Source organism: Clostridia bacterium, assembly GCA_028698525.1.
GTDB lineage: Bacteria > Bacillota > Clostridia > JAQVDB01 > JAQVDB01 > JAQVDB01.
This window is the reverse complement of record JAQVDB010000011.1, coordinates 1-42,383: the sequence shown is the minus strand read 5'-3', so window position 1 is coordinate 42,383 and position 42,383 is coordinate 1. Positions and strand designations below refer to the sequence as shown.

Genomic DNA, 42,383 nt, shown 5'->3' with positions numbered 1-42,383 from the left:
TTTATTAGGCAGTTTTTTGTGCTTTCATCTTATTCACTTAATTGATTTAAGCTTTGCAATATCTCGCCAGTTTTCAGCAGTATTTATTTCTATCCTGGATATATCAGATTTCATCTCTTTTATTTGGGCGATGATATCCATATGTCTATTTGCATTCCTTGATTCCAGATCTCTGAATTGATCTTCAATGCCATGAACAGTTGACTTTATATCGTCTATGTCTTCTTGCATCTCAACTTGACTGATCTTCAATCCTTTTATACCTTCCTGCATCTCAACTTGACTGGTCTTCAATCCTTTTATGCCCTCTTGCATCTCTGTTTGACTGGTCTTCAATCCTTTTATGTCTTTTTGCACTATACTTATATTGTTTTGTAATTGTTCCAGCAGGCTCAAAACCTTATCTTGATTATTCATCTTTCCCCCGCCTTTGATATTTAATCTATATATCATATTATATCATTATATTCGATTTTTTAAATTAGCTATTTGAAATAAAATTAAATTATTGCTCAAACTTTATAAACTAAAGTTTAACCTGTTTATGTCGCTCTCGCCTCTGCTCTAGTTGATCTTCCGATAAATCATAATGTCTCAAAAACATAACACCCAACAATACTACTATACCAGCTAATGGTCCTATAAGTCTTAATCCAAGCGGGTTCTCATAGCTATATCCGAAGGCCTTGAACATCAACGGCGTAATAAATGAAGAAAATCCTATGACAATCTTTATTACCAGTCCCTGGGCTCCAAAATACATCCCCTCTCTCCATTGTCCTGTAATCAATCCATCCCATTCGGCAATATCTGCCACCATAGCATTAGGCACTATAAAGGTAACCGAAAGAGGTATTCCCGCCAAAAAAATAATGAAAGTAGGAACCCATCCTGTAAAGGCAGTCCCAAAAAAGAACATACTGCATAATATAATAGCCAATGCAACAGATGCAAATAACATCACCTTCTTTTTACCCCATTTAAGAGTAAGTTTAGGAATAAACGGACTTGCTACAATAGCCACTACAAAAGCACCGGCAATCAAAAACCCTGATGTTTCTGCAGTCTTTCTTAAAAGAATTTCCGTAATATAAGGCATTGCAATGGTTAGTGTATTGATTCCAAACCATATCATTAGATACGAAATTAGATACATAACAAAATGTCTATTTATCATAGTCATTTTGATAGAAGAGAATATATTAGCCTGCTGTTCAGGGTACTCTGTTTGTTCTTCCTTTACAAACAGAGGGGTTAACAGGATAGTGGCTAACGCAATAAGTCCCAATGTAATACCCATTATCCTGTAATTAGTCTTTTGTATTATAAGCCCAGAACCTGCTTCAGCTACCATTACACCTAATACCTGAGTAATACCTTGCATAGTAGTAAGTTTAATCCGCTCTTCTTTGGTCTTGGATACTTCTCCAATCAACGCAAGATACGGTCCCACCACCACAGTAAAAAATATAAAGAATAAGATCAATACTATTGTCAGATATATGAAATTCCATATAGACTCTCCTGCCACAGGCGGAAACCAAATCATGATAAAAGTTATAGCGAGAGGAACAGATCCAAATAAAATAAAAGGAATACGCCTTCCCCTTTTGCTTTTACAATTATCTGAAAGATAGGCAACAACAGGGTCTGCCAAACCATCAAATATTCGAGCCACAATCATGGTAATGCCTATAAGGCTCAAAGGAATTAGAACCTTCAAACCGCTTACGTTGGTTTCCGGGGGAGTATAGAAATACTGATACCATTTGACGGTAGTCTGAGTAAATATAGATATACCAAAGTACCCCATGGCATACATAAATAATACTATCTTCCTGTTCTTCTTCATTTTTATCCTCCAATAAAATAAGTTCTTCGAACGAAATCTTTCTCAAAATCCGAATTGCGGTCACCAAAGTATTCTGCCTTTTCTCTCTGTTGCTTTAATCTTTGATAATTTACCGTAGCTGTAATCAATTGATTCCCCTCATAATGAGGAGATAAAGCTATTGCTCCATCCCCTTTGTTGGATAAGGATAGAGGAGCGAAAATACCTGCCTTCCCTGTAAAATGCATTCCTGCAATCCAACCATTTAAAGAAGATTTGGCTCCATAGATATAAGATTCCTGCACACGAGGCCATATCCCTCTAATAGCCTTCCATAAATTGTACTCCTCCATATTTGCAATAGGTAAAATCACCAGCTCTGCATTTAGCTCTTCCGCCCGATAAAAAGTTTCAAAATAGCTTGCATCCATACACACAGGGAAAGCAATTCTACCTATTGGAAGGTCATAAACCTTCAATGTATTACCTCTCATCAAACCTATCTGTTCTTCAAAATCTGTCAAATGAAGCTTCCGCTGGCTTCCTATGCATTCGCCTTTAGGACTATAGAGAAAACCTACATTATATAATCCTTTTTCTCCGGGCAATATAAAAGTACCTGTATATATATAAATAGCATATCTTCGGGCCAACAAGGAAAATATCCTATCTATTCCCTTTCCTATCGATACAGCTATCCCTTTAAAAAAAGGGGCCAACTTTGAAACATCCCCTGCTCCTTGATCATTAGATTTTGCCGACTTCCCTTTATCATTCAGATATCTATTTATCAGGGTAAAACCGGGAATAAACCCAAAAAGATCGAAAAAATTATATTCAGGAAAAACAACAAGCCGACTATCCTGTCTGTATGCCTCCTCAATAAAGCTATTAATTATATCTATATAATCCTCTATGTTTTTTACTAGCTTTATTCCTCTTTGTACCGTGCTGATCTTAACTAGACTCGGGACTGTATCCCATTCTGTGCTTGTTTCCACAGCAGGCAACCTGGCGATATGGTTTTCAATTCTGCTTAAACATATCTTTCTGCCAAATATACGTTTTACAAAAGTTTCAACCATTTTTCGCCCCTCCTAGCCCTTGTATTTCATCATAAAAGTCTGGGTTTAACTGAGCTAGCACGTTGAATTCTTTTGTTGCTCGTCTTCTAGCCTCATTGTCTAGCCTAGACACAATCAATTGTTTGCTGCCATGACTCCGCTCTAGGATCCCTTGCTCTTTATAAGTCATAGGCAATGGGGCATGAATAATGCTTTCTCCCCATAACGTTTTTTCTCCTAATCTTCCATTGAAGGCACTTTCAAGGGCAAAATAATGATTCAGCTGAGTGGTCTGCCACACTCCGCTTACCTGTACCCAAGGGTTTATCTCTCCCACAAAACCCACCGGAGAAATAACAACATCAGCTCCTAATAGCGCAGCCCTCCGGGCTACCTGGGGATAAAAAACATCTGTAGCCAGTATAATTGCCACTTTCCATCCATTTATATCTCTTATATACACTTCCTTACCGCCTTTGAAAGATAGCGCTCTTTCCCACCTTGATAGATATATCTGCCGCTGTTTCAACAATATTTTCCCCTGATACATCAGGCAAGCTGTATGAAAAACATCATCACCCACCCTTTCCCAATAGCTCCCGGAACACAACAGCACTTTGTACTTGGCGGACAGCTCCATCATGGCTTGAACAAATTGTTGATGAGATAGGCTACTTATCACCTGGCAGAGACTGGGTTCGTTCATCTGCAACCATTGATAAAAACATCCGGTAAAACCCGGCAAAGCCACTAAAACAGCCTCTTTCTCTGCTGCCTTATAAATATTTTCTTCTATTGTTTTAATCCACTCTTTGGTATTACTAATATTTCGGGTAACAATATCGGAGAACTCAACCACTGCAACTTTCATGCCCTTTCCCCTCCTCCAATAAGACATGATATAGGGCAAAGGCCAAGTAGCCTGAACCCGTTGCAAACCCTACTCCAGTCTTTGCCTCCCCTGTTTGGACATCAAAGCTTTCAGCCAACAGCCCATGATCCATAACTGCATTTTTCAACCACCCAAGAGCCTCCTTTCTTTTTAACGGATTGAGAATACTACCGCACAGACCCAGCCCTGAAGGGGTATTAGGATGATGATCACAAGCTAATTCCTGAATAGGAGCTTGTTCAAAAAAGTAATGATAGTCGGAAGAATAATAATATTGGATAGTGTTTTGAAAAACCTCATCATTTTGGTCTACAAACCCATAAAAATATAATAAACCTAAATTCCCCGGAGGGTCATTATATAGACGTACATTTCCCTTACCATCGCTTGACCACACAAACATTTTCTTCCCCTGTACTTCTTGAATCAGGTGCTTTTTTATCCCCTGCTCAACTCCCCGTATCCGCTGTTCAATCACTATTGTCTTGTGGAACAGTCTCAAATTTTCATAAACCTGTTTCAGATAATGCAGCCCCCGCCACAGGATAATATTATCGATAGTGACAAAGGGATGATAGGCCGGATCATCAGAAGGAAGCAAGAATGTTTTATATAGCTGAGTATCACTATCGTATTCCTGCTCAATTCGATTCCATACCTCTTCCAATGCCCAGATAAGAGTTTGGTCTATATATTCTTCCTTGAGATCTTTTAACAAAATAAAATAGCTGGCAGCCTGATCCAATTCAAACCCTGGATACAACACCGTACCATCGATATAATGAGCATGGTCACCAGCATTCTTGCTATGCACCAGTATCATTTCCCTCATTATTTTTTGATGAAGATTAGCATCTACCAGCTTTATAGCCGGAAAAGACCACAAAAAGCTGTCCCTTTCCCAAAATGCACCTGAAACATAGTACCGTGGACTTCTAGATGTCAAGGCAAAATATTGGTCGCTTTGCATATCTTTTGCTATTGCAAAAAAATAATTAAAGAACAAATTTTCATTCATCAAGGTCTCTAAATAACTATCTTGTGGGTAGGAGATTGATTTATTCTGCAGCCATTCCCGCCACTGCTCATATATCATCTGATAACCTTTTCTCTTAAGATGTATAAGAGTAGTAGAAGCTCCATCAGCATCAGAATTGACAGCTATATATATAGCATTTCTCTGCTGACACCTTGTTTTTAACAAAAGACTTCCCTGTTCCCGGCTATATTTATATGAAAAATCCTCCTGTCCGCCAAAAGCGAGAGCTAAAGATGCTTTAGGATTATCTATTTCTATTAGAGGATTGTTTAACCAAGAATCCACTTTGAACCTTTTCTCAAATTTCTCATGATGGGAATTAAAACGTAAAAAATTCATATTGGATATTTGACACACAATTTGTGTATCCACAGGCTGACTGCTTTGAAAATCATATATAATTCCTTTTTCTTGAAGGTCAGTATATATTCTGACACGGACTTGGATATCTTGTTCAAGATGAAGCTCTAGCAAAGGGATATAAAAATCCTCTTTATTAAAGGATGCTTTTTTGACCTTTAATTTTTTATCTCCTAAATAAAAGGAGGGAATAAAAAGCCCTTGCTTTCCTTCTAATTCCACCAATGCTTTATTGTGCAAAGATGCTATATTCAAGCTTTTAGCCATACCTGTAGTTGGATCTATCTCAGGCAAACTGATATAATGATTCCCTGCATAAAGCACTTGTTCATTTTTACCGATTTCTGTTGGTCTTGTGATAATTTTATTCAATCCTCCCCCTCCTTTTTAGTTTTTGAATATACTTAACAAATTCGCCATGTTTTTACTCTTTCCTGCCTTTAATTGAAATTTTTTTGAATAGAAAATCAAGTACAAAACAATTAACTCGCACAAAAAGCGTCAGATCTTAAATATAAAAACCTGACGCTTTTATAAAATCATTTTATTCGCAAATTATTGAATTAAACTTTTTATAGAATCTTGATTAAACCAAATTTTATTTTATAACCCAATAATCAACATAGTTCAACCGCTCTGCACCTTTATCAGTAATTAAATATCCATCCTCCAAACGGAATCCTCCCCAAGGTGCTCCGAATATAGGAATATCCACCGAAACTATCATATCTTTTTCTAGAACTTCCTTCTGTGTAGGCCCGAATATAGGCGGTTCGAATTCCATTATTCCAATACTATGTATTCCTGAGTATAGGAAGTATTTACCTAAGCCTGCCTTGTCCATTATTTCCCTTCCAATAGCTTCTACCTCTCTTCCTTCTATCCCCGGACGGAGTGCTTTATAACAAGCTTGCTGAGCACGACAGGCAGCTTCCAATGCATGTTTGGCCTCATCACTTGGTTGCCCTACAAATATCGGCCTGGCAATAGCACCATGGTATCCTTCGTATCGAGGTGCTATGGTAACTTGCACAACATCTCCTTTTTGAATTTGTTTGAAAGTAGTCCTTGCAATCTCATGTCGAGAATTTTCACCTGAACCTACCATAGTGTCAATACCCGTCCCTTCCGATCCTGCTTTTCTCATGGTATATTCGATATTTGCTGCCACTTCCCGTTCTACAACACCCTCACAAATGCTATCTATGGCTGTCATCATACCCCTTTGGGCTATTTGATAAGCATATCGGATCACTCCTATTTCAGCCTCTGTTTTCCTAGCTCTGAGCATAGACATATCATAATCAATATCTACCCATTCTGAATTCGGAAAAGCTTTCTGAAATCTTAGGTAAGCATCTGCCCCCAATAAACTTTGACCTGCAAAACCGATTCTCTTTATTTTATCAATGTCCACCATCTCGCTAGCCACTTGGGTCAAACTTTGAATCTTTGTGTGGAGGTAATCTTCGTTAGGATGGGTAAACTCTTCTAGTATACGCACATCATGTATTTGACCAACTTGTAATGCATAACGGTCACTCTCCGGCCCACATAGCAATACCGGATCTTTCTCCTTACTCATTAAGATGCATACCGGTTCAAAGTGTACTGGAAAATCTGCCAGCCATCTGGAATAAGCAGGCCCAAAAACTGCGTGATCATCTGCATAGGCTAATAGTAAATCCAAGTTTTTTTCATCCATCATTTTTTGAACCTTTTTCCACCGCTGACGATATTCTTCTGTAGGAATAATAGGCATGTTTCTCCTCATCGTCTATTTTTCCCCTTTCATTTTATATTTATCATTTATGATTAATCTTGATTATTTAAATAAGATTAAAAAACACCCATTATCTTCTAACCCTTATTATCTTGTTGCTACATGCATATATTATTTTAAGTTTGGTTCGATACAATAATATTTTTAAAGACAACAAATAAAGCCATAGCATTGCACAGCTTTTAAAAAAATCCATATTTTATAAGAAGTGATAACCTTTATGAGACCACTTTCTTTTTTGAACCGAAATTTATTCTGTTGTGAGCTAAATCTTTGGATAGGAAGGCTATATTAGACTATTTATTCATCTTATAAATAACAATGTTATCTAACAAAAAATCTGTTTTATTTATAACTGTTCTCAATGTAAAGTTCTACTTATCGGACTGTTTCTCATAAAATAGAGCTATATGAGAAACAGTCCGATAAGATCATAAGACATATCTATTTCTACGTGTTATTAATATACGTCTTTCCATTCTCCTATATTGTCAATATCAAATTTAAATGGGTCACCTAGCATAATTTCAGTCCCGTCTCCTACTTCAACAACTTCTCTATCTCCTAGTCTACCAGCACTAAATGTATCTCCAGCCTCTCCGCTAATCTCCCCTTTTGCAAGGGCATCAATAGCACATCCTGCTAGATATCCTAAATCAATAGGATTCCACAGATACATCCACTGACACACACCATTTTCAATATACTCAGCCATTTCACTTGGCAAGCCGAGACCTGTAAGTTGTACCTTTCCTTCAAGACCTTTATCCGTAAGGACTTTTGCTGCTGCCGCTATACCTACAGTTGTAGGTGAAATTATTCCCTTTAGATTTGGATATGATTGTAACAAGCCTTCTGTCTCTGAAACACTTTTATCTCTAAGGTCGTCACCATAGGCAATCTTTACAAGCTCAATATTCTCATATTTAGGATCTTCTAATTCTTCCTTCATCCATTCAATCCATTCGTTCTGGTTGGTTGCTTGTGAAGTAGCGCTTAAAATAGCAATCTCACCTTCACCGTCAATCATCTCATGAATTGCCTGTACCTGAACACGTCCAATTCTTTCAGGATCCGCTTGCTGTATATGAGTTGTACGACTCTCCGCATTTACTGCAGAATCAAGTGAAACAACATTGATTCCGTCATTCATGGCTTTTTGAAGAGCAGGCTGCAAAGCATCAGGGTCATTTGCTGATATTGCTATCCCATCAACTTTTTGAGCAATAAGCTCTTCAATCATCTGAATCTGAGCTTCAGCTGTTGGCTGATCTGGTGCCTTCACAATAGTTTCCCCACCGAGCTCACTTACAGCTTCCTTAAACCCATCTGCCATCTTTTCCATAAAGGGATTACCTGTGCTCTTTACAATGATGGCATATTGTTTTCCTTCCCCACTATCTGGTTCTTCTTCCGGCTCTGGCTCATCATCGGTTTTCGATGCATCTTCAACTTCCGGTGTTTCTTCCGGTTCCGAAACATCTTCAGTACCTCCTCCACCGCATCCAACCAATAAAGACATAACCAATGCAAGTGAAATAATTAATGCTAATACTTTCTTCATTAATCTTTCCTCCTTATTTTTAATTTAAATATAAACAGTCTTTAGACTATTATATGCAAAGCTATTTATTATCTTTTTATCTTTCCTGCTTTCACTGTATTTACGTTTAAATCAGAAATCATTACCGCAAATACCAGCAATAGACCTATGATTATCAACAATACCTGGGAAGGCACATTGATAAGGCCGAGACCATAACGTAAAAGACCGATAAGAAAGATAGAGATCACAGTTCCTATAATTCTACCTTTTCCCCCTGCTGTGCTTACACCGCCGAGAACAACCATGGCTATTACATCTAATTCATAACCAATTGCCACATTGGGCCTTGTACTTCCCATTTTTGAAGTGAGGAAAAGAGCTGTTACACCTGACATAAAACCTGCAGCTGTGAAAATTATCACCTTTATCTTATCAACCTCCACTCCGGAAAATCTGCTTGCTACAGGGTTATTGCCTATCGCATATACACGTCTGCCAAAGGTTGTCTTGTGGAGCAGCAAGCCAAAAATAACTGCAAACACTGCAAAAACAATCAAAATAAACGGTATACTTCCAACATATCCCCAGCCTAAATAGCTAAACCACTGGGGGAATTTGCCTGCTGCTTGGTCTTCAAGTATTATATAAGCAATTCCGCGATATATTGTCATTGTAGAAAGTGTAACGATGACTGCTGACAACTCCTTAAATTTAACTATCAACAATCCGTTTATTAATCCACAAACCGTCCCCACTATAAGGCAGAGCACCATAGCCATCCCCATGGGTAAACCGGCATTGTATGATACCGCCATAATTACTGAAGACAGCGCAACAGTGGATGCAACGGAGATATCGATATCTCCTAAAATTATGATAAAAGCCATAGGTAAAACGATGAAAGCCTTGTCGAGAAAAGTCATGGTGGCATCCATCAATCCACTAAAATTCAAATAGTGAGAGGATATGGATGAGTTTACAATATTTATAACAATCAATATCAGTACCAACATCCATTCCCACTGAAAGAAAAAACTTTTCAGATTAAATTCCCTCTTGGCAATAATGTTTCTCTGTTCCATAGCTCAGATTTTCCTCCTCATGAGATTAGTTCTTTCCACACGCCTCTTTACAAGAGCATTGACAATTACCGCAATTAAAATTATCAAACCTTGAATTGCCTGATGCCAGAATGGCGATACATTTATGAGGGGTAATGCATTGTTTAAGATACCGATTAACAACGATCCCATTATAATTCCAGAGATTTTTCCTGATCCACCGGCAATGTTAACTCCACCCAATACACAGGCAGCTATAACATTCATTTCATATCCTACTGCTGTATCTCCCTGAGCGGATGCAAACTTTGACACCCACAATACCCCTGATAATCCGGCCAGTCCTCCCATAATTATGTAAACCATCCATAATATCTTTTGAACATTTATCCCACTGATTTTAGCAGACTCTGGATTACTACCCACCGCATATATCTGTCTGCCTGTTCTTGTATGATTGATAAAATAATAAAAAACTATATAAATAATTATTGCTATAAAAACTAAGGTATTAATACCTAATATGGAACTGATTGCAATACCTTTAAAGCTGGGTGACATTTGATGTGCGCTCACCCACTTACCTCCTCCTACCAAATAGGTCAATCCTCTGTATACATTCATCATTCCAAGTGAAGCTATGATAGGAAGAACCCCTGCCTTTGATACAAAAAAACCTACTATAGTTCCGCAAACAATTCCCACCAATATCCCTAACAATATTGCAAATACAGGATGCAAACTAGGATTCGCACTTACAGTCATGGCTGATATCATGCCTGATAAAGCTAAAGTTGCACCGATCGAAAGGTCCATGCCTCTCGTAACTATAACCAACATCATTCCAACTGCAAGAATACTTAGTATCGCCGTGTTTTTAGTCATGTCGTTAATATTTCCTAATGTAAGAAATTTTGGATTGCGAAGTTGTACAAATATTGAAATTAGAATGATAAACCCTAAAAGTCCTATTTCTCTGAATTTTCCATTGTTTGATATTCTTGATCTCTTCCCTAGAGCTTTTTCAGTCATAAACGCTTCTCCTTTTCTCATACTTTATACTGCAGATACAGGAGTCCTTCCTTCAGCTTTTGATACCATAGATGCTTCAAGAATTGCCTCCTGTGTGGCATCTTCCCTGTTTAGAATGGTTGTAACCCGACCTTCCCGCATCACAACTATTCTATCGCTCATACCCAATACCTCCGGCATATCAGATGAAACCATAATAATTCCATATCCCTTTTCAGCTAGACTACACATTATTTCATATACTGCATATTTGGCTCCTACATCCACACCTTTGGTAGCTTCATCAAGTATGATAACCTTTAAGTCAGTATTCAACAGTTTTGCTATAACAACCTTCTGCTGATTTCCTCCGGATAACGAGCTGGCCAAATTAAAAATACTGTCTGTTCTAACATCTACCTTTTCAGTAAAGGCCTTGGCGATTTCAGCCTCTTTATCCTCATCAATCCACCCTTTATTTGAAAATTTGTTTAGGGTAGGTAAAGTAATATTTCTTCCTATCTCCCAATCCAATATCAAACCCTGTTTTTGCCTATCTTCCGGCAAATATCCTATGCCTAGTTCCATTGCTTCCAGAGGATTCCTGATTTTTATCTCTTTTCCCTCTAAATATATCTTACCTTTGTCAGGAGGCATGATGCCAAAAATTGATTGACATACTTCTGTTCTCCCCGCACCTACCAACCCTGTTAACCCAAGGATTTCACCCTTTCGAAGAGTAAATGAAACATCAGCAAAATACCCTGTTTTGCCTAGTCCCTCAATATGCAGAAGCTCCTCCCCTATTTTTGTATCCTTTTGTGGAAACATCTCTGTAAGTTCCCTGCCCACCATAGCAACGATAAGTTCCTGAGTTGATATTTTATCTGCTTCCCATGTCCCGATATATTTCCCATCCCTCAATACGGTAACTCTGTCTGCCAACCTATACATATCCTCCAGTCTGTGGGAAATAAAAATTATGGAAACACCATTGTCTCTCAGTTGTTCGGTAATTCGATAAAGCTCTTCAGTTTCTCTCTTTGTAAGTGCAGCGGTAGGCTCATCCATAATAACAATTTTTGCATTTGTAGATAAAGCTTTAGCTATTTCAACAATCTGTTGTTGTGCCACGCTCAGCGCCCCCATCTGGGTTTTAGGGTCAATGTCCGTTCCCAAATCCTTTATAAGCTTCTCTGCTTCCGAATGCATCTCCTCCCATAGAATCCTCTTTGAGATTTTACTCACCTTTTCATGTCCCATAAAGATATTTTCCGTAACACTCAAATCAGGATAACAGGTTACATGCTGATAAATTGCTGCAATACCCATCTCTTTTGCTTGGTTTGGGTTCTTCATATCAACCTTTTCCCCGGCCAAATATATTTCTCCCTTATCCTGGGGATGAACTCCGGTTATAATCTTTATAAAGGTAGACTTTCCTGCACCATTTTCACCCATTAAAGCATGAATCTCTCCGGACTTTAAATCAAAGTTTACATCGTCTAATGCTTTGACTCCTGGAAATGTTTTTGTAATCGCTTTTAGCTCAAGTATATTTTCAGACAAATCCACAGACCTCCTTCAGTTTGCTATCATTAGAAAATATCAACCTTACATCCATTTTTATTTCTTTCCTTTGTGTTCGTTTATGTTCCTTTATTAAGTATATTCGACACTTGTTTAAAATATCCTTCTTTTTGAAAATTTTTTAGGATTTATTTTTTTATTTTATCCATAAAAAATAATACGTAGGCACTCCACAAGCGCTATTTCCCACTTGTGTAACCTCTTATTGTTTTCTTTCATGTTCGTTTGTGTTCTTTTGCTGATATCTAAAATCATCAAAAGTTGTATCGTAATTTTATAGCAATATTGAAATGTTTGAAGAAATTCATAATATCATAAGAAATGAAATTGTCTGGAATATTCGAATGTATTAACTGCTGAATATATTTTTAAAACTTATAATAACTTTTTCATATGTTATCTTTGCCACCTGACGCATAATATATTATTTTCTCCTGTGTAGCTTCATCTTCAGAAAATACCTTGCGGATTTGTCCATTATACATAACAAGTATTCTGTCACACATACCTAATACTTCCGGTAAATCAGAAGAAATGATTATAACTGAAGCCCCTGATAATACCAATTCATTGATAATATTATATATATCAACTTTAGAACCCACGTCAATACCTGCCGTGGGCTCATCAATAATTAAAACTTTCGCATTAGTAAATAGCCACTTTGCAAATATGACCTTTTTCTGATTGCCCCCACTTAAGTTGTTTGTGATTTCATGTTCATGGGCTTCTATTTCAAGTCTTTCTATCAAATCTCTAGCTTTATTTGTTTCCTCATCTTTGTTTAGCAATCCCATCCTTGAAATTCGCTCTAAATTAGTCAATGTAATATTTTCTGAAACATACGCATCTAATATAAGCCCTTCATCAGTTCCTATTCCTGTTACATAGCATAGCCCATTTTCAATGGCTAAGTGAGGGTTCATATCTTTGAAGGTTTTCCCATTTAAATATATTTCTCCTTGATAATGTCTATTAATACCAAAGATGACTTTTGCTAAAGTTCTCCTGCCTGAACCGCTCAAGCCTGTAATGCCAAGGATTTCTCCTTCTTTCAAATCAAAGTTTATATTTCTTATTCTCCCCTCAAAAGATAGATTATTAACTGCCAACGATTGTCTGCCCAATCTGATTTTCAGCTTTGGATACCTATCCTCTAACTTTTTCCCTACCATAAGCTTTACAATATGACTGATATCAATTTTATTTCTATCACAGGTTTCCACTAATTCTCCATCCCTGAGAATAGTAACCTTATCCGCAATTCTCTTGACCTCTTCCAACCTGTGAGATATATAAATAATAACTATACCTAATTTCTTCATATCTTGAATAACATTAAAAAGCACCTCAATTTCCTGCTCTGTCAAAGCAGCAGTAGGTTCATCCATTATAATAATCTTGGCATCTCGAGACAAAGCCCGTATAATCTCAACAAATTTCTGCTGTCCTATACTTAAGGTATTTACAGATGTCTTTGCGTCTATTTTTAAATCGAAATAATCCAAATATTTAGTTGTTTCCGTATAAACCTTGTCCCAGTCAATCAGTCTAAACCATTTTTTATTTTTTACAGGTTCCCTTTTAATAAAAATGTTTTCAGCAACATTCAAATCTGGAAAAAGTCTGATTTCCTGATAGATCATGGATATACCTAGCCTTTGAGCATCTTCTGGATTGTTTATAATAACCTGTTTACCATCAATATATATTTCCCCAGCATCAGGGGTATACAAGCCTGCCAGTATCTTCATCAATGTAGATTTGCCTGCACCGTTTTCGCCCACAATCGAATGAACCTGGCCTCTGTCTGCATCGAAATCTATATCTTTAAGGACAACATTGTCATTAAACAATTTTGTTATACTTTTCATTTCCAGAAAACTGCCCAATTTATTTCCCCCTCTTAAACAAAGTTTGGATACTAATGAATCAAAATCACTCAAACTCAAACGCAGTATAAATTTTGATTGAATTTTCAAAGAAAAACTTTTTAAAGGCGGAAGGCACCTGCTTGTTGGTAATAATCTTTTTTGCCATTGTTAATCCCCCAAGGCGAGCAAAAGCAGTGCGATTGAACTTGGTATAATCGGCTACAATAATTATATCACTTGATATTTTCCTAATCCCTTGAATAACCATTGCTTCCTCATAGCTATCTACCGTATAACCCGAATCAAAATTAACACCTTTTACCCCAATAAAAGCTTTGTTGATATAAATCGAATTCAACGCCTGAAGTGTAAATGAACCTACCAACGTACTAGAAGATTGGATAAGATCCCCACCTGTAACTATAACCTTGATACCGATGCTATCCTTGAGTTCATAACCAATGAGCAGATCATTGGTTACTACCGTTAATCTCTTGCTTTTTATATTTCTAGCTATTTCAAGGCATGTGGTTCCTGAACTTAAAAAAACCGCTTCCCCATCTTCAATCATTTGAGATGCAATCTTACCTATCATCCTCTTTTCTTCTAAAGCATCATCATCCGATTCCGGTACAAAGGGAATTCCTAAAACTTTCTCGTTAAGAACAGCTCCTCCGTATGTTTTAATTAAAAATCCTTCTTTTTCAAGTTTATCCAGATCCCTTCGGATAGTTACTTCAGTTACCGAAAAAAGTCTGCTCAACTCAAGAACATCTACACGTTTATCTCTATATAATATTTCTTTAATTTTATTAAGTCTCTCAATTGCAAACATTACAAAACCCCTTATTAATAGGCTTTAATCTATACAAGCACAACAACAATTTATAAAAATTATATCACATTTTTGTTCCTTTGTGTTTTTAAAATAAACAATCAAAAATATTAAACCTAAAAATAGCAGGTCTTGAATCAAACTCGTTTAAGTCTGCTACTGTTCAAACATGAAATATATCACAAGCCCTTCTAGCAATACATGAATAATCTTTTATTATATATAATTTTAGTTTCCGCCTGTTGCATATTTATTGCAGCCTAATCAAGGCTAATACTCATTTTGCCCATGAAAATGAATAGCTGCCACTGTGATTCTTTGCATCTACTCTAATAGTGTATATTCCTTCTTCAGCAAGTTTTACAGTAAATGAGGATGTCGGTATATCGCTTCCTTGATAAACGCTATTTCGGACATCATCATCTTTTGCAATATATGCATCAATTGAGCCGCTTTCAGTTACAATATTAACGGAAACTTCAACAATTTCATTGCTATTTACTTTAATTTTAGTTTTTTTATACCCGTTGAATTTCTCGTAATTCATCGACATTTTTGTCGAAGTATTAAGCTCGTTACCTTTTGCTACTGTATACGAACCACTTGTACATCCTGTAAATATAAAAATTATCATTACAATAAATATACTTAAAAACTGATTCTTTCCCACTTAACATCACCTCGCAAAATATAATCTATCTCTGCTCCAAATTATTTTACATCTACAATACAACTAACATACATGTTCTAACATAAAGTACAACTGCTCCTCCTACTTATGATACGGTTCACCCTTAATTATCTTAAAACCCCTGTATATCTGCTCCAATAGTATCAATCTTGCTAGCTGATGAGGAAATGTCATGGGTGAAAATGATTGTCTTATATGGCTTCTTTTTATGATGTCTTGGCTTAATCCCAAAGATCCGCCTATTATAAAATCAATATTGCTCTTCCCTGACAATGCTAAATCGTTTAACTTGTCCGCAAATTGTTCAGAAGATATCTGGTTTCCCTTTAGATCCAAGGCAATCAAATATTCACCTTGTTTGATATGTTTAGAAATCCCCTGCCCTTCCTTTTGTTTAACCAGCAAAACTTCCTTTGCGCTCAGATTTTGAGGTGCCTTTTGATCAGGCACCTCAACTATTTTTAGATTACAATATGGTTTTAATCTTTTTTGATAATCTTTTATCCCTGTCTTTATATATCCTGATTTTATCTTACCTACAGCAATTATCTTTACATTCATATTTTAACAACACCTGAAATAATTAAAATTTGAAATACCATCTCTGCAACTATTATAATACCTGCAGCTATTAAAGGTAAATAGGCAAAAAATCCACCCTTGACCTTATGTACAACAGCCTCTCTTTCAAAGCTATTCCCCTGATCTCCCACCGTTTTGTTGAATAATTTTAAAAATAACACCAGTAATGCGGCTGCACCTATAGCTATAATCATCCATACGACTATAGCAGCAATCAAAAATCCTGCAGGTAGTGCGTCCAGAGATGGAACTTCATTCATCATATCTCCATTTACTCCTTGGAAAGTAGAGGCCAAATAAGCAAGTGTAACAGCTATACTATTAAATGTAAAATGTCCTACCATGCCGGCCAATATAGAATTAGACCTGTATACAAGATATCCCAATATAATTCCAATAACAAGAGGTCCTACCAGATTTTGTACATTTATGTGCATAAAGCCAAACATAAGGCTGGATATTATTATAGCCTTTCTTCCCCCTAGCTTCTGATATCCACTCAATATGACTCCTCTGAACAAAAATTCCTCACATATGGCAGCAGAACCCGAAATAACCAGCAACCCTTTTATATATTCTCCTCCAGTTGTTATAGGCGGAATAGGTGACGGTATTAATTCTCCAAACAAACTCAATATATAATTTACAATCAACGACAAAAATACTGCCACACAATATCCGGTAATAGATATGCCTATAACCAAGAAAAACTGTTTTAATGTAATAGGATGAAGTTTAACAACTTCCACTATGTTCTGTTTTGTAATAACAAGATAAATCAGTGCAGGCAAAAGGATAAGCACAAACTCGGTTATCAAAAGTCCGGGGTATATGCTTTTGCTTTGAACAATCCTTCCAACGGTTATAAACAGCATCAATACAATGAAAAAAAGCAAATTTATGCTCCATATAGGCATACCATAGTGTTTCCGCTCTTCCATATCCATACCACTTCCTCCCCATTTTTATATATTAAAAAAATACACTGACTTTAACTAATGGTCTCTCCGATCCATCATTTAAGATTTTTAAATATACTACTAGTATAATATATATTTATCCAATATCAAAAATAATATCGCTTTTTAAGCGATATTATTTGTTGAATATTTTCATCATCATTTTAATGAATAGATATATAATACTAATGGTAATAAACACTGTTAAAATACCTATACCTGTTATATTAAGCGCCTTTAAAAAAACGTCGGTATTCATATTCTACATACCTCCCATAACCAGTTTTAGTATGACCCCCCCGGCTATTATTGAACCGATCTGTCCGGATACATTGGCTGCCGCAGCCTGCATGAGTATGAAGTTCTGAGGATCCTCTTTATTTGCCATCTTCTGTATTACCCTTGCAGACATGGGAAATGCTGATATGCCACAGGCTCCTATCATGGGATTGAACTTATCCTTTACAAACAGATTTAAAAACTTGGCAAACAATACCCCCCCTGCAGTATCCAAAATAAATGCGATCAGCCCCATGCCCAGTATCAATACTGTGGATGACGATAAAAAGTATTGGGCAGACATGGTAGACCCTATAGTTATACCTAATAATAGCGTAACCAAATTCGCCAGTTCGTTTTGAGCCGTCTTGGATAGCCTCTCTAAAACCCCCGACTCTCTTATCAGATTACCAAACATAAGAGAACCTATAAGGGGTACACTAACCGGGGCCATTATACCCACTATTACAGTTATAGCTATAGGAAATATTATCTTTAACTTTTTGGACACATCGTTGGACATCACAGGTTTCATCCTTGTCAGCCTTTCTTTTTTGGTGGTCAGCAACCTGACCACTGGAGGCTGAATTATAGGCACCAGCGCCATATATGAATATGCAGCAACAGATATAGCCCCTAAAAGTTGCGGAGCAAATTTTGTACCCACATAAATAGAAGTAGGTCCATCAGCAGCCCCTATTATTCCTATCGCTGCAGCTTCTTTCAAATTAAACCCTAAAAGTGATGCTATAAGCATGGTTAGAAATATTCCCAACTGTGCAGAAGCACCGAAAAACAGCATGGAAGGCTGCCTGAGCAAAGGAGTAAAATCCATCATAGCCCCTATTGAAATAAATATCAATATGGGAAAAAGTTCAGTCAATATCCCTGTTTCGTATAATAAAGTCAAAAATCCCCCTTCACCAACTGCTGCAGAAAAAGGTATATTGGTAAGTATCGCCCCAAATCCTATGGGAAGCAATAGCATGGGTTCATACTCTTTTTTTACTGCAAGATAAATAAGTAAACTTCCGATGAAAATCATTATTATATTTCCTAGTGTCATACCCGCCAGCCCGGGAAACATATCAAGCATTTGCACTCCTCCAATGTTTAAAAAATTAAAAAAGACCTTTAACCTGGATAAAACAGGTTAAAGGTCTTACTCTCGAGAATTTACCTCTAAAATTAGCCGAGTGTATGCCACTGAGATGACGACTAATTTATTCCGAAACATCTTTTCGAAACGAGTTACTCCCCTTTAACTGTCTATATGTTAGCACCTTCTTGTCCCATTGTCAATATTCCCCGGGAAATAAACCCAGCTTTACCTTTATACTTTTTTGCTCATCGTTCCTGACTATCTTAAAATTAATAATATCACCCGGATCTTTTTGGTAGATAATCATTCTCATGTCCAGCATGGTATTTATTGTTTTCCCTTCCACTTCTGATATTATATCTCCCAGCTTTATACCCGCATTATCAGCAGGACTGCCCTTATCTATCTTTATCACATAAATACCTTTTTCTATATCAAATTCCTGATTCATATACTTTGCTATTTCCTTATCATAAGCAAATATACCTATATAAGGGGTCACAAACTCTCCTTTTTTAACAAAATCCTCTATTATAGGTTTTGCAATATTTATAGGTATCGCAAAACCTATTCCTTCTGCGCTTGCTACTTTTACTGTATTTATCCCTATTACCTCTCCTTTTTGATTCAGAAGAGGACCACCGCTATTTCCCGGATTTATGGATGCATCAGTCTGGATGAGGTCCTCCATAAACACGACCTCTCCTTTTTCATTATTTATACTTATAGTTCTATCCAATGCACTTATTATCCCTGATGTTACCGTCCTTTGAAATTGAAGCCCTAAAGGATTACCTATAGCTATAGCAGGTTCTCCGACTTTTAGTTCTTGACAGTCCCCAAATTCGGCATAAGGAAGATTGACAGCATTTATCTTTACTACAGCCATATCCAATATAGGATCAGACCACAATGTTTCTCCTTCAAGTATCTGCCCATTCTCTAAAGTAACCAGCAATTCATCCGGTTCACCGCCTGCTACATGATGATTTGTCAATATATATCCAGATGAATGTACAATAACTCCCGAACCTACTCCCCGCTTTTCAACCGGGTTAGGATCCAATGCTGACCGTTTTTCTATACTTACTGTGGATATGCCTACTACTGCCGGCATAACCTTTTGTGCAACAGCTTGTTCTATATTTACCTGGTCAGTTGTTTGAATGTTTATCCTTTGGGGTGGTATTTCGTTCTGGTAATCAATAGGCCTTCTAGGCGTCTCTTGTCTATCAACCATTGATGGAACTATATTCAGTAAAATAACAGCAGTCAATATGGTAGATACTACCGCGATCAATATATTTGAAACAATAAAACGATTTCTACTACTGCTCATATCCCAAATTACCACCTTTTACAGCCTTTTTATCTATTATTCCAATACATCTAATTTAAAATACATAGAAAAAAGCTGACTGTAAATAACAATCAGTCAGCTTTGATTCTCCTCATCTGAGCTCCTAACTCAATCAATTTATTCTCAAAATTTTCATAGCCCCTGTCAATATATTTTAAATTGCCTATCTTAGTCTCTCCTTCTGCAATCAATCCAGCTATTACCAACGCAGCCCCTGCCCTTAAATCTGTGGCGATAACCGGTGCAGCAGAAAGTCTCTCTATTCCCTCGATAACGGCAACTCTATCCTCAATCTTTACCTTAGCACCCATCTTTTTTATTTCCTCTATATGCTTATACCTAGCTTCCCATACACTTTCAACTACCAAACTTGTTCCCTCTGCAACCGAAAGCAGTACAGATATAGGCTGCTGCAAATCAGTAGGAAAGCCCGGGTAAGGCAAGGTTTTTACAGTCACACTCTTGGGTCGAGAATCAGATGTGACTCTGACAGCATCGCCATACTCACGTACTTTAACACCCATTTCCATAAGTTTTGCAGATATAGATTCTAAATGCTTGGGTATTATATCCTTTATAACCACATCTCCCTTAGTAGCAGCTGCAGCTATCATAAATGTCCCTGCTTCTATCTGATCAGGAATAACCATGTAAGTACATCCATGTAGAGATTCTACACCATTTATTCTTATTGTGTCAGTCCCTGCCCCTTTCACATTTGCCCCCATGCAATTCAAAAAATTGGCTATATCTACCACATGGGGTTCTTTAGCCGCATTTACTATTGTAGTAGTACCCTCTGCCAACACAGCTGCCAACATTATATTGATAGTAGCACCAACGCTTACCACGTCAAGATATATCTCACTCCCATACAACCTATCCGCTTCAGCTGTTATTACTCCGTGCTTCATAGTAACCTTTGCACCTAATGACTCAAAACCCTTTATGTGCTGGTCTACCGGACGCTCCCCGATTTCACATCCCCCCGGATATGAAATCCTCACCTTTCCATACTTTCCAAGCAATACTCCCATCAAATAATAAGAGGCTCTAAGTTCATTTACCATGTCACAAGTAGCCTCACAACAATTTATAGATGTAGGGTCAATAACAACCTTTCCCTTCCTATCAAAATCCACTTTAATACCCATATCACGCATTATATTTATCAAAATCAATACATCACTTATATACGGCACTTTCTCTATAACACTTACATCGTTTGCCAGTAAAGCCGCAGGTAGTATGCCTACTACTGCATTTTTTGCACCACTAACACTTACTTCCCCTTCTAATCTAGCTCCCCCTGTAATCAATAGTCTTTCCAATTTACAATCCTGATAATATCTATATTAACAGGAACTTCACCTCCCAGCTTCAACTTTTGCTATATATAATTTTTATATAAGTAAAAAAACATTATTTACTTTTTTAAAATAAGTTGGATTCCCCTATCCCATTATTGATGAAATTTTCAGCATCTGATGCTGATATACAGACATTCCAATTCATTATAACATATAATTCACATGATATAAGATTATATTTTATTAATTTTATAAAACATCTGCTATCTCCTCTAGTTTGGTACCTGTTATCTCTCTGATACAATCTTCAAATCTCATCCCTTGCCCTAATCGGTTTAAAATATCCATCAATTTTTGCTGCCCGTACTGATCAACTATTCTCTTGACTATTAAAAATGATTTTCTATAAGCCTTGTCATCATCTAGAGCTATAAATCTATCGGTCAAATCATCTATAGTGTAATAAATATCCTGCTCCTCTATTTCAGGGTGCCATTCATTTTTTAGCAGTTGGTATTCAGCATATAAAGCAATGCCCTCAGTAAACCACAAAGGATAATTTCCATTGGTTATTTCATCCACAACTAAATGTGTAAACTCATGCAGCACAACCCCACTTTCATCGATCACCTTAAAAGCATCTTCAGAATTGATATCTTCCCCTGCCCATTCTCTTGGAGATAAAATCAATATCCTTCCTTTGCTGTATGCACCCATAGTCTTTTTATATGAAAGCACACCTATATCCCGATTCAATCGGTAGGAATCTTGGTATATGATCAATTCCGTACCCCTTTCAGGTGAATAAGACAAAAAGCTGGATACCTGATCATATGACTGCTCTGCTATTTGGAGCATCGAATCCACATACATACTATCATTTCGTTTGTATTTCACAATGAAATTTTCGCTTTTCTTTGTTGAATATGTGTCATAGTTACCAGCAGTGCTTATATTCTGAATTTGTCTGAATATAGGGTAGGATTTGACAAAAAAACAATCCTTGAAATTGGATATAAAGATCAAAGATAAAAAGACAAACACAAAAATCAAAAATGTAGTCTTTCTCTTAAACCTCATCGATACACCCCTTCTTTACATGAACCATTTAAAGAAAAACAAATAAAAATATCCAAATATATTATACAGTATTGTTATGTTAACTTCATTGGTAATTAATGTGTCCTTAATGACAAAAAAAAGAAACAGCTATTGATAGCTGTTTCTCATTTTAAGTTGGTTAAAGGATTTACCGGTCTTCCATTCTTTATTACCTCAAAATGCACATGTGGACCAGTGCTATTGCCTGTACTACCCATTTTAGCTATTAATTGACCCTTTCTCACCCTGCCGCCCGATGATACTAAAAGTCTACTGCAGTGGGCATATCTAGTTTTTATCCCTCCTCCATGATCTATTAAAATCATCCGTCCATAACCACCTGACCATCCTGCTTGTATCACTACCCCACCATCACTAGCATATATCGGAGTACCTACAGGAGCGGCTATATCCACCCCCTTGTGGAATCCTCCCCATCTGGGCCCAAACCTGGAAGTTATTCTTCCCCTCGCCGGCATCCCTAATATGCCTGTCCCTTTTTTAGGCGGTAGAGGTTTAGTTCCTTCTGCAACTATTTCAGTTACAGGCTGCTCAACAACTTTTTCACTTATTATTTTTCTGGCTACTTCTACTCCATTGTGTTTTTCTACCTCAGCCACTACTTGTTTTTGTCCATCTTCTCCTTTTTTTAGCACCTTTGACTCATTTTTATACATGTCAGATGTCTGCTTTACTTGTTTTTCATAGGGTATACTGTCTATGTATTCAATCACTTCAACAGTCTTAACGCTTATAATACTTTTAGGTATCACTAGCTTTATCTTTTCTCCCGGCTTTATTAGCTCTGAATCTAAAAGTCTAGGATTTGCCTTCTTAAGGTCATCCACCCTCATATCATTTTCTCTGGCAATGGACCAAAGAGAGTCCCCTTCTTTTATAGAATATTCCTTTATATCATCTGTTCCTAACGCTATCTTTTTATAGGCCTTGTCCTCATCCTGTATGTTGCTATATTCTACAGGAATATTCTTTATCTCTATATCCTCAACGATAGAAACGTCTTTTATCTCGTTTTCTGCACCCTTTACCGCTTCTATATATGGTTTTTTAATATTATCAATAATCTGTTCTGCAGCCTGTTTGTTCTTCACTATAGCTATGGTTTCACCATCAACCACTATTGCAGCACCATTAACTTTTATATCTATAACAGCCTTTATATTCTCCTCTAGTTCTTGTTCACTTGTAAGTTCTATCTTACCAACACTGACTGGCTTAATGTTCATATCCTGGGATATAACTGCTTCTGTACCATATTGTTGCTGAAACCCATCCTTGATATCTTTGATCAGCTTTAAAACCTGCTCCTTATCAGATACAATCCCTAGATGATTTTCACCTAGACTCACCTCATAAGCACCTGTCATTTGTTCCTGAACATTGTAGTATGCTTGTACCTTGTCTTGGTTGCCTACAGCAGCCATCAATACAACTGCTATGAGACAGGAGGCTATTACAATAGCTGCCTTATTCTTTACAAAATTCCTTGTTGTATTGATAAGAAATTCTTTGCTTAAAAACTCCCTATACCCTTTGAAACCTTTAAAATTCAAACAATACAAGGGTTTTAATAGATTATGCTCTTCTTTTTTGATGTTTTTCCCTTTCACTAAACATAGCCTTCGGGTGTTATTATCTGCATATCCTTGCTCAGCAAAAATCTTTCTAATCATCTTCAGCCATAATTTTTTATTCAAAATTCTCTTAGCCCCTTGAGTCAACTTATCCTTAATTGTAAATTCAGGCCTCCCAGGCAATATCTTTGCCGCTACAGCTTGGCCAAAACCTTTATATGTAAATACACCTGTCGTCTTGGTTTTAATTCTCGGGTCTTTTTCTGTAAGCTTTGCTTTAGGCTTTAATCTTCTTTTATCGGTCATGACCTTGGTCATCCGGTCACTTAATCTATAATGCATATATTACCCTCATCCCCCTCCTTTCCAATACTCTGGAAGGCATTTAAGCTACAGACTTAAATAATATTAACACCCTATTACAAATATATTACAAAAATATTACACATATGTATATTCTACATCAATTCGTAAAATCCTCCTTAAAAAAATTTTTTTACATCCTTATTTTACCTTGTAAATATAAAAATATTCATCAGCTCAATCATCCATCAGCCACCCAGTAAAAAAATCATCTAACTTCTGTCCTGAAACTTGTTCACAAACATCGATAAATTCTTGGGTAGAGGATATACCAAAGGCATTATTTCTATAATAAGTCATCATTATATCTTTGAACACATCGTCCCCTAAACTTTTCCTCAAGCTATCCAGCATCATAGCTCCTTTTGCGTAAACCAGCGAATCATAATCCGTCATATTTTCAAATTCATCTACAGGTTTCAATATGATTTCTTTTTGCTCCTTATCTTTTGCCCTATTTCTATCATATTTATCCACTATCATACTTTTAAATATCTCATCTCTCATTTGCTTTCCATATACCTGTTCAAAATATATCATAGTAGAATACTCAGTCAGGCTTTCATCTAGCCATGCCTCCTCTATCTCATTATTGCCTACCGTGCTATACCACCATTGATGTGCAGTCTCATGTGCTATTACATATTCTAAAAGAAATTTGGAAGCATCATTATAAAGACTTTTATCTATCATTACAACATTAGGATACTCCATTCCTCCTATAAAAAAATCCGTTTGTACTACTGAAAACTGTCCATATGGATAATCTCCAAAATATTCATTAAATACATCTATTGCATCAGATGCGTACTTCAATGCCCTTTCCCCAAAATCTTTTGTAAAATAGTAAGAATGCACCTGGATATCTTTTAAGCTTTTTGATGAAACCATAAATTTATCACTTGCAATAAAAGCAAAATCTCTTACAGCTAAAGCTTTTATATCCCAAGTGGTCAGATCTCCCCGTTCTTTTTTATCCATTACATTTCCGGTAGAGGCAATAATCCAGCTAGAAGGCGCAGTAATTTTTACATTATAATTTGCCACATGACTGTAAAAGGGGTCTCCAATAGCATAATAAGGGTATTTGCTCCAACCAGTATCATCGTATACACACAGCACAGGATACCAGTTTGCCGAATTGATGGTAAAATCACCGTAACCAAATCTGCCTAAGCTATTGGGAAGTTTAACAATGTATTTTATATCTATGTCCAACTCATCTAAAGGTTTAATCTTATCTTTAAGCTGCAATTCAAGTATAGTTTCTCCTTGACCGGATATGGAGTATTTTGCACCCTTGCCGTTCACCTCTATTTTATCTATTTTGATGTGACCTGAATTAAATCCGTTTGGATATGCCCTTTTCAAATCCTGCTCTTCGAAAGGTGCAGTATCTTGGCTTTTGTATGCATTAGGGTAAAGATGAAAATAAATGCTTTCTAGTTCGGTACCTTCATTATTGACATACTTGATTTTCTGCATTACATCCAGCTTTTTTAAATCGGTATCAAGAACCACATCCATAAAATATTCATTTAGCCATTCCGATGCTTTGATCTCCCGTTGGCTGAAATTATCCTCTAATAATTGTTTTGATTTGTTTTTATCTGCAGTATTCAAAAATATATTTATACAAACAAATAATATAATCAGTATCAATGTAATTATGATTATTTTTACAAAACCATCTTTTTTAATAAAGAAAACCTTCATGCAACGTACCTTCTCCTCCCCACTATCCATATACTATATTTACGCATATTTAAACGATATATGCATGATCAATTTTAAAGTTAATATCATCACCAACGTCATCAAAGTTTGGATTTAACCATTAAACGAGAACATATATAGAAGAGTTGTTGCTATGCTTATAAATACAGCAGTATCAGGAGTATATAATACCCTCCGTGCTCCGCAATCTGTCGCACTATATTATATACAAATACTAGGTATAGTGCGGCACATTAGTCGCAGCTTCGGGTATTATATGCTCCCTTTACAGAGGTTTAATTTAACCACTGAACAGGGACTTATATGCAAGGTAAATGAATTGCTTATAAATAATGACACAGAGGGACTGTCCCCTTGTGTCAACACATATGGTTAACATAAAATAATAAGTGGGTTAGATATATAATCTCCTTCCAAAACTTAAAAAGCCAGTCGCATAATATAAACGACTGGCTTTTTAATATTCTGGAGCTGGTGATGGGACTTGAACCCGCAACCTGCTGATTACAAATCAGCTGCTCTGCCGATTGAGCTACACCAGCATTATATGGCGACCCGGAAGGGACTCGAACCCTCGACCTCCAGCGTGACAGGCTGGCATTCTAACCAACTGAACTACCGGGCCATTTTATAATGGTGACCCCTAGGGGACTCGAACCCCTGATACCGCCGTGAAAGGGCGATGTCTTAACCACTTGACCAAGGGGCCACAATATGGTGACCCATCGGCGACTCGAACGCCGGACACCTTGATTAAAAGTCAAGTGCTCTACCGCCTGAGCTAATGGGTCACGGAGCGCAAAAATTGCGGCTCACAGTTTAATATATTACTACAGCTTATTATTTATGTCAACACCTATTTCAAACTATTTTACTAAATTCGCATCATTCATTATATCTCATGCCTTACTATAGTCTGCTTTCTCTCCGGTCCTACAGATACAATGGATATTTTGCTACCGCTCAATTCCTCTATCCTGTTTACATATTTTTTTGCATTTTCCGGTAATTGATCAAAATCAGTAACACCCGTAATATCCTCTGTCCAACCATCCATTTCTTGATAAACAGGCTCGCATTGTGCAAGTGTCTCAAGACTTGCAGGGAAATCTTCTATTATTTTATCCCCTATTTTATAACCGGTGCATATCTTGAGTTTATCAAACCCGCTGAGAGTATCCAACTTTGTCAGTACTATATCTGTTATTCCACTTATTCTTACAGCATATTTTACTATCACAGCATCAAGCCATCCACATCTCCTAGCCCGACCGGTAGTTGTTCCATATTCATGCCCTTTATCTCTTATCGTTTCTCCAATTTCATCCGATAGCTCGGTAGGGAAAGGTCCCTTTCCAACTCTTGTAGTATATGCCTTTACTATACCCACTACCTTGTCTAAAGCAGATGGGGCCGCACCTGTACCTATGGAAACACCCCCGGATATAGGATGAGAAGATGTAACATAAGGATATGTTCCCATATCAATATCCAATAAAGTTCCTTGAGCTCCTTCAAATAATATATCTTTCCCCTGTTGCATATATGAATGCACCAGTGCTGAGGTATCGGCAACATATTTTTTTACTTTTTCTGCATATCCCAAATACTCCTCCAAAATAGACTGATAATCTAATGGATCTGCATCATATAATAGTGTAAATAGTTTGTTCTTTTCTTCAACATTATATTTTAATCGGCTGGCAAATACTTCTTTATTGAAAATATCACATACCCTTATCCCAGTTCTAGATACTTTATCCATATAGGCAGGGCCTATCCCTTTTTTAGTGGTACCTATATCGTTATTACCTTTATTGTTTTCGGACAATATATCCAACTTTATATGATAGGGAAATATCAAATGAGCCCTATCACTTATTCTCAAGTTTTCAACACTAATACCTTTTGACTCTATATATTCTATCTCTTCTATCAACGCTTTAAGATCTATAACTACACCATTTCCTATAACACATATCTTGTCTTTGTACATTATCCCTGATGGAATAAGATGTAATTTTAGCTGTTTATTTTCAACTTCTATAGTATGACCTGCATTGTTTCCACCTTGGTATCGTACAACAATGTCCGCTTTCTGTGCTAAATAATCAGTAAATTTACCCTTACCCTCATCGCCCCACTGTGCTCCTATAACCGCTAAATTAGACATTAAAACACCTCTCCTATAACTAAACCAATATTTTTTTCAATATATCTCTAGCAACAAGTACACCGGATGCAGAAGCTTGTGCCAAACCTCTGGTCACACCTGCACCATCACCAGCTGCATAAAGATTTTTTATCTCAGTTTCCAAGTTATTGTTCAACTCTACTCTAGATGAATAGAATTTAACTTCAACACCGTACAGCAACGTATGTTTAGAATATACTCCAGGCGCCACCTTATCCAGGGCTTTAAGCATCTCAATTATGTTTCTAAGATGTCTATAAGGCAGTACCAAACTAAGATCTCCTGGGGTAGCATCCTTTAAAGTAGGTGTTACCAAACATTTATTTATCCTACCGGGAGTAGATCTCCTGCCACTCAAAAGATCCCCTAATCTTTGAACGATCACACCTTCTCCCAACATATTAGCCAGGGTAGCTATATACTTACCATAGGCTATAGGCGACTTGAACGGTTCTGTAAATTCTTTACTTACCAAAAGTGCAAAGTTAGTATTCTCGGTTTTTTGTCCTGCATAACTATGTCCATTAACCGTTCTTATCCCGTCATTATTTTCTACCACAACTTCCCCAAACGGATTCATACAAAAAGTACGCACCTTATCATCAAAGGATTTTGTATAATATATGAGTTTGGACTCGTATACCACATCAGTAAGATCTTTCATTATTACAGCAGGTACTTCTACCCTTACTCCTATGTCCACTGCATTATTTATAGTGTTTAACCCTAACCTCTGCGTCTGCCATTTAAACCACTCTGCTCCCTCTCTTCCCGGAACAGCTACCACAAAATCAGCAGTGTATACACTACCATCCTCTGTTTTAACACCCCTTATGCTGCCATTCTCTTTTATCAGATCCTTTACAGATACCAATGTCTTTATATCAATCTTTGTTTTTAAATAATCTTGCATTCTTTTTAATATTTCAAAACATTTATCAGTGCCTAAATGTTTTATTACGGCAGGAACCAGCTTTAAATCTGCGGCCGCCGCTTTTTTTCTGATTTCTCTTATCTTCTCTTTGTCCGTACCATGAACTTTGGTAGTCCCTCCGAACTTTACAAATATGTCATCTACATAACCTATCAGCGAAGCAAGCTCCTGCTTTCCCGTATATCTATCCAACACTCCGCCAAAATCAGTAGTCAAAGTAAGCTTTCCGTCACTAAACGCACCTGCTCCCCCCCAACCACTCACTATTGAACAAGGGTTACATTTTGCGCATTTTGTTCCACTTGATTTTATAGGACACATCCTTCCTTCAATGTGTCTCCCCTTTTCAAGCAGCAATATCTTGAGTCCTTCCTTTTTTTGAATAAGTTCCAAAGCTGTAAAAATACCGGCAGGACCTCCGCCAACAATAATTACATCATAAGTATTACAGCTACTCATATCAATCTCCCTCACATCGTTTATTAGGGATAATCGGAAAGTCACTTTTATCCTATTATATAGTAGCAGATATGCATTGTTCCGTCAATCAAATCCGAATAATTTTTCGCTTTTTTAATTTAATATTCGAATATGCGTATATAAATATCAAGGGTTTTCCAATAAAAATTAACTGTTTGGTTTCCGTTGGGTTAAATCAGGTTAGAGAAGAAATATTCAATGAGGGTTCTTTGTTTAAGATTAAAGGTGGGAAGAATAATTTTAAAGTTTAAAAAAGTTAGGAAACTATGAGCATTTTTTCTCGGTTTCCTAACTTTTTTAAAACTTTAAATTGCTTCTATAAAAATACAGATGCTATTTAGCTATTTAGATTGATTTCCCTTGCTTGCAAAAAATTCATTTAAATCTTTTATCAATGGTTCTGGATCCAGCCCATGTACTACGCAAGCAGCTTCGATACTTTCTCCACTTGCAGACGGACAACCTACACAGTGCATACCGTGTTTCATAAATATTTCAGCTGTCTCGGCGTCCCTTCTCAATACATCTATTATTACAGTCTTACCTGTCACCTTGTCCATGTTCCAACCTCCTTGCTTATATTTTGTGTTGTTATAATATCATTTACTTACATTATTATCAACTATGATACGCTTGAATCTTTCTATTTATCCAGCCCTTTTGCACAGATCTTTTCAGCAGCATCTTTATCGATTATAAATGTTATATTAGGATGTAACTGCAGTATAGATGCAGGCACCTGCTGGGTGATATCCCCGAACAATGCTTCATATATCGCATCAGATTTATCTTTTCCGCTGCACAATAAAATTATTTGTTTGGATTTCATTATGGTCTTTATACCCATTGAAATAGCTTGCCTTGGAACTTTTTCTGCAGACTCAAAGAATCTTGCATTTGCCTCTATAGTTCTACTGCTCAAATCCACTACATGAGTCAAGGAATCTAACGAAGCCCCCGGCTCGTTAAATCCTATATGTCCATTATGTCCTATCCCCAACAATTGAAGGTCTATCCCTCCGCTGTTCGCTATTGCTTGTTCATATTGTGCACAAACTTCATTTAGATTATCTAAATTCCCCTTTGGCACATGTGTATTTTCTTTATCAATATTTATATGGTCAAAGAGATTTTGGTTCATAAAATATCTGTAACTGTTTTGATCATTTTCATCTAAGCCTGCGTACTCATCAAGGTTAAAGGTAGTAACCTTTGAAAAATCAACCAAGCCTTCCTTATTCATATGAGCGAGTTTATTATATGTCCCTACAGGTGTGCTCCCGGTAGCAAATCCTAATACACTATCTGGTTTGCATATTACTTGCCTTGCAATAATGGCAGCCGCTCTATCGCTCATTTTTTGATAGTCTTGTTCTATCACAATTTTCATACCAACAACCTCCAATTTATATATGGAATAAATAAATTTGCATATGAATATAATATCACATGATTTTTTTAATTTAAAGTACTTTTCACACTTAGTATATAAAAAAATTATAAATAAAATACAGTTTGTGTGCATTAAAAAAATAAGTTTTTAAAATGTATGTAAATCGCTAGAACTATTGCCCTCATGTTTAATTTATTCGTATTGAAAACAAGTAAAAGTATGATATTATATAAATACACTTATCATCCATGAAAGGAATTTATATATGCCTGATTTGATATTAAAAAATGATACTGGTGAAAAAGGTGTTACCATAATACAAAATACCTTCATAGATGAATATATGCCCAAAGCAAACGGCGAATTTGTAAAGGTATATCTCTATGGGCTTCGCAATTTATACAATGGAAAACAAGATATATCAAATTCACAAATAGCTAGCGATTTGGACATGCTTGAATCAGATGTAATAAGAGCATGGAAATATTGGAATAAAAAAGGGGCTATATCCTTAGTTGAAAAAGAAAACAGTATTACAATTGAGTACAGGAGATTGGAAGACACCCCGCCTCTTTCAAATAATATTGTGCTTCATACTCGGCCCAATTATTCACCGAAAGAAATAAGTATATATATCAAAAACAGCGAACAAATACGATTGCTATTTAAAACAGCAGAACAAAAATTGGGTAAAATGCTTACACAACAGGATACCAGTATATTGTTCAGCTTATATGACTGGCTCAGACTACCAGTAGAAGTCATAATAATGCTTTTAGAATATTGTTCAAGCATGGATAAGAGAAATATGAGATACATTGAAAAAGTAGCTATACAATGGTCAGAGCTTGGTTTAAACACTGTAGAAAAGGCCGAACAATGGCTTAAAAAAGAAGAAATGCGCAACAAAGATATCAAAAAAATAATGAGTTCTTTGGGTTTGCACAGGTTCCCCACAAAGTTCGAAATGGAGTACATGGACAAATGGATGAAAAAATGGTGTTTTTCCATCGATGTTATACTTGCGGCTTGTAGTGCAACAATCAACACAAGCAATCCGAGTTTTAAATACATAGATGCCATATTATATCACTGGTATCAAAACAATATAAAGACCAAAGAAGAAGCATATAACTTTATGAATGAATTTAGAAAAAAGAAAACGGCGAAAAAACCCAGCAAGAATAAATTTCACAACTTTTCAGAACGAGATTACGATTTTAAAGAGCTAGAGAAAAAAATCATAGAAAAGAATTTGAAGATGTTTGGTGGTTGATTATGAATAAAGATATATATAAAAAAGTGATGGACAATTATCAACAAAAAAGAGATGCAAAAGAAATAGAATTAAACAATAGAAAAAAAGAAATATACTTTAATATACCTAGGATAAAAGAGATAGACCGAATGATTTCAGAAACAGGGATAAATATCTCAAAGTTATTGATAGAAAATAATTCTAAACAACACCAAATTATTGAAAAAATGAAAAAACGGATATTCGAACTCAAATCCGAAAAAGCCCAATTGCTTTTAGATAAAAATTATCCGGCAGATTATCTAACCATTAAGTATGACTGTGAACAATGTCAAGATACCGGCTACATAGGAAATAAGCAATGTAAATGCCTTAAACAATCTCTGATAGATTATGCATATTCTCAATCAAATATAGGTGAAAGGCTGTTACAGGAAAATTTCGATAATTTCGATATAAGCCTATACTCTAATCAAACTTCAGACAGTCAAAAGATATCTCCTAGACAAAATATGGAGAATATATTCTATTATTGTATAAAGTTTGTCCAGGATTTTGATAATTCAAACCAAAACTTATTGTTTTACGGGAAACCAGGACTAGGCAAAACTTACCTTTCCAACTGCATAGCAAAAGATCTGTTGGACCAAGGGAAAATAGTAATATATCAAACTGCATTTAAATTGTTCGACATAATTCGCAAGTTCAGATTCAGCAATGCTACCGGACAACAGTTTGACTTGGCCAGCTTACTTACTTGCGATCTATTGATTATTGATGACCTGGGAACAGAGCTTACAAACTCGTTCACCAATTCAGAACTTTTCAATATAATAAATACAAGACTTCTAGATTGCAAAAATACAATAATATCTACAAATCTTGACTTGAACGAACTGATGTCCAATTACTCTGAAAGGATCATATCCAGGATACTAGGAAACTTTCAAATATTTAAATTCTATGGCAACGATATAAGAAAGAGGGGTTTTTAAATTAAATCCCCTCTTGTCCAATCAAGTTTGCAAACTTAGTAAATTGCTCCAGCCATACCAATTTAACCGTTCCTGTAGGCCCATTCCTCTGCTTTGCTATTATAACTTCTCCTATATTTTTAAATTCAGTATCAGGATTATAATATTCATCTCTATACAAAAACATAACAACGTCTGCATCCTGTTCAATCGCTCCCGATTCCCTCAAATCACTCAGCATCGGTCTATGATCATTTCTAGCTTCTGGTGCACGGCTTAACTGTGATAATGCCACTACAGGCACATCTAATTCACGAGCCAGGGATTTTAAAGATCTGGATATTTCGGATATTTCCTGTTGTCTGTTCTCTGTTCTTCCCCGTCCCTGCATCAACTGAAGATAATCAATTAATATCAATTGAACATCATGCTCCAACTTGAGTCTCCTTGCCTTTGATCGCATTTCAACCACATTTATGCCAGCTGTATCATCTATAAAAATAGGCGCTTCAGACAAAGGGGCTACCGACATAGCAAGCTTAGGCCAATCATTTTCATCCAAATCCCCTGTCCTAAGCTTATGGCTATCTATATTAGCCTCTGCACACAACATCCTGTTTACCAATTGTTCTTTGGACATCTCTAAACTGAATATTGCAACAGGTATATCTTTTTGAACAGCTGCATATTGTGCTATATTTAATGCAAATGCAGTCTTACCCATGGATGGTCTGCCTGCTACCAGGACTAAATCTGATTTCTGTAATCCTGAGGTCTTCCTATCAATATCTATAAATCCTGTAGGCACACCGGTTATTTTGTTTTGATCTGCATATAACTTTTCTATCTTATTAAAGCTTTCAAGCAGTACGCTTTTTATGTGGGTAAATGCACTTTTGCTTCTTCTTTGGGATATGTTGAAAATATGCTTTTCAGCTTCATTTAATATATCATCCACTTCTTGTGAAGCTCCATAACTGATCTTTATTATGTCATTGGCAGCAAAAATAAGTTTTCTCAATATTGCCTTGTTTTCTACTATCTCTGCATAATACCTCACATTAGCCGTTGTAGGAACACTATTTACCAGCCTGGTAATATAAGTTATTCCACCCACGTCTTCCAGCTCATTTTTATCCCTCAGATAATCTACTATAGTGACAAGATCTACTGGAGTACCCTCATCATACAAGTCCAAAACTGCTTCAAACAAAATCTTATGTGCATCCAGATAGAAATCATCTCCCTTTAGCAGTTCAGAAACTTCAGATATAGCTTCTTTATCCAACAACATAGAACCGAGCACTGAATACTCGGCCTCTACATTATGAGGGGGAACCATTTGTATCTCCTGAGCCATGTTTTCACCTCTTGCCCTTCAAAATAAAACAATATATATGTACTCGGTACAGCTGTTTCTTGCTAATATAATATCTTAATAGAAGATTAGTGAATTGCTCATAAATAATAAATTATTCAAACACCACATCCATAACATCCTCTATCCTTTTAGCGGTAATTATCTCTATATCCTCAAGATCTTCAGGAACATCATCCTTATTTTCAAAAGGTATTACAACTTTTTTAATGCCTGCCCGAGAAGCACCATAAATCTTTTCAAATATACCTCCTACAGGTTTTATATTGCCTTGTATCGAGATTTCACCTGTAACTGCTATGTCCTGCCTTATGGGTTTCTGTTTAAGGGCACTCAAAATCACAAGACATATTGCGGCACCTGCAGAGGGTCCGTCTATATTACCGCCGCCTATGGAATTTACATGTATATCATAATCACCGATGAATTCACCGGTCAACTTTCTTATCACAGAAGCAGCATTTATCACAGAATCTTTAGTCATGCTACCTGCTGTATCATTGAATCTTATATCGCCTTCACCCTTATTTCTAGCGGAAAAAGCTATTGATTCAAATTCTATGATAGAACCCATATACCCTGATACCCCTAACCCGAATATTTTCCCAATCTGGGCAGTTTCTTGGGGGGCAACTTTTTCATAAGGTGTCAGTCTGCTTACCCGTACCACTTGAAATACATCTTCAGCTGTAACATGTAATTTCCCCACTTCTATATCCGGTCCTTTTGCATATAAAGCCATTCCATAAGCATCTGCAAGCATATTAACTGCTTTTCTGCCCTCAAAGGTATAACGGCTGATCAATTCAGGCACATCTTCATCCAATATTATATTAAGTTTGTCTGCCGCATTTATCACAATCCTTTGTATGTCATCAACAGTCAGCGGTTCAAAAAAAACCTCTGCTGCCCTTGATCTTAAAGCAGGATTAATATCTTCCGGCTGCCTAGTAGTAGCTCCTATCAATATAAAATCAGCCGGTGCTCCTTCATCAAACAGCTTTTTTATGTATCTAGGAATACTGTCATCATCAGGATCATAATATGATGAGTCAAATCTCACCCGTTTTTCTTCCAGTACTTTTAATAATTTATTTTGTAAAAATAGGTCTAACTCACCTATCTCATCTATAAAGAGCACTCCCCCATGGGCATCAGTAACAAGTCCGGTTTTAGGTTCAGGTATACCAGTTTCTGCAAGCTCCCTCTTGCTGCCTTGGTATATAGGATCGTGTACTGAACCTAGAAGAGGGTTAGTTATCTCCCTAGGGTCCCACCTCAAAGTTGTCCCATCCACCTCGATAAAAGGTGCATCCTGCCTGAACGGAGTATATTTTATGCTCTTAGCCATCTCCAAGACCAGCCTAGCTGCAGTAGTCTTGCCTATACCTGGAGGACCGTAAATCAGTATATGCTGAGGATATGGAGATGCAAGTTTGCTAATCAATGCTTTTATAGCTCTTTGCTGACCGACTATTTCATCTATACTGGAAGGCCTTAAAAGATCCAGTATGTGATGGGAAAGTTTTTTATTCTCCTTATTCTCCAATATGGCATATTTTTTAAGGGTGTTAGCATTTTCCGGACCTGCATTCTTCTTTAAAATCTGGAGTTTCATCTCCTCCATATACTTATGCTGCCTTTTTTCCAACTTTTCAGCTATTTGCCTTTGTATCCGGGTTTCAACAGTTCTCCTGGCCAATATTTCGGAAATCTCTTCTTCAATATCATTCATTATTTCAGGTATATCATCCATTCTGGGAACACCTTGGATGGAATCATCCTCAAAAATGATCTTGTGAAGAGCAAGCACCCTCTCTTCCAATATATTAGATCTTATCATATTGTCTAATTTCATTTTTTCTACTTTCTTTTCTAGTTTCCTGCTTCCAAATATCTTATCAATCAATTTATATAAAGCATCTATCTGCTTTTCCATATGCTTTAAATCTATATCTATATTTGGACTATTCTGCTGTTCCGGGATGGTTTTCAATTATCATTCCCCTTTCTACTCTTCCACGACTTTTACAATTACCTGGGCGGTTACTTCAGGGTATATTCTGATTTCCACCTTTTGAGAACCTAAAGTTCGTATCGGCTCGTCCAAATCAATTTTTTTCTTATCTATATCAAAATCAGTCTGTTGTTTTATTGCTTTTGATATATCAAGGCTGGTAACCGAACCAAAAAGTCTTCCTCCCTCTCCTGCCTTCGCTTTAATATTTATAATCTTACCTTCCAATGCTGATGCCAACTTACATGCGTTCTTATGCTCCTTCTTTTCTTTTTTCGCTAAAGCTTTCTTTTGTTCATTTAAAACTTTTAAATTGCCTGAATCAGCCTGAACGGCTAATTTCTTGGGCAATAAATAATTTCTAGCATACCCATCATTAGCGTTTACTACATCGCCTTTTTTCCCCAATCCTTTTATATCTTTCATTAAAATAATCTTCATTCTTTCTCCTCCTCTTTTAGGTATTCTAACACAAGAGATCTTATCCTCTGTTTTGCTTGTTCAATGCCAATACCCTTAAGCTGGGCGCCTGCTATGCTAAGATGCCCTCCTCCCCCAAGCTTTTCAAGTATTAATTGCACATTTATATCTCCAAGGGATCTGGCACTTATTATTGTGCCATCTTCATCTCCATACAACACAAAAGATGCCTTAATACCCCTTATATTTATCAGTTCATCTGCTGCTTGAGCAACAATTAACGAAGGGTTCTCTACATCTTCAGGACATACAGAGATAACTATTCCCTCCTCTATCACCTCAGCGTTTTTTACCACCTCTGCCCTAGCAATAAATGTATTTAAATCATCCTGAAACAGCATTTTCACAGCAGTAGTATCTGCCCCTGCCCGCCTTAAAAATGATGCAGCTTCAAATGTCCTCACACCAGTCTTGAAAGAGAAATTCTTGGTATCTACTGTTATACCAGCCAATAATGCTAGGGATTCTATATTAGTAAGTTTAACCTTCTCAACTATATATTGCAGTATCTCAGTCACCAATTCGCTGGTGGATGATGAGTAAGGCTCCATATACATGAGTGTAGCATTCTCTATGGATTCTGTACTTCGCCTGTGATGATCCACAACAAATATCCTTTCCGTCTTTTTGAGCAAGGGAGGATATTCGGTAAAGCTAGGTCTATGGGTATCCACTACCGCCAACAAAGATTGTTCATTTATCATCTCATATGCTTGCTGCGGACTTACAAAAACATCATCATACTCCTCATCCTCTTCTATCTGGCTGATGAGTTTATCTATCAGCATAACCTTAGATCTGTCCAACACAATATACGCCTGCTTATCCAAGCTTTTTGCAGCCCTATATATTCCAAGCGCAGACCCTATGGCATCTAAATCCGGCATCTCATGACTCATTATAAACACTTTGTCTGACTGATTTATCAGTTCTCTAAGGGCATGAGCTATCACTCTGGATTTGACCTTAGTCCTCTTTTCGACCTCTTTGGTCTTACCTCCATAAAACATCAATTTATCCTTGCGCTTTACGACAGCCTGGTCACCCCCCCTGCCTAATGCAAGATCTAAAGCAGTTCTAGCATACTCGGCAGTCTCAGCCATGTTTTGCCCATCTGCTCCTATGCCTATGCTCAGAGTAACAGGAAATTTTGCACTGGTCTCAATATCTCTTATGTCATCTAGTATACTGAACTTTTTCTGCTGCTGCTGAAGTAGATAATAGTTTTGGAATACTGCTATATACTCATCTTTATCATACTTCTTCCATGAGCTTTTCAACATATTTGCCCACTGTGCTATTCTTTTATCTATTTCCGCTAAAACTGTAGTCTTATCCATTTCTTCAGTATTTTGCAATACCTCATCATAATTGTCTATCTGAATAAAACATACAACTGGCTTTTCATCTTCAAATCTCTCTTTTAGGTTAACATAATCGCTGATGTTTATCCAGTATAAAACCGCAATTCTTTTAGGGGATTTGTTGGTGCTTTTTATAATTGATGGATAACACAACACTTGATAGTACTTTTCCCTAAAATATACTTTTTTTATCTCAAGTTTATCCTTTTCAAATATTTTCTTAGGCAATAATTCAGGAACAAGTGAATGCAGCTCTTTATCTAATATATCCTGACCCGGCTCCAGCAAATTTAAAAAAGATGAATTATACCAACTTATCTTCCCGTCTTCTTCAATAACTACAAGAGGAATGGGTATATTGAATACCGATGCCTTTTTAGCTGTGTTCATGTTTTCAGTAAGATTCTCTACATATTCAGACCATTCCAATTTCCTTCTATAACTGCTTTTCCAATAATAATATGCTAAAAATAAAAGGAGAATTGTATTTGCAACTGCAATAGTTAAATTATATCTGAAAAATATTAATGTATTTATCAGTATAATCAACAAATAAAATTTAATCTCGGGAATATAAAATCTTTTAGAATTCTTTTTTTTCATAAACTACTCCTCCAGTTAAGGTGACAAGTTATTGTCATCTTTCCCGATTTTTCTTATATTGATGGGTTGATCCAACAACCCTATTATACTTAGAAACATCCCAAAAAATAATAGGATAAATACATCTATCAATATCCTCACAAATGGTATCAATTTTGACTTTCTTATATAAAAATCAATTACTGACAAACCTTGGATCGAAAATACAAATACAAGCAATACATAAGTAGAAGCAAACACTATATCAAAGTTATTCAACCCGAAGTAAGCACCTAAATAAGCCAATATATTTATCCCAAGCAATCCCCTGCCTGTCCCTCTCGGAAGCTTCCATTCACTAAATGGTGGTATATCCCTTACATCATATTTATACTTTTGTAAAACTTTTATTACAATAAAATAATTTAAAAAACTACAAGCTAAAGAATATATTATTATACCGGCTGGAATGACAATCCTGCTTAAATCTATAAAATCAAAATTATTATCTTTAAATTGCTCTATCATTCGTATAGTATTATTATCTATCCCTGCATTTTTATAATAGCTTATCGTTTGATTAAAAAACTCAAGCATTTGGCCAGCAAAATATTCAAATATATTAGTCCCTGTACTTAATGCAAATACCTCTATAGATACAGCTATAGATGCCAAAACAACTGCAGCACCCATTATTACAGTCCTAAACGAAGGATATTTTTTCTTTATAGCTATACCAAACACAATAGAAAGAGGTGTGGTTACTAATAGTATAAAAACGATTGACATAGCCGGCAGTGCCATCCCTAATAATATGACAGCAATAGCAAGAGATGCTATTCCAAATCTTATGTCCCATCTGTTTATCATAAATATGATAGGCACAGGTATAAACATCAAAATAAAGTTCAATATGGATACTGACAAAGCCATGGTAGCTATAGCCGCAATTGCTATTCCTGCCAGCATACATTCTAATATCGCTCGTAAATAGGGTTGTTTGTGCAAAACCTTCACCTCGTCTTTTTTAGTTATTTCTCCATTGAAATATTTTCCTATTAAAATAAGATCTATACTTTCTTATACCCTACCCCCTTGCAACAAATAACAAAAAAATACTTGATTTATATATTCTATATTTAACTGACAATTCCTCTGATGGTCTTTAGTTAGATAAAATATACCGGATACGATCCAAGAAATTTATAAAACTTGCATTTGCTATCGATGTAATCCAGTATCCCGTCTATATTTTCATCTACGCTACACCCCTGGAAATCAATAAAAAACATATACTGACCAAGCATCTTTTTCATGGGACGTGATTCTATCTTCGTGAGATTTATCCCAGCATCAGCAAAAATCCTAAGCACCTCATACAAGCTGCCTGGCCTATCATCCACAGAGAACACAATAGAAGTCTTATAATAAATTGATTTAGGATTATTGTTCTTGTCTATAACTACAAATCTGGTAGAATTATTATCATTATCTTGTATATCTTTGGCTAAAACTTTCAAACCATACCTCGAAGCTACAGCCTCTGATGCAATGGCGGCACAATATTTACCCCTTTCAGCAACCATGCTAGCAGCTTTTGCAGTGCTAAATGTCTGTTCTGCAGTAGGCTTGTTCAATTCTCTAATTATAAACTGCCTGCACTGAGCCAATGCTTGAGGGTGAGATAATATAGTTTTAATCTGTTTTAATGGCACTTGATGCGATGCAAGCAAGCTATGTCTTATGTTTAAAATAAATTCCCCACTTATGCAACATTCTACCTCATTTGCAAGCATATCTATTGTAACATTTACTGATCCTTCCAATGAATTCTCTATAGGTACAATAGCTTTACCTATCTCTCTATCATCTACAGAATAGATCAAATCCATTATAGTATCGTATTCAATTAGCTCACATTCACTACCTGCTACATGTTTACAATACAAAACAGCGGCCTTATGAGTAAAGGTCCCTTCAGGCCCCAAATAGCCTATCCTCATCACCCTTATCAAACCTCATTTTAGCAAATTAAGTTATTGTTTCATATCTTTTGAAAAGCTCAATTTTCCAAAGGTTTATACATAATTCCAAAATTTGTATATAAATAAGCTAACAACTGGAACATAGTAGATCCCATTGAAAATGTTGTTAATATTTTATATTTTTGTTCTTTCTTTGTCAAACTTAAAAAACAGGGACATGTGTGCACATGTCCCTGTTTTATCAATCGGTAGTATACGGTAGCAAAGCTATATTTCTTGCTCTTTTTATAGCACTAGTAAGCTGTCTCTGATGCTTTGCACAATTGCCTGTTATTCTTCTAGGCAGTATCTTTCCTCTCTCGGTGATATATCTTCTAAGCTTATTTATATCCTTATAATCTATATGTTCAGCTTTATCCGCACAAAAACTACAGATCTTTCTCTTTTTTCTATGCATAGGTCTTCTCGAATTCCTAGCTTCTGTCATCTGCTTTAAACCTCCTTTTTAAGCATTTTAAAATGGCAGGTCTTCCTCGTTATCTATATCCATAAAATCATCATCATTATCATTTTTAGGCATATCTTTTTCAAAATCATTCAGGTCACCGGGCTGTTGCTGCCTTGATTCTCCGCCTCCACCTAAAAATTGAACCTCATCAGCTACTATCTCTGTAACATATCTTCTCTGTCCTTCTTGATTCTCATAGCTTCTAGTCTGAATTCTTCCTGAAACTCCCGCCATTCTACCTTTGGATAGGTATTGGGCACACAACTCCGCTGTCTTTCTCCAAGTAACTATGGGAATAAAATCGGTCTCTCTTTGACCTTGACTGTTGGCAAAAGTCCTTTCCACAGCAAGAGTAAAAGTTGCAACACTAATTCCGTTAGTTGTGTATCTCAATTCAGGGTCTCGTGTTAAACGTCCTATAAGTACCACCTTGTTTAACATATAATACACATCCTTATTAATTATTCTTCATCTCTAACTATAATGTGTCTTAAAATGTTGTCATTAATTTTATAAACCCTCTCCAATTCTCTAGGCAATTCAGGAGCTGCATCGAAGGTCATAAAAACGTAATAGCCTTCTTTTAACTTCTTTACTTCGTAGGCAAGCTTTCTCATTCCCCACTCATCTATAGAAGTCACTTGTCCTCCACCATTTTCAATAACCCCTTTTACCTTATCAATTTCAGCCTTTATAGCTTCTTCTTCAAGGTCGGGCTTTAATATAAATATTGTCTCATACTTTTTTCGCATGCTTTCACCTCCTTATGGACTATAACGGCCCTGCATGACCAGGGCAAGGATAACCTGACTATAAATTATATCATCGTTATATTTATTATGCAACAATTGATTTTCCCCTTGTTTTAAAA

General features: G+C 36.4%; 37 protein-coding genes and 4 tRNA genes. 2 read left to right on the top strand and 39 right to left on the bottom strand.

Features of this window, described 5'->3' with window-relative positions; genetic code table 11:
* Window positions 1–33: 33 nt before the first annotated feature.
* The 30 genes from PHP06_02735 to nagB form a co-directional block, all read right to left on the bottom strand.
* Window positions 34–417 (bottom strand): hypothetical protein, encoded by a 384-nt coding sequence (locus PHP06_02735; protein ID MDD3839467.1) that lies wholly within the window; start codon window positions 415–417, stop codon window positions 34–36.
* A gap of 109 nt (window positions 418–526) precedes the next feature.
* Window positions 527–1,852, bottom strand: a complete 1,326-nt coding sequence (locus PHP06_02730) for an MFS transporter (protein ID MDD3839466.1) — start codon at window positions 1,850–1,852, stop codon at window positions 527–529.
* A 2-nt stretch (window positions 1,853–1,854) separates the two neighbouring features.
* Window positions 1,855–2,916, bottom strand: coding sequence for a nitrilase (locus PHP06_02725; protein MDD3839465.1), 1,062 nt, complete (start codon window positions 2,914–2,916; stop codon window positions 1,855–1,857).
* A complete protein-coding gene (locus PHP06_02720) occupies window positions 2,909–3,766 on the bottom strand; it encodes a hypothetical protein (protein MDD3839464.1) in 858 nt (285 codons plus the stop codon). The genes PHP06_02725 and PHP06_02720 overlap by 8 nt, the downstream gene beginning before the upstream one ends.
* Window positions 3,747–5,558, bottom strand: coding sequence for a glycoside hydrolase family 125 protein (locus tag PHP06_02715; GenBank protein ID MDD3839463.1), 1,812 nt, complete (start codon window positions 5,556–5,558; stop codon window positions 3,747–3,749). The genes PHP06_02720 and PHP06_02715 overlap by 20 nt, the downstream gene beginning before the upstream one ends.
* Before the next feature lie 226 nt (window positions 5,559–5,784).
* Entirely contained in the window at window positions 5,785–6,960 is a 1,176-nt protein-coding gene (locus PHP06_02710) for a Xaa-Pro peptidase family protein (GenBank protein MDD3839462.1), read from the bottom strand.
* A gap of 469 nt (window positions 6,961–7,429) precedes the next feature.
* Window positions 7,430–8,533, bottom strand: a complete 1,104-nt coding sequence (gene rhaS / locus PHP06_02705) for a rhamnose ABC transporter substrate-binding protein (GenBank protein MDD3839461.1) — start codon at window positions 8,531–8,533, stop codon at window positions 7,430–7,432.
* Between the two features lie 68 nt (window positions 8,534–8,601).
* Window positions 8,602–9,597 (bottom strand): ABC transporter permease, encoded by a 996-nt coding sequence (locus tag PHP06_02700; protein MDD3839460.1) that lies wholly within the window; start codon window positions 9,595–9,597, stop codon window positions 8,602–8,604.
* Window positions 9,598–9,600: 3 nt separating this feature from the next.
* Entirely contained in the window at window positions 9,601–10,608 is a 1,008-nt protein-coding gene (locus tag PHP06_02695) for an ABC transporter permease (protein ID MDD3839459.1), read from the bottom strand.
* A 24-nt stretch (window positions 10,609–10,632) separates the two neighbouring features.
* A complete protein-coding gene (locus tag PHP06_02690; GenBank protein ID MDD3839458.1) occupies window positions 10,633–12,156 on the bottom strand; it encodes a sugar ABC transporter ATP-binding protein in 1,524 nt (507 codons plus the stop codon).
* A gap of 410 nt (window positions 12,157–12,566) precedes the next feature.
* The gene (locus PHP06_02685; protein ID MDD3839457.1) at window positions 12,567–14,069 is read right to left on the bottom strand and encodes a sugar ABC transporter ATP-binding protein; all 1,503 of its coding nucleotides are present in this window, start codon (window positions 14,067–14,069) and stop codon (window positions 12,567–12,569) included.
* A 46-nt stretch (window positions 14,070–14,115) separates the two neighbouring features.
* Window positions 14,116–14,886 carry a DeoR/GlpR family DNA-binding transcription regulator gene (locus PHP06_02680; GenBank protein ID MDD3839456.1) on the bottom strand — a complete coding sequence of 257 codons (771 nt, stop codon included), beginning with the start codon at window positions 14,884–14,886 and terminating at the stop codon, window positions 14,116–14,118.
* A gap of 277 nt (window positions 14,887–15,163) precedes the next feature.
* Window positions 15,164–15,556, bottom strand: a complete 393-nt coding sequence (locus tag PHP06_02675) for a hypothetical protein (protein MDD3839455.1) — start codon at window positions 15,554–15,556, stop codon at window positions 15,164–15,166.
* A 102-nt stretch (window positions 15,557–15,658) separates the two neighbouring features.
* The gene (gene rlmH / locus PHP06_02670; GenBank protein ID MDD3839454.1) at window positions 15,659–16,138 is read right to left on the bottom strand and encodes a 23S rRNA (pseudouridine(1915)-N(3))-methyltransferase RlmH; all 480 of its coding nucleotides are present in this window, start codon (window positions 16,136–16,138) and stop codon (window positions 15,659–15,661) included.
* Window positions 16,135–17,106 (bottom strand): type II CAAX endopeptidase family protein, encoded by a 972-nt coding sequence (locus tag PHP06_02665; GenBank protein MDD3839453.1) that lies wholly within the window; start codon window positions 17,104–17,106, stop codon window positions 16,135–16,137. The genes rlmH and PHP06_02665 overlap by 4 nt, the downstream gene beginning before the upstream one ends.
* Before the next feature lie 148 nt (window positions 17,107–17,254).
* A complete protein-coding gene (locus PHP06_02660; GenBank protein MDD3839452.1) occupies window positions 17,255–17,377 on the bottom strand; it encodes a hypothetical protein in 123 nt (40 codons plus the stop codon).
* Window positions 17,378–17,380: 3 nt separating this feature from the next.
* On the bottom strand, window positions 17,381–18,493 hold the full coding sequence (locus tag PHP06_02655; GenBank protein MDD3839451.1) for a sodium ion-translocating decarboxylase subunit beta: 1,113 nt from the start codon (window positions 18,491–18,493) through the stop codon (window positions 17,381–17,383).
* 202 nt (window positions 18,494–18,695) lie between these two features.
* On the bottom strand, window positions 18,696–19,838 hold the full coding sequence (locus PHP06_02650) for a trypsin-like peptidase domain-containing protein (GenBank protein ID MDD3839450.1): 1,143 nt from the start codon (window positions 19,836–19,838) through the stop codon (window positions 18,696–18,698).
* A gap of 92 nt (window positions 19,839–19,930) precedes the next feature.
* Window positions 19,931–21,190, bottom strand: coding sequence for a UDP-N-acetylglucosamine 1-carboxyvinyltransferase (locus tag PHP06_02645; protein MDD3839449.1), 1,260 nt, complete (start codon window positions 21,188–21,190; stop codon window positions 19,931–19,933).
* A 228-nt stretch (window positions 21,191–21,418) separates the two neighbouring features.
* A complete protein-coding gene (locus tag PHP06_02640) occupies window positions 21,419–22,249 on the bottom strand; it encodes a peptidase MA family metallohydrolase (GenBank protein ID MDD3839448.1) in 831 nt (276 codons plus the stop codon).
* 146 nt (window positions 22,250–22,395) lie between these two features.
* Window positions 22,396–24,207: a peptidoglycan DD-metalloendopeptidase family protein gene (locus PHP06_02635; GenBank protein MDD3839447.1), complete on the bottom strand. Its 1,812-nt coding sequence runs from the start codon at window positions 24,205–24,207 to the stop codon at window positions 22,396–22,398.
* A gap of 198 nt (window positions 24,208–24,405) precedes the next feature.
* On the bottom strand, window positions 24,406–25,944 hold the full coding sequence (locus tag PHP06_02630; GenBank protein ID MDD3839446.1) for a M1 family metallopeptidase: 1,539 nt from the start codon (window positions 25,942–25,944) through the stop codon (window positions 24,406–24,408).
* 487 nt (window positions 25,945–26,431) lie between these two features.
* Window positions 26,432–26,507 (bottom strand) — tRNA-Thr (locus PHP06_02625).
* 6 nt (window positions 26,508–26,513) lie between these two features.
* Window positions 26,514–26,590, bottom strand: a tRNA-Asp gene (locus PHP06_02620).
* Window positions 26,591–26,599: 9 nt separating this feature from the next.
* Window positions 26,600–26,674, bottom strand: a tRNA-Glu gene (locus tag PHP06_02615).
* Window positions 26,675–26,680: 6 nt separating this feature from the next.
* Window positions 26,681–26,756, bottom strand: a tRNA-Lys gene (locus tag PHP06_02610).
* A gap of 101 nt (window positions 26,757–26,857) precedes the next feature.
* Window positions 26,858–28,138 carry an adenylosuccinate synthase gene (locus tag PHP06_02605; GenBank protein ID MDD3839445.1) on the bottom strand — a complete coding sequence of 427 codons (1,281 nt, stop codon included), beginning with the start codon at window positions 28,136–28,138 and terminating at the stop codon, window positions 26,858–26,860.
* A gap of 19 nt (window positions 28,139–28,157) precedes the next feature.
* The gene (locus tag PHP06_02600; protein ID MDD3839444.1) at window positions 28,158–29,552 is read right to left on the bottom strand and encodes an NAD(P)/FAD-dependent oxidoreductase; all 1,395 of its coding nucleotides are present in this window, start codon (window positions 29,550–29,552) and stop codon (window positions 28,158–28,160) included.
* A gap of 362 nt (window positions 29,553–29,914) precedes the next feature.
* Window positions 29,915–30,133: a DUF1858 domain-containing protein gene (locus tag PHP06_02595; protein ID MDD3839443.1), complete on the bottom strand. Its 219-nt coding sequence runs from the start codon at window positions 30,131–30,133 to the stop codon at window positions 29,915–29,917.
* Between the two features lie 83 nt (window positions 30,134–30,216).
* Window positions 30,217–30,963 carry a glucosamine-6-phosphate deaminase gene (gene nagB / locus PHP06_02590; GenBank protein ID MDD3839442.1) on the bottom strand — a complete coding sequence of 249 codons (747 nt, stop codon included), beginning with the start codon at window positions 30,961–30,963 and terminating at the stop codon, window positions 30,217–30,219.
* A 268-nt stretch (window positions 30,964–31,231) separates the two neighbouring features.
* Here nagB and PHP06_02585 point away from each other — a divergent pair, with 268 nt between their 5' ends.
* Window positions 31,232–32,242 (top strand): DnaD domain protein, encoded by a 1,011-nt coding sequence (locus tag PHP06_02585; protein MDD3839441.1) that lies wholly within the window; start codon window positions 31,232–31,234, stop codon window positions 32,240–32,242.
* Between the two features lie 2 nt (window positions 32,243–32,244).
* Window positions 32,245–33,219, top strand: coding sequence for an ATP-binding protein (locus tag PHP06_02580; protein MDD3839440.1), 975 nt, complete (start codon window positions 32,245–32,247; stop codon window positions 33,217–33,219).
* A 1-nt stretch (window position 33,220) separates the two neighbouring features.
* Here the strand turns inward: PHP06_02580 and dnaB are convergent, their stop codons facing one another.
* The 9 genes from dnaB to rpsF all read right to left on the bottom strand — a co-directional run bounded on the left by dnaB (window position 33,221) and on the right by rpsF (window position 42,264).
* Window positions 33,221–34,558 (bottom strand): replicative DNA helicase, encoded by a 1,338-nt coding sequence (dnaB, locus tag PHP06_02575; protein MDD3839439.1) that lies wholly within the window; start codon window positions 34,556–34,558, stop codon window positions 33,221–33,223.
* 112 nt (window positions 34,559–34,670) lie between these two features.
* Window positions 34,671–36,515: a Lon family ATP-dependent protease gene (gene lonC / locus PHP06_02570; GenBank protein MDD3839438.1), complete on the bottom strand. Its 1,845-nt coding sequence runs from the start codon at window positions 36,513–36,515 to the stop codon at window positions 34,671–34,673.
* Between the two features lie 72 nt (window positions 36,516–36,587).
* On the bottom strand, window positions 36,588–37,034 hold the full coding sequence (gene rplI / locus PHP06_02565) for a 50S ribosomal protein L9 (GenBank protein ID MDD3839437.1): 447 nt from the start codon (window positions 37,032–37,034) through the stop codon (window positions 36,588–36,590).
* Window positions 37,031–39,040: a DHH family phosphoesterase gene (locus tag PHP06_02560; protein ID MDD3839436.1), complete on the bottom strand. Its 2,010-nt coding sequence runs from the start codon at window positions 39,038–39,040 to the stop codon at window positions 37,031–37,033. Before PHP06_02560 ends, rplI begins: the two co-directional genes overlap by 4 nt.
* Before the next feature lie 15 nt (window positions 39,041–39,055).
* Window positions 39,056–40,027, bottom strand: a complete 972-nt coding sequence (locus tag PHP06_02555) for a DUF2232 domain-containing protein (GenBank protein MDD3839435.1) — start codon at window positions 40,025–40,027, stop codon at window positions 39,056–39,058.
* 161 nt (window positions 40,028–40,188) lie between these two features.
* Window positions 40,189–41,022: a prephenate dehydratase gene (gene pheA / locus PHP06_02550; GenBank protein MDD3839434.1), complete on the bottom strand. Its 834-nt coding sequence runs from the start codon at window positions 41,020–41,022 to the stop codon at window positions 40,189–40,191.
* Between the two features lie 223 nt (window positions 41,023–41,245).
* On the bottom strand, window positions 41,246–41,491 hold the full coding sequence (gene rpsR / locus PHP06_02545) for a 30S ribosomal protein S18 (GenBank protein ID MDD3839433.1): 246 nt from the start codon (window positions 41,489–41,491) through the stop codon (window positions 41,246–41,248).
* A 27-nt stretch (window positions 41,492–41,518) separates the two neighbouring features.
* A complete protein-coding gene (locus PHP06_02540; protein MDD3839432.1) occupies window positions 41,519–41,953 on the bottom strand; it encodes a single-stranded DNA-binding protein in 435 nt (144 codons plus the stop codon).
* Between the two features lie 20 nt (window positions 41,954–41,973).
* Window positions 41,974–42,264, bottom strand: coding sequence for a 30S ribosomal protein S6 (gene rpsF / locus PHP06_02535; protein MDD3839431.1), 291 nt, complete (start codon window positions 42,262–42,264; stop codon window positions 41,974–41,976).
* Window positions 42,265–42,383: the final 119 nt, after the last annotated feature.

What these genes read in the sequence shown, in the direction of transcription:
- PHP06_02735 (MDD3839467.1), bottom strand. Translation starts at nt 417, where the DNA reads ATGAATAATCAAGATAAGGTTTTGAGCCTGCTGGAACAATTACAAAAC.
- PHP06_02730 (MDD3839466.1), bottom strand. Translation starts at nt 1,852, where the DNA reads ATGAAGAAGAACAGGAAGATAGTATTATTTATGTATGCCATGGGGTAC.
- PHP06_02725 (MDD3839465.1), bottom strand. Translation starts at nt 2,916, where the DNA reads ATGGTTGAAACTTTTGTAAAACGTATATTTGGCAGAAAGATATGTTTA.
- PHP06_02720 (MDD3839464.1), bottom strand. Translation starts at nt 3,766, where the DNA reads ATGAAAGTTGCAGTGGTTGAGTTCTCCGATATTGTTACCCGAAATATT.
- PHP06_02710 (MDD3839462.1), bottom strand. Translation starts at nt 6,960, where the DNA reads ATGAGGAGAAACATGCCTATTATTCCTACAGAAGAATATCGTCAGCGG.
- rhaS (MDD3839461.1), bottom strand. Translation starts at nt 8,533, where the DNA reads ATGAAGAAAGTATTAGCATTAATTATTTCACTTGCATTGGTTATGTCT.
- PHP06_02700 (MDD3839460.1), bottom strand. Translation starts at nt 9,597, where the DNA reads ATGGAACAGAGAAACATTATTGCCAAGAGGGAATTTAATCTGAAAAGT.
- PHP06_02695 (MDD3839459.1), bottom strand. Translation starts at nt 10,608, where the DNA reads ATGACTGAAAAAGCTCTAGGGAAGAGATCAAGAATATCAAACAATGGA.
- PHP06_02680 (MDD3839456.1), bottom strand. Translation starts at nt 14,886, where the DNA reads ATGTTTGCAATTGAGAGACTTAATAAAATTAAAGAAATATTATATAGA.
- rlmH (MDD3839454.1), bottom strand. Translation starts at nt 16,138, where the DNA reads ATGAATGTAAAGATAATTGCTGTAGGTAAGATAAAATCAGGATATATA.
- PHP06_02665 (MDD3839453.1), bottom strand. Translation starts at nt 17,106, where the DNA reads ATGGATATGGAAGAGCGGAAACACTATGGTATGCCTATATGGAGCATA.
- PHP06_02660 (MDD3839452.1), bottom strand. Translation starts at nt 17,377, where the DNA reads ATGAATACCGACGTTTTTTTAAAGGCGCTTAATATAACAGGTATAGGT.
- PHP06_02655 (MDD3839451.1), bottom strand. Translation starts at nt 18,493, where the DNA reads ATGCTTGATATGTTTCCCGGGCTGGCGGGTATGACACTAGGAAATATA.
- PHP06_02650 (MDD3839450.1), bottom strand. Translation starts at nt 19,838, where the DNA reads ATGAGCAGTAGTAGAAATCGTTTTATTGTTTCAAATATATTGATCGCG.
- PHP06_02640 (MDD3839448.1), bottom strand. Translation starts at nt 22,249, where the DNA reads ATGAGGTTTAAGAGAAAGACTACATTTTTGATTTTTGTGTTTGTCTTT.
- PHP06_02635 (MDD3839447.1), bottom strand. Translation starts at nt 24,207, where the DNA reads ATGCATTATAGATTAAGTGACCGGATGACCAAGGTCATGACCGATAAA.
- PHP06_02630 (MDD3839446.1), bottom strand. Translation starts at nt 25,944, where the DNA reads ATGAAGGTTTTCTTTATTAAAAAAGATGGTTTTGTAAAAATAATCATA.
- PHP06_02605 (MDD3839445.1), bottom strand. Translation starts at nt 28,138, where the DNA reads ATGTCTAATTTAGCGGTTATAGGAGCACAGTGGGGCGATGAGGGTAAG.
- PHP06_02600 (MDD3839444.1), bottom strand. Translation starts at nt 29,552, where the DNA reads ATGAGTAGCTGTAATACTTATGATGTAATTATTGTTGGCGGAGGTCCT.
- PHP06_02595 (MDD3839443.1), bottom strand. Translation starts at nt 30,133, where the DNA reads ATGGACAAGGTGACAGGTAAGACTGTAATAATAGATGTATTGAGAAGG.
- nagB (MDD3839442.1), bottom strand. Translation starts at nt 30,963, where the DNA reads ATGAAAATTGTGATAGAACAAGACTATCAAAAAATGAGCGATAGAGCG.
- PHP06_02585 (MDD3839441.1), top strand. Translation starts at nt 31,232, where the DNA reads ATGCCTGATTTGATATTAAAAAATGATACTGGTGAAAAAGGTGTTACC.
- PHP06_02580 (MDD3839440.1), top strand. Translation starts at nt 32,245, where the DNA reads ATGAATAAAGATATATATAAAAAAGTGATGGACAATTATCAACAAAAA.
- dnaB (MDD3839439.1), bottom strand. Translation starts at nt 34,558, where the DNA reads ATGGCTCAGGAGATACAAATGGTTCCCCCTCATAATGTAGAGGCCGAG.
- lonC (MDD3839438.1), bottom strand. Translation starts at nt 36,515, where the DNA reads ATGGAAAAGCAGATAGATGCTTTATATAAATTGATTGATAAGATATTT.
- rplI (MDD3839437.1), bottom strand. Translation starts at nt 37,034, where the DNA reads ATGAAGATTATTTTAATGAAAGATATAAAAGGATTGGGGAAAAAAGGC.
- PHP06_02560 (MDD3839436.1), bottom strand. Translation starts at nt 39,040, where the DNA reads ATGAAAAAAAAGAATTCTAAAAGATTTTATATTCCCGAGATTAAATTT.
- pheA (MDD3839434.1), bottom strand. Translation starts at nt 41,022, where the DNA reads ATGAGGATAGGCTATTTGGGGCCTGAAGGGACCTTTACTCATAAGGCC.
- rpsR (MDD3839433.1), bottom strand. Translation starts at nt 41,491, where the DNA reads ATGACAGAAGCTAGGAATTCGAGAAGACCTATGCATAGAAAAAAGAGA.
- PHP06_02540 (MDD3839432.1), bottom strand. Translation starts at nt 41,953, where the DNA reads ATGTTAAACAAGGTGGTACTTATAGGACGTTTAACACGAGACCCTGAA.
- rpsF (MDD3839431.1), bottom strand. Translation starts at nt 42,264, where the DNA reads ATGCGAAAAAAGTATGAGACAATATTTATATTAAAGCCCGACCTTGAA.